Source organism: Butyricicoccus sp. AM27-36 (assembly GCF_003480945.1).
Classification (GTDB): domain Bacteria; phylum Bacillota; class Clostridia; order Oscillospirales; family Butyricicoccaceae; genus Agathobaculum; species Agathobaculum butyriciproducens.
This window is the reverse complement of record NZ_QUJR01000008.1, coordinates 120,660-167,830: the sequence shown is the minus strand read 5'-3', so window position 1 is coordinate 167,830 and position 47,171 is coordinate 120,660. Positions and strand designations below refer to the sequence as shown.

The window sequence follows — 47,171 nt, the reverse complement described above, 5'->3', positions numbered from 1 at the left end:
TCTAAAATCCATTTGGTTTCATTTTGGTGTCACGACCAAATTAAAAGGTTGAAATCGGTAGATATATTGCGGATATTTCGGAAAGTGTTAAGAAAACTGTAGATTTTTGCGACTTGCTCCAGTGTCAGCAATACCATGTTCGAATACATCGCATCAGGTCGTTCTTGCCCCCTGACGGAGTTCCTGATAGGTTCAGGCGTTTATGTTTTACACCTCCTTGCGTGATTTATAATCACGCAGGTGGTACACTAATCACAACCAATCAAATGTTTGATATAAAGTAAGGGTATTTGTTCTGACATTAGGAGAAAGAATCAAAAGAGAAAATGGTCGAAGTTCCCGACACCTATCTCAAGGGCCGCAAGCCGGAGGATTCCTGCGCTATGCATGTCCGCGGTGACAGTATGTATCCTGATTTCTGTGATGTGATATCGTGCCGGTGCTCAAGCAGAACACCATGAACCACAGCGGCGAGATCGGAGTCATCAGCTATAGCGATGACGAAATGACCATCAAACGCATCAACTACGTTCAGAGCGAGGATTGGCTGGAGCTTGTGCCCCTGAAACCCGTCTCACCCGCCCAGACGGATCGAGGGCACCGCCCCGGAAAGATGCCGTATTATCGGTATCCCGCACGTACTGATACGCGAGTTCTAAATATAAAAATTACGCCCACCGGCTGCAACCGATGAGCGTTAGCGAGTGCATTCTACCCTTTTATTTTACAACCAAAGATGTTTTACAAGAAAAACACATCAGACGGATGTTTCCGCAAAACGTTTAGCTATAATGGCAAGCGGTACTCCGTCCGGGTAAAGACCGCGCGCGATCTCTGGCACAAGGTCGAGGAAAAGAGTAGCGGCTATCTTTTTACGCAGCCGACTACCGGCAGACCCCACACCGAAACGTCCACGAAGCAGATGTGGCACTCGATCAAGCAGGCGCTTGATCTCGATATGGGCGCACAGATGGTACACGGCGCGATCGCCTCTGAAACGTCCGTCGTGGCTGACGATCTCACGCCATACTGCCTGCGACACACTTATGCGACCGACCTGCAGTCCGCCGGTGTCCCGCTTAATGTCGCAAAGGATCTTCCGGGTCACCAGTCGATTGCCATGACGTCGCAGATCTACACTCACCTGTCCGTCGATGCCTTTGCCGAGGCATCGCTCAAGGTTATCAACTTCCAGCACGCACAGCAGCGCAAGGCAAAGAAGAAATCCGTAGGAAACAGGTGACACATCAAACAGCCGAAAATAGCCTGATGCAGCGCATTTTACAAAAAAGTACACTCTACCCGTTAACCGAGTAGAGTGCATAAAAAGTTGCAATAAACAAACAAAATCCCTCTAAACCGCATGGCTTAGAGGGCTGCATGTTGGTGGAAGTTACAGGGCTCGAACCTGTGACCCTCTGCCGGTTGGTACATGACGAACCCAGCTGCAAAAAGGCAAAGAAAAAGCACTCATCTTACAATGAGTGCTCCATGGTGGAAGTTACAGGGCTCGAACCTGTGACCCTCTGCTTGTAAGGCAGATGCTCTCCCAGCTGAGCTAAACTTCCATCGGGTCGTTGTCGTCGTTGTCTCATCCCTGACGACTTGTTTAGTATATAACAGAATTACGAATCTGTCAACACATTTTCTGAAAAAATTTCAAAAAATTTTTAGACCCGAAAATTTACGCCGCGCACAGCGTTCTCCGACATGCGCGGCATAATGTATTATCGTTCCATCTTTTCACAGAACCGCATCAGCATTGCCGCGGCCTGTGCGCGGGTGGCATTCCCCTGTGGATTCAGCCTGCCGTGCGAGCCGTTGACGATTCCGTTCGCTGCCGCCCATCGCATAGCATCGACCGCGTAGGCGCTGACGGTATCTGCGTCTGCAAAGGCATCCAGTGTGCCGCCGGCTTCGTGGACATCCGCATAGCGGTACAGCATGGTGACGAGCTGCTCTCGTGTAATGCCAGCCTCCGGCGCGCGGCCATCCGAAATGCCTGCCGACTGCGCCCACGCCATACCCTTCTCGTACCAGTTTGCACCGCCGGTCGTATCCGCACCCGCATACCGTGCGAGAATCGTCATCAGCATACCGCGCGTGGTCGTGCCATCCGGCGAGAACGCATCCGTACCTGTGCCGCTCATCAGACCCTTTTCCACAACACAGCGCACGGCATCGGCGTACCACTCGGTTGGCTTGATGTCATCGAAGCTCACATTTTGAGCAGGCTGTCTCTCGAAAATAGGCGTAAGCGTGACATTGCACGCAGGCATGACGAATGTAAACTGACCGTCCTTCTCCGTCACTGCGACCGGCTTGCCGTTCTGGTCGGTAACCGCGATTGTTTTGAGCGCATAGCCTTCCTTTGGCACAGCTTTAATCATCACTGTGCTGCCTTTGGCTGCGTTTTTCGGCGTGATTGAGACCTCGCCGTGCTCACTCTTAGCCGCAGTCACCGCACCGGTCGGCGTGCGGACCGGACCGCCGCCACCACTGCCGCTCGTTCCGCCACTCTGCTGAGCGGTGAACACCGGTGCTGCAGTCTGCGTGCCGTTCAGTTTAGTAAGCGCTTCCTCCGTCAGCGTCGTGTACGTTTTATCACCGATTTTCCACCCGTCAAACGTGTATCCGCGCTTACTGTCGGTCGGAAACGCCGTTCCGATATCTCCCGCGCCGTAAACGTTGGTCTGCGCACTGCTGTCCGCAAACACGAACGCGATCTCCGCGCGGCGCATATCCACTGCGGAACGGTCGATCGTGTACGTCACGCCATGGATGGTCAGCGTATCGCCCGCGGCCACGGCATCCGGCGCAGAAACCGTGATCGGCTCGGTCGCAAAGCCGGTCAGTCGAATCGTCAGGCCGTCGATTACGGCAGTAACGGTACTCGGCGTGACAGTTGCCGTCTCGAGCGCCTTCTTGATCTGAAACGAGAAGGTTTGTGCCTCGGGCAGCACATAGTTGTCCGCCTTTCCGCCTGCCAGAGCGACCGCGCGTGCGGTGTACGACCCGATTTCGGTCCGGCTGCCGTCCTCGATTATGACAGTAAGCGCATCTCCGTTCACCGCGCCAATCGCTTCAGCCGTAACCAACTTCGGCGTACCATCATAATAGAAAATACTCTCGCTGTTCCATTTTATCTCAACAGGCTTCGGCTGTACGGTCAACACGCCGTTTTCGTATGTAATTTTGTAATTTTCGGCTTGTGCATCCATCGGAATAATCGTATAAGTTCCAATATCGCTAAACTGCGCATAGCCAAACGCATAGTTCAGACCCGAAAGCACAGTTTCGTTCTCATTATTCACGAATCCGTTGATTTCCGCACCATTATCACTTAACGTTTCTCCATAGGTTATGGTTTTATCCTTAGCACGAATACACAGCGGTGCTTTTTCAATATGAAACTGAACCGCTTGCGAGGTTGCGGAAGCCGTACTGCTCGTTTCCGGTGCATACGCTTCCACCCAGTAAGTTCCAGCGTTGATCGGCGCACCGGCCAGCTGATTGCTCTGTGTACCGTTGCTGTCGGCGTAGTAGCGATACGTCGGCGCGGATGTGCCCGAGCAGGTTAGATTGCCCTCGCTGTACGGCAGGCCGGTATAAACTGCATCCTTCGCAATTACAACAAGTTCGACTGTTTTAGGCAGGATTTTACCTTTTACGATGCAGTTTCCGTCTTTCAGCGTGTAATTTTCATTCGTAAGTGTAACTGCAATCGTCACGTCCCTCTCGCCGACTTCAGCAGATGCGTAGCGCGTAGCGAATGTGTAATCCGTGCCCTCGCTCAGTACCGCGCCATCCGGTAGGTTGCTGAACGCCAGACCGCTAATCTTCGCATCATCATCGCGTCCGTTGTATGTCTTGTCTTCAATTTTCAGCGCTGTTGTATCCAAAGAAATCGTGCGCCTATTGATTGAAAAACTGCCGATATCCATCCGTTGGACCGCAGAAAAATTGGCACTCGATGCAATCTCGACCGCCACGTTGTAAGTTCCGGCATGAACCGGCAAAGCCGTGCTGTCGTTGTACCAAACTGTGACCTCGCCAACGCCTGTTTTCGTCCACACAGACGCCTCACGAGGCTTGCCGTCATATATTGAATTCGCAGGCAGCGCAACCTTGTAATCCACGTCCTTTTCCTGTATTTTCTGCGTGATTTGGAACGTTTCCTCAACTTTTCCGGTGTAATTACCCTTACCGCTAATTGTCACCGTTGCCGTACCGCAGTTTACATTATTGGCGTAGGAAAGCTCAAAATCCGTACCTTTTAACAATTCTTTGCCATTTATCATAACGATCGGCTTAGGATTATGCGCACTTTCGTTATACACATACTCGGTCTGCTTCATATCAATCTGCGCGTCCGCAATATCCCGCGGAGTAACTTTCAGCGTACCATTGACATAGCTGATTGCGTAATTTTCCGTCTTGTCCATACCGTTTTTGCATATTTTAGCATTGCTCGGTACATTTTTCGCTTCTCCTACATTCATCTGCGTGCCAGAAACCTTCACCTCGATGGTCTCGTCGTCGGACACCAGCGCGCCTGCTATGTAGCCATCTTTCACCAGAGGTTCGCCATCGTACACTTTCTCTGCACTTTCCGCCGTAATTGTAAGCGCTTTCGGTTGGATTTCTGCAGAAAACTCCTCGCTTTCCACGATGTACTTGCCGTCCTCCGACGCAAATTTGAGCCGATATTTGTCCCCGATATTCGGGACGGTATCACCGTTTACGACCTCGAATGTGCCGGACAGTTCTGTGCCATTCAGCGTTGCACTGCAGCCGGAAGCATCAACCATTTCATTCCAGGTCTGGCCGTATGTGCCCTTAGCCGACGTAATCCAGTCTATAATCGGTGTTTCTTCTTTTGAACCTTCTTCTGAGATTAAAACAATCTCGAGTTCGTCAGATAAACCATTACACTCGGCTTTCATATGATATGTTTGCCCTGCTTTTGCATTACAAGTAACAATCATGTCCCAGTGCACAGCTATTTTGTTTGTCTGCTTATTGGATTCTTCTTCCCTACGAAATGTGACACCATTATTCGTGTTTTCGTCCACTATTGTTTTATCTTCTGCATGCAATGAAATATTGCATGTCGCTTCGTAGTTGACCGTCAGATCCTGGAAAAGTGCATCCGCCGTATACATATCCTTGTATGGCTCATCACCAGTTGGAATCGAAACAGTAATCGACTTTTCAACTACGGGTGTACCATTTCGATTGATTCGGATTGATGTAGTCGGTTGAGCCTTTCTACATATCCGTTCCGGATAAACCGCATTCTGATAAGTACCGTCGGCCGCTCCCGCAGGAATGACTACCATGCCGAACGCCATCGAGAGCGCCAAGGCCGCCGAAAATGCCGTTTTAAGACGTTTCACGTTTTCCTCCTGACCCGCAAGCTGGGATTTGACGATTGCGTGCGCTTCGTTCACTGCACTCTGCACAATTTTTCGCAGAGAACACACATATTTTTATTCAGCTTACCATGAGGTTTCGCATGCGTCAATATTTTAATCGACAAAATTCGACACTTAATATTCAGCATTTTCCATAAGGGCACAGCCAGTCGTTAGTCTGTTTCTTCGTGTCTCATCCGCTTATGCAGTGTGCCTTTTATTCGGCAGAATATTCATATTTGCATATTTATGTTATTATCTTAAAAACGACTACTAATTCTCTATTATGTCATTTCCATATATACTGTCTGATTTTTTTCGTTTAATGACTATGCGTTCATTTATCTATGTTTCGCATAAATATCCTATAAGTGCAAAAAACACTGTGAGGCTTTCCACAGAGCTGCGCCGTTGATGAGCAATAATAAGACGAAAAACACGAGCGCTGTATATTTACTCTGGAAGCAGACCAGTCCTCGGCGTATTCCATGAGATACGTTGTCACCAGACGAACATAGGAACTTTTATTCGGAAAGATTCCAATCACGCTGGTACGTCTCCGGATTTCACGATTCAATCTCTCAATCATGTTGGAAGATGAGATTTTTCACGCATCCAGCATTGGAAATGCATAGAAGGCCAGAGAATCTTCCAATCCGTCTTCAAGGCACTGAACCGCTTTCGGAAAGCGTTTGGCATAGGAGTCGATCACATCATATGCGCGATAATATCTCTGCGGCCATTTTCGTCCACACCGCGCACGATAAGCACCGCCATGCTGACAATTCTGCCATCTACACGAACTTTTTCGCACAGTGCGTCCACCCGGAGAACCGGGTATACTGTATCAGCGAGGGAGCGATTAACGAAGAACGGAATGTAGCCGCCCTGACGAACCTTGGGTACCATGAGGTACATCGTGCCCATTCGGGTATCCAAACGACGAGGACGATAACCGCTGCGGTAGCCGCTTCTTCCGTCCGTGCGTTGACTTTTCTCTGCGCCTAGCTGCTGATCGACCTCTGCCTCCATCAGCTCTGTGCATAGCCATTCCAGCCATACTCAGCATCGGATCCGGTTGCGTCACACATTGCAGTAGCAATTCTGTCAGATTTGTGGTATTCTTTTTGTGAGCCATTAGGGTCTCTCCTTTACATCATGATTTTTTCGACAACTATCATTTTGCAGGAGCCCTAATGGCTTGTCTATTCTCTGTTTGCTTTTGCGAACTTGATTATACACTATCGTTTAGTTTCTCCATAAAGCCATGCTATTCTTCCTGATTCATATGATAAGGTACAATAAGTTGCGCAAATTGAAACCGCATAAAAGAAGACATAGCTTGCAGGCTCTGGTAGAATGAAGTTACCACACACCATTCTGAAAGGAGACAGCAAACTATGTCCGAGAGAATTGTACAGCTGAATGAGGAAATTATCAAGGGGAAAATCAAGGAATTGGTCCGCAGCAGCGTGGAGGAAACCCTGAACGAACTGCTGGAAAAGGAGACGGAGTCCCTGACACAGGCTACCCACTACGAGCGCAGCGAGGCCCGTCAGGGCTACTGCAGCGGCCACTATGACCGGAATCTCACCACCGCCTCTGGTGACGTCACGCTCCATATGCCGCGACTCAAGGGCGTATCCTTCGAGACTGCCATCATCGAACGGTATCGCCGCCGGGAGAGCAGCGTGGAGGAGGCCCTCATCGAGATGTACCTGGCGGGCGTGTTTCCGTGCACCGGGTAGAGGACATCACCGAGGCGCTGTGGGGCAGCAAGGTTTCGCCCGCCATCATTAGCGAGCTGAACAAGAAAGCCTACGTTCACATCGATGACTGGCGGAACCGCCCCTTGCAGGACGGTAGGTATCCGTATGTCTACATGGATGGCATCTATCTGCGCCGCAACTGGGGCAGAGAGTATGAAAATGTAGCCATTCTAGTGGCAATCGCCGTGAATGATGACGGTTTCCATGAGGTTCTAGGCGCCGCCGAGGGAATGAAAGAGGACAAGACCAGATAGGTCAGCTTCTTTCAGTGGCTCCGCGGACGCGGCTTGGACGGCGTAAAACTCATCGTCGGTGACAAGTGCATGGGGCTGCTGTAGACCGTGGGCGAGGTGTTCCCGGACGCCAAATACCAGCGCCGCACAGTGCATTTCTATCGCAATGTTTTCTCTGTTGTGCCTAAATCCAAGGTCAAAATTGTGGCAAAAATGCTCAAGGCGATCCACGCCCAGGAGAGCAAAAAGACATCCCGCGAGAAGGCTAAAGCGGTCGTTGCCGAACTGCGCGCCATGAAGCTGAAGGAGGACGGCATTGAGGAAACGCTGACCTACTGCGATTTTCCCAGCGAGCATTGGACATGCATCCGCACCAACAATGTGATCGAGCGGCTGAACCGTGAGATCCGCCGCAGAACCCGCGTGGTGGGAACATTCCCTGACGGCAACTCTGCTCTGATGCTGGTCTGCGCTCGGCTTCGCCATGTGGCGGGCACGCAGTGGGGCAGCAAAAAATGTATGAACATGAAGCACTCGGAGACGGCGCTGGACGATGCCTTCATTGCCGGCTGACTTCACTCAGACGGAGAACCTGCAAACAATTTTGCGCACAAATCTTGACGGGACCGAGTCTATTAGATGCACGCATGTGATATAATCTTGGCCACGCATTTTGTCAATTCGTATACAGATCTTTGTCGAAATCATAGATGCTACCGCACTGTTTTCGATTATTGAACAAAAAAGTGCTCTCCGCTTGCTGGAGAGCACCTTCGTTTTTTACTTAGCCGACACGCTGTCTGGAGTGGTGCAATTCGATCTGCTTGGACTTGATGAACACGCTCAGCTTCTTGTAGGCAAGCATGGTAATCGCAGTCAGGATTGCGCCTTTGATGAGATTGAACGGCAGAACGCCGAGCAGCAGATAGCCCTGCATGCCGGTCACATACGGGTTGATCGCGTTGCATGCATCAAAGATAGCCTGCAGCGGCATAACCTGCGAATAAAACGGAATGATAAGAAAATAGTTGGTCAACATGCCGACACACGCCATAGCAACCGAGCCGGCTGCACAGCCGAGGACAGCCATCTTGCGGCTCTTGTGTCCGCGGTACAGCAGCACGGCGATAACAACGAGCGTGGAAAGCATCAGAAAATCTGCGACCTCACCGGAGCCGCCGGTCTGGGTCTGGGTCAGATGAATAATGTCCTTGATGCCGATCATCGTGATTGCCGGAGCGATGCCGAAAATAAACGCACCGATGAGCACGACCGCGCCGGACAGATCCACCTTGAGGAACGGCGGCATGAACGGAATCGGGAATTCAAAGTACATCAGCACGGTTGCGATAGCCGCAAAAATTGCGGTGTAGGTGATTTTGCTGGTTTTTGTCATTGCTGTTTTTTCTCCCTTTCAGGAGTCCTGTTCCATAAATAAAACAAGCCCCTGGATTGCTCCAGAGGCATACAGACGTAGCGATAGGTACATCTGTTTCTCTCATCCGGACTATAACCGTCGGTTGGGATTCTAACCCATCATGCCTTGCGGCTCGCAGACTATCAGGCTCGAAGCCTGTATACTGCCGGTGGAGACTTTCACTCCGCCCTGAAACAGAACTGATTTATTTATATTGCTATTATAGTCACCAGTAAAGGACTTGTCAACACTTCAGCAAGAAAAAACATAAAAGCCGCCTTCCCTTGCGAAAGCGGCTTTTTATCAGAAATCAGTCTTCCTTGCTGCTCATCAGAGTAACCATAACGGCCTTCTGTGCGTGCAGGCGGTTTTCTGCTTCCTCGAAAATCTCGTTTGCGTGCTCCTCGAACACCTTGGTGGTGATCTCCTGCTCACGATATGCCGGCAGGCAGTGCTGCACCATGCAGCCCGGCTTTGCAGCAGCCAGCAGCTCATCATTGACCTGATAGCCCTGGAATGCCTTCATGCGGACTTCCTTCTCGGCTTCCTGACCCATGGACGCCCATGTATCAGTGATAACAACGTCTGCGTTCTCAGCAGCCTTCATCGGGTCATCGGTGATGAAGAAGTTCGGATTCGGCTCTGCGAATGCCATAACCTCAGCGTCCGGACGGTAGTTCACCGGCGTTGCGATGGAAACCTTCATGCCGGTCTTGAGACCGCCGACGATCAGCGAGTTTGCCATGTTGTTGCCGTCGCCAATGTAGCACATCTTGAGACCCTCAAGAACGGCAAACTTCTCACGGATGGTCATGAGGTCCGCCAGAACCTGACACGGATGGCAGAAATCAGTCAGACCGTTGATGATCGGAATAGAGCCGTAGTTTGCCAGATCCTCTACTTCCTTCTGCTCGTAGGTGCGGATCATGATGCCGTCCAGATAGCGGCTCAGCACGCGGGCCGTATCCTGTACCGGCTCGCCGCGGCCAATCTGCAGATCACGGTTGGACAGGAACAGCGCCTGACCGCCCAGCTGATACATGCCGGTCTCGAAGGAAACGCGGGTACGGGTGGAGGACTTCTGGAAGATCATGCCAAGGCTCTTGCCTTCCAGGTGACGATGGGAAATGTTGTGCTTTCTCTCATACTTGAGCTGATCCGCCAGATCGAGCAGACCGATGATCTCCTCGGTGGAGCAGTCAAGCAGCTTCAGTAAATGCTTCATTGTAATAACCCCTTTCTGCAAATTAGCAATGAGTAATTAGTAGTTAGTAATTATTTAGGTGCTGCTGCACCAGTGCGATAATCACGTTAATTACTAATTTCTCATTTCTAATTACTAATTGTCAAAACCTTTGATTAAAATACCTTTGCCATGATAGCGAGTGCTTCATCCATTTCTTCCTTCGAAATGGTGAGCGGCGGGAGCAGACGAACGGCATTTTTGCCGGCGGTGATCGCCAGAACGCCGTTTTCGATCAGCTTATTAGCAAACACGGAGTGCTTTCCTTCCTCAACGATGATGCCGAGCATGAGACCCATGCCGCGCACGCCCTTGATATTCGGCGAGCCAAGGGACAGGATGCCGTTGCGAAGGTACTCGCCTTTTTCGCGTACTTTCATCAGAAACTGGCCGTCACCGACGGTATCGAGCACGACGTTTGCTGCGGAGCAGACAATCGGCGTACCGCCGAAGGTGGTCGCGTGCGTGCCCGGCGTCAGGACGTTGCAGCAGGTATCCGCCGCCATGACAGCGCCGATCGGCATGCCGCCGCCAAGACCCTTTGCCATAGTGACAACGTCCGGCTTGATATCGTACTGCTGGAAGGCAAACAGGCTGCCGGTACGACCGATACCGGTCTGCACCTCGTCGATGATGAGCAGCATATCCTTCTCGCGGCAGAGCTTCTCTACCTCCTTGACGAACTCGCGGTCAAGCGGCAGGACACCGCCCTCACCCTGGATCAGCTCCATCATGATGGCGCAGGTCATATCGTCCGCCTTTGCGCGTACCGACTTGATGTCGTTGGCAACCGCGTAATCAAAGCCCTCGGTAAACGGGAAGAAATAGTTGTGGAAACGCTCCTGACCGGTGGCCTTCAGCGTGGTTACGGTACGTCCGTGGAAGGAATTGATGAGCGTCAGCACCTTGAAGCGGCCCTCACCATACTTGTCGAACGAGTACTTGCGCGCCAGTTTGATGGCACCCTCGTTTGCCTCGGCGCCCGAGTTGGCAAAGAATACCTTGCCGCCCAGATGCGTCTTTTCTACCAGTTTCTTGGCAACCTGAACCATCGGCTCGGTGGTGAACAGGTTGGAAACATGCATCAGCTTGTGCGCCTGCTTATCGATCGCGTCAATGATTGCCGGATTGGCATAACCCAGACAGTTTACACCGATGCCGGAAGCAAGATCGATGTACTTCTTGCCCTCAACGTCCCACAGGGTCGCACCCTCGCCGTGGTCCAGCGCAATCGGGAAACGGCCATAGGTGTTCATTACATATTTATTTTCTTCGCTTTTTAATTCATTGTAAGTCATAGGGTATCACCTTTTATTGGAGATACGGAGCGAATCATTCTCCATTCTCCATTTTCAATTCTCAATTACTGAAACATAGTGCCTGCGCCGACCTTGGAAAGCAGCTCGATCAGAATCGAATGCTTGACACGGCCGTCCAGAATGGTGGCACGCTCAACGCCCTTGCGGACTGCCTCAACACAGCAGTCTACCTTGGGGATCATGCCGCCCTTGATGATGCCGTCGCGCACCAGCTTCGGCACCTCGGACACCTTGAGACGGTGAATGACACTGTCCGGATCGTTAATGTCCTGCATCAAACCGCGTACGTCGGTCAGCAGAATCAGCTTTTTTGCACCGAGTGCAACTGCCAGCTTGCTGGCTGCGGTATCAGCGTTGATGTTGTAGTTGGTTTCATCGTCGATGCCCTGTGCAACGGTCGAAACGACCGGAATATAGCCCTGCTGCAGCACATCGATAACCGGAGCCGGATCTACGTCCATAATATCGCCGACGTAGCCGTAATCCGTACCCGAGCGGTCGGTCAGGCGCTTCGCCTGAAACAGGCCGCCGTCCATGCCGCCGAGACCGATGCCGCGGCCGCCTGCCTTCTCGATCAGGGTTACAAGGTCCTTGTTGACCTTGCCGCACAGCACCATCTGGACGATATCCATGGTTTCACGATCGGTGTAGCGCAGGCCGTTGACAAACTTGCTCTCCTTGCCGATCTTTCCCAGCATTTCATTGATCTCCGGGCCGCCGCCGTGTACGATAACGACCTTGACGCCGACCAGATTGAGCAGTACCAGATCGTGGATGACCGCGTCCTTCAGCTCCTCGTTGATCATTGCGTTGCCGCCGTATTTTACAACAACGGTCTGACCGTAATATTCCTGAATATACGGAAGTGCTTCGACCAGAATATTGGCGCGCAGCTCCGCATCAAGTTGAGTATCCATACTAATTCGTTCCTTTATCCTGTTATAAGCAGCGATTACGTTCTATAATCTCCGTTAATTTTCACATAATCGTAAGTAAGGTCGCAGCCCCATGCAGTAGCGCTGTCCTCGCCCTCATTTACGTCAACTGCAATGGTAACCTCGTTCTCGGAGAGCACCTTCTTCGCCAGATCTTCATCAAAATCCAGAGCAGCACCCTTGTCGCAGACTGCTACGCTGCCTGCTGCGGACTCGAACGCCACAGAAACGTACTCCGGACGGAACGGTGCCTTGGAATAACCCATTGCGCACAGCACGCGGCCCCAGTTTGCATCTGCGCCGAACATGGCCGCCTTGACGAGGTTGGAGCCGACAACGGCCTTGGCCAGTCGCTCAGCCGCTTCCTCGGAGCGAGAGTTCTTAACGGTGCAGGTAACCAGCTTGGTTGCACCTTCGCCGTCTGCAGCAATCTGGCGTGCCAGACGGGTGTTCACCTCGTTCAGCGCCTTGCAGAACGCCTGATATTCCTCGTCCTGCCACTCGATGAGTGTATTGCCTGCCATGCCGTTTGCAAGCACGATGCACATATCGTTGGTGGAGGTGTCGCCGTCAACCGTTACGCGGTTGTAGGTTTTCTTGACATTCTCCTGCAGCGCGTCAGTCAGCATTTCATGCGTGATGGCGCAGTCGGTCGTGATGAAGGACAGCATAGTGCCCATGTTTGGATGAATCATGCCGCTGCCCTTGCAGATGCCGCCGATGCGGCAGGTCTTGCCGCCGATGGTGAACTCAACAGCCGCCGTCTTGGGCTTGGTGTCGGTGGTCATGATGGCGCGATTTGCCTTCTCGGAGGCGTTGTCCTCCAGAACCAGTTCCGGCAGGTGCTCCTCGATGCACTCGATGTTGAGGCGCTGACCGATCACACCGGTGGATGCAACGGCAACATCGGTTTCGGCTACGCCGAGCAGCTTGGCCGCTGCCTGCGCCATACGGCGAGCGTTCTCCATACCGTCCGGTGCACAGGCGTTCGCGTTGCCCGCATTGGCAACGATCGCGCGTGCTACACCGTCCTCGAGGTGCTCCATGGTAACGTACAGCGGAGCCGCCTTAACGCGATTCATCGTGTAAGTGGCAGCCGCGGTGCATTCGCATTCGCTGAAAATGATCGCAGTATCGTCATTTAAGCGGCTTTCCTTGACGCCGCAGCGCACGCTGCCCGCCTTGAAGCCCTTTGCGGCACAAACGCCGCCTTCGATAATCTTCATAACTGTTTCCTCCTGCTGAAATCAGAGGTTTAAGCCGGTCGTTTCATCCAGACCGAGCATGATATTCATATTCTGTACGGCAGCGCCCGAAGCGCCCTTGCCGAGATTGTCAAACAGAGCGGTGACGATCGTCTGCTCCTCGTGGCCGCAGACAATGAGCTTTAAGCTGTCGTGACCGGCCAGCGTGTTGGCGTAGATCATCGGCTCTTCCCCGCCGAACGGCGCCACGGTGACAAGCTGTTGACCCTCGTAGTGCCTGGTGAGCATCGCATGCACGAGATGTGCATCTACGCCCGGGAGCATAACTGTGGTGGCCATACCCTTGTAAAAGTCACCTACGATTGGCACGAACACCGGCGCCTGCGTCAGACCGCAGATGTAGCCCATCTCCGGCAGGTGCTTATGGTGCAGGTTCAGACCGTAAATGCGCTCGGAATCGTGTCGCGGATCGCGGTTCTCGTCCTGATACTCCGCGATCATTTTCTTGCCGCCGCCGGAGTAACCGGTCAGCGAAGCACAGGTGAGCGCGGTGTCCTCGGCAATGATACCGTTTGCTACCAGCGGGTAAACCGAGGAAATAAATCCGCTTGCATGGCAGCCCGGATTGGCAACGCGCTTGGAGTTCTTGATGGCTTCGCGGTGCGCCTTGGACAGCTCGGCAAAGCCGTAATCCCAGTCCGGGTCGGTGCGATGCGCGGTCGATGCATCAATGACACGGGTGGTATCATTCTCGATGAGCGAAACCGCCTCTTTCGCCGCCGCATCCGGCAGGCACAGGAACGCAATGTCGGCTGCATTGAGGAACTTGCGGCGCTCCTCGATGTCCTTGCGCTTGTCCTCGTCGATGAGCAGCAGCTCGATGTCGTCGCGGCCACCGAGGCGCTCGTAAATCTGGAGGCCGGTTGTGCCCTCTTTGCCGTCGATGTAAATTTTAGGCTTCATCGTCCTCAACCTCCGCGATGAACTTGTCAATTTTATCAATCTGGCGGGTTACTTCCTGCGGAGCCGGGCCGCCGATGACCTTACGCTCGGCAACACAGGTGCGCAGGTCGAGTGCGTCGTATACGTCGTCACCGAACTTGTTGGAAATTGCTGCAAAGTCGCGCATGGTCATGGTCTCGAGGGTCTCATCGGCCTTGATGCACTGGTTGACCAGACGGCCGACCGTCTTGTACGCATCGCGGAACGGAACACCCTTCTTGGTCAGGTAGTCGGCGCAGTCGGTTGCGTTGATAAAGCCGCGGGAGGCTGCCTTGCGCATGTTGTCGCGGCGCAGCGTCATGGTGGAGAACATCGGCGTGAATACCTCAAGGCACTGCTTTACGGTGTCGATTGCGCCGAATACAGCCTCCTTGTCCTCCTGCATATCCTTGTTATACGCCAGCGGCAGACCCTTGAGTACGGTCAGCATGGTGGTCAGCGCACCGTAAACACGGCCGGTCTTGCCGCGGATCAGCTCGCACACGTCCGGGTTCTTCTTCTGCGGCATGATGGACGAGCCGGTGGAGTATGCGTCGTCCAGCTCAACAAACTTAAACTCCCACGAGCACCACGAAATAATCTCCTCGGACAGACGGGACAGGTGCATCATCAGGATAGACAGCGCGGAGAGCAGCTCCACGCAGTAGTCACGGTCGGATACGCCGTCGAGCGAGTTGTCGGTCAGGCGGGCAAAGCCAAGCTGCTGACGAACGAAGTCACGGTCGATCGGATAAGTGGTCGAAGCCAATGCACCTGAGCCAAGCGGCATTTCGTCCATGCGCTCGTAGCAGTCCTGCAGGCGGGATACGTCGCGCTTGAGCATGTTGGCATACGCCATCATATAATGTGCAAAGGTCGTCGGCTGTGCGCGCTGCAGATGGGTGTAGCCCGGCATAACCGCATCAAGATTCTCGCGGCTCTTTGCGGTCAGTGCCTTCATGAAGCCAAGGATCAGCTTGATGATCTCCTTGATCTCCTTCTTGACGTACAGGCGCATATCGAGTGCAACCTGATCGTTTCTCGAACGACCGGTGTGCAGACGCTTGCCGGTATCACCAATGCGCTCGGTCAGCAGCTGCTCGACGTTCATGTGGATGTCCTCGTAATCGAGCGAGAACTCTACCTTGCCGTCCTCGATATCCTTCAGAATGCCCTTAAGACCCTCAACGATCTTTTCGGCCTCATGCTCCTCGATGATGCCCTGCTTACCCAGCATGGTAGCGTGCGCGATAGAGCCGGTGATATCTTCCTTATATAAGCGGCAGTCAAACAGGATGGAAGAGTTAAAGTCGTTTACCACCAGATCGGTTTCCTTCTGGAAACGTCCTGCCCATAATTTTGCCATATCTATGTTACCTCACAAAACACTCATAGGGCGGCACACGACGGGCGTGCCGCCCTATGATTTCTTTTACTTACTTTTCAACAGACGGGAAATGATCACCGGTCTTCTTGTACAGGATCTGATCGTTCAGTGCACGAACCTTGAGCGGCAGGCCGAACAGGTTGATGAAGCCTGCGGAATCTGCCTGATCGTAGCAGTCATCCTCGTTAAAGGTTGCCATATCCTCGGAGTACAGGCTGTACGGAGAGGTTACGGAAGCCGGGATGATGTTGCCCTTGTACAGCTTCAGCTTAACATCGCCGGTAACGGTCTCCTGGGTGGAGTCAACAAATGCGGAGAGCGCCTTGCGAAGCGGCGTGTACCACTGACCGTTGTAAACCAGCTCACCGAACTTGAGAGCAACCTGATTCTTGTAGTGCGAGGTTTCCTTGTCGAGGGTGATCTCCTCCAGCTTTGCATGTGCTGCATACAGGACCGCACCGCCCGGAGTCTCATAAACGCCGCGGCTCTTCATGCCGACCAGACGGTTCTCAACGATATCGAGGATACCGATGCCGTTCTCGCCGCCCAGCTTGTTCAGCTTCTCGATCAGGGCAACGGACTCGAGCTTCTCGCCGTCAACTGCGGTCGGAACGCCCTTTTCGAAGTGGATGGTAACGTAAGTCGGCTTGTCCGGAGCCATTTCCGGAGAAACACCCAGCTCGAGGAAACCCGGCTTGTTGATCGGTGCTTCGTTAGACGGCAGCTCGAGGTCCAGACCCTCATGGCTGAGGTGCCACAGGTTCTTATCCTTGGAGTAGTTGGTCTCCTTGTTGATCTTCAGCGGAATATTGTGTGCTTCCGCATACTCGATCTCCTTCTCACGGCTATTCAGCTCCCAGAAACGCCACGGAGCAATGATGTCCATCTGCGGTGCAAATGCATGAATGGCCAGCTCGAAACGAACCTGATCGTTGCCCTTGCCGGTGCAGCCGTGGCAGATCGCGTCAGCGCCTTCCTTCAGTGCAATATCAACAATACGCTTTGCGATGATCGGACGAGCGAACGAGGTACCCAGCAGGTACTGCTCGTAGGTTGCGCCCGCCTTCATGGTCGGGATGATGTAGTCATCAACGAAGTCCTTGGTTAGATCCTCGATGTACAGCTTGGACGCGCCGGTCTTGAGCGCCTTCTCCTCCAGACCGTCCAGCTCGGTGCCCTGACCGACGTTGCCGGAAACCGCGATAACCTCACAGCCGTAATGCTCCTTCAGCCACGGAATGAGTACCGAAGTATCCAGACCGCCGGAATATGCCAGAACAACTTTGTTATATTTCTTTTCCATGTTTTTCGACCTCGCATTCTGCGTTTTTTTCGATGGTTTTATTATACTACCGCCATACTCATTTGGCAAGCAAAATTTATAATTATTTTCTCTATTGTATATTTATGCATACTATGAATTTGAATTTGATAAATAATGCTTGCACTTTCTGTAAAAACGTACTATTATATTATAAATGCACTGTGTCAAGACAGATTGCACGGAATGAATAAAAGCGCACAAAAAATGGTGCGCAAAGGGGCGTTTTTCGCAATGACCGAAAGAAATTTAACCATGCTCACTGACTTTTACGAGTTTACGATGGCGAACGGATACTTCGAAAAGGGTATCGGCAACCGCCGCGCATACTTCGATATGTTCTTCCGCCGTGTACCGGACGGCGGCGGATATGCCATCATGGCAGGCGTGGAACAGCTGATTGAATACTTCAATAACCTGCATTTTTCCGAAGAGGATATTGCATATCTTCGCAGCCGCAAGTGCTTCTCGGAGTCCTTCCTCAATTATCTGCGCGATTTTGAGTTTGAATGCGACGTATGGGCCGTACCCGAGGGTACGCCGGTATTTCCCGGCGAGCCGCTCGTAACGGTGGCCGGTCCGATGATTCAGGCACAGTTTGTCGAAACCATGATCCTGCTGACCATCAACCACCAGACCCTGATCGCCACCAAGGCAAACCGCATCACGCGTGCAGCAGAGGGCCGTACCGTACTCGAGTTCGGCTCCCGCCGGGCACAGGGCTACGACGGCGCTATCCTCGGTGCCCGCGCTGCCTACATCGGCGGCTGTCAGGGCACGGCCTGCGTTCTGTCCGACCGTGACTACAAGATTCCGGCCGGCGGCACGATGGCGCACTCCTGGGTGCAGATGTTTGACAGCGAGTACGAAGCCTTCAAGGCTTATGCGGATATTTATCCGGATAACTGCGTATTCCTGGTTGACACTTATAATGTACTCAAGTCCGGTGTGCCGAACGCAATCCGTGTCGCCAAGGAACTGGAAGCGGAAAAGGGCATCCGCGCACGCGGCATCCGTCTGGATTCCGGCGATATCGCTTACCTTTCTATCGAGGCACGCAAAATGCTCGATGCTGCAGGCTTCGAGGATATGCAGATCATGGCGTCCAACTCGCTCGATGAGTATCTGGTGCGCGACCTGCTCGTGCAGGGTGCCCGCGTAGATTCGTTCGGCATCGGCGAGCGACTCATCACCTCCAAGTCCGAGCCGGTATTCGGCGGCGTATACAAGCTGGCTGCCGTTGAGGATGAAAACGGCGAGATCATCCCGAAGATCAAGGTTTCCGAGAACGTCGAGAAGATCACCACACCGCACTTCAAGCAGGTGTACCGCCTGTTCGACAACAAGACCGGCAAGGCGCTCGGCGACGTACTCACCGTGCACGACGAGCAGATCGACGCTTCTCTGCCGTATGTACTGTTCCATCCGGTCTACACCTGGAAGCAGCGTATCGTTACCGATTATACGGTTCGTCCGCTGCGCGTACAGCTGTTCAAGCACGGCAAGTGCATTTACAACAGCCCGGATGTTGAGGACATCCGCAAGTACTGCATCCGTGAGGTCGATACACTGTGGGATCAGATCAAGCGTTTCGAGAATCCGCAAACCTACTTCGTGGATCTTTCCAAAAAGCTGTGGAGCTGCAAGAACGAGCTTCTTGAAGCCTGCCGCATCTAACAAGCAAATTCGCAGACAGCGAACCATAATATAGTGGTTCGCTGTTTCTTTGCGCCCAATCGCAAGATTGTATAAAAGCTGTGAGCATCCCTGCACAGGATTTCGCTCATGCAGCCTGTTTCAGCAGTTTTCCGCAGAAACACGCTATCTTTTCGCAGATGTAAATCGCAAGAATTTAGTAGTACATCGCACCACAGGAGATTATACTAATAATCGCGGTCAAAAAAACCGCATATTCCACACAAATCGAAGGGATACACCAATGAAAGCATTTCTATCCTCGCTGAGCCGCAGCAAGCGCTATGTTGTCGCGGAACTGCTTCTCGTTTATTTCGCACAGGGGCTGAGCTCCATCATGCTCGGCTCTGTGCTGCCGGATTTACGCGCGGCCTACGCGCTGGATTACCAGATCGGCGGCACGTTGCTGTCCGCACAGTCGATCGGCTATCTCAGCATCGGCCTGCTGTCCGGTCTGGCCGCCATCAAATGGGGACTCAAACGCGCGTACCTCATCCTATATTATGTATTCGCGGTCGGCTTTGTCATGCTGCTGACCAACGGCTCGCCGGTCTGGCTGCTGGCGGCCATGTTCCTGACCGGCATTTCCAAGGGCGCTATCACGGATTACAACAACCGCGTGATGAGCGAATACGCGAACGGCAGTGCCACTCCGCTCAACATGATGCACGCGGCGTATGCGTTCGGCGCGTGTGTGGCTCCGCTGGCTGTGCTCGCCTGCCACAAGCTGGGCGGCGACAACGGCTGGCGTCTTGCGCTCGAGATTTCCATTGTGCTGCTGACGGCTTCGTTTATCTTCGGCCTGTTCATGAAGATGGATGACGATAAATCCACGAAAACCGGGCAGAAATCCGCGACCGACTACGGATTTCTGCGCGAAAAGCTGTTCTGGCTGTGCACAGCGCTCTGCTTTTTCTACGAGGCTGTTGAGGCTTCCATGATGGGCTGGCTGACCAGCTTTTACATTGATTCCGGCGTGCTCGCCGCAGACGCTGCGCAGATCATCACTTCCCTGCTGTGGGTTTCGCTGCTGATTGGCCGCTTCTCGTGCAGTGTGATCGCTGCGAAATTCCGTCCGTGGCAGATGATCACGGTCATGTGCTTCGGCATGGCGGCATTTCTCGTGCTGCTCGTCACCGGAACCACGCTTTCCGTGCTCACGATTGCAACGATCGGTCTGGGTCTATGCATGTCCGGCATGTACGGCACAACGGTAGCCAACGCCGGAGACCTGTTCTCGCGCTATCCGGCATCCATGGGCATTTACGTTACGCTCAATGGCTTCGGCGCGGCTATGGCTCCAGCCGCGATCGGCATCGCTGCCAACCGTACGGGAATCCGCTGGGGTTTTGCTATCCTGCTGATCGCAGGCGTGCTGCTCGTTGTCTCGGCAGTGCTCAATGCACGGTATTTCAAGGGCAGACAGCACAGCAAGACGGCTTCCCGCGCCTAAAAAGCACAAAAAACCTCTCTCAAGCGTTTTGAGAGAGGTTTTATTTTTATTCCGCTGCCGTTTCCGGCTCCTGCTCGACAGCCTGCCTTGCAGCTCTTGCGGCAAGGTGTGTCTCCAGCCAACGTGAAATATCTCCGAAGGTTTCAAGTCTGTCAAGCTCGTTGAGCACCTCGTGGCGCGCATCCTTATAAAAGATGACTTCGATATTCTTCACGCCGTTGCCGCGGTACAGATTGACCGTACGGCGCACACCCTCACCGTACCGCCCAACCGGGTCCTTATCACCCGAGATGAACAGCAGCGGCAGCTCCTTCGGCGTTTTCCGGAAGGTCACCGGATTGTTCGCCTTGGTGATGAGCGTAAACAGGTCGCGGAATCCGGTCGCGGTAAACACGAAATTGCATTTTTCATCCGACTGATAGAGCGACACGACCGCCTCATCGCGGCTGAGCCAGTCAAACACGGTTTTCGGCTGCTTGATTTTCCTGTTGAAGCCCTTGAACACCAGATTGGACAGCAGTCCGCTGCGATAGGTGATGCCGCGCGAGCGCGCTACCGAATCCGCAAGATGTACGATGCTGCCGGAGGCAGCGATCGGGCCGACTGTTCCGATAAGAATGCAGCCGGACAGCTTCTCTCCGTAATCGAGCAGGTACAACCGTGCGATCAGCGAACCCATCGAGTGCCCGAGCAGGAAATACGGCAGGTCGGGATAGCGGCGCTGCATCAGGTCGGTCAGGTGCTTGACATCCTCAACAAGATACTTCCAGCCGTCGCGAGCGGCAAAAAATCCGAGATCCGCCGTGCGTGAGACCGATGCTCCATGTCCGATATGATCGTTTCCGCAGACAATAAAGCCCAGTCCGCAGAGATATTTTGCAAATGCGGTATAGCGCGAAAAATACTCGCACATGCCGTGAGACAGCTGCACGATACCGCGCACCTCTACTCCTTCGGGAACAAGAATATAATAGGTGACATTGGAAACACCATTGGCACTTTTGTAAATATTTTGCGTACACTTGATATTCATATACAACACCCGATCATGGACTGTACTTCTTTGCTGTTAATACTATACCACAAATCCACTTATCGTGCACCTGTTTTTTGATAAAGTTCACAGTTCATTTAAAAATGCACTGTCAAAAACTGCTGATTTTTAAATACCTTTCCCGACTGCAAATTATGCAGGATTACGATATCGCAAACAGCGACCGATGTGCTACAATAAAATAAATCACGGGCAGTGCTGTATTGCCCAATTCAAAAGAAAGAAGGATATACCCATGCCGTATATTGCTGTTACCACCTCCAAGGCCCTGTCCGACGAGCAGAAGGACGAGCTGAAGAAGACCATCGGCCAGAAGATTTCCCTGATTCCGGGCAAGACCGAGGCTGCTCTGATGGTTGACATTTCCGACAACCACACCATGTACTTTGCAGGCGAGAAGCGCAAGCTGGCGTACGTTGATGTTCGCTGCTACGGTTCGACCGAGTTTGAGAACAAGAAGGCGCTGACCAAGGCACTGTTTGATGCTGTCGAGCTGCACACCGGTCTGCACGATGACAGCATTTACTTGACGTACTCCGAGTTCTCCAACTGGGGCACCCGCGGTACCATGAAGTAAACCGCAGAAAGACGCTGAGAGTTTCTCGGCGTCTTTTTTGTTTCGGATGAAGAATTGAGAATGTCTGAATTTTCAGAATGTTCACATTTGGACGATTGACGTTCGCTCGCTTTCGGTCTATTATAGTTTACAAGTAAACCGTTTGCCGAAAGGAGGACACCGCATGCCCGGCTCTCCCCATGATTTTGCCGCCGATGCGTTCCACGCGGGTCAGCTGTACCGCAGCTGCTTCCGCGAGCTGACCGAAAACTGCGGCTTTACGCCAAATGAGATGTTCGTGCTGCTGTTTCTGTACCGCAACGCGCCCGAGCAGGACACCGCAACTGTCATTGCACAGGCGTGGAACGTTTCCAAGCCGCTGGTGACGCGCAGTGTGGACGGACTGCAGAGACGCGGTCTGCTCTACTGCGTACGCGACGAGAATGACCGCCGTCTGGTGCACCTGCACCTGTCTGATGAAGGACACGCTGCTGCCAAAACGCTCCATCACCGCTGCGAAACCTTTGCGCTGACACTGCAGCAGGGCATCTCCGAGCAGGAAATGCAGACCCTGTGTGGTGTGATGCGCAAGATGCAGCAAAACCTCAACGATTTACTCGAAAGGACGAAACTCACATGAATAACAACCCAAAAGGGACGAAAAACCCTAAAAAACCGCTGATCTTCTATTATGCGGTCATGCTGCTCGTGCTTATGATGCTCAACTGGTTGCTGTTTCCGAGCCTGCTGCAGCGGCAGGTTATCGAGGTCGGCTACGACGAGTTCATCGCCATGGTGGACGACGGCAAGGTGCAGACCATCGCCTACGACAAGCAGGATCAGGAAATTACCTTTGAGGCCACCAATGACAAGGGCAAGGACGCACTCTACAAGACCGGCATTTTCCCGGATGACGAGCTGGTCGGCCGCTTGCTGAAGGCCAATGTCAAGTTCGCTGCCGAGATTCCGACCCAGACCTCTCCCCTGCTGAGCATGCTCATCAGCTACGTTGTTCCGATTGTGCTCATTATCGCGGTCGGTCAGTGGCTGCAGAAAAAGATGATGAAGAACATGGGCGGCAACATGATGAGCTTCGGCAAATCCAACGCCAAGATTTACGCCGAGACCGAGACCGGCAAGACCTTTGCTGATGTCGCCGGTCAGGATGAAGCCAAGGAGGCCCTCACTGAGATCGTGGACTTCCTGCACAACCCGAACAAGTACGCTTCCATCGGTGCAAAGCTGCCCAAGGGCGCACTGCTGGTCGGCCCTCCGGGCACCGGCAAGACCTTGTTGGCGAAAGCCGTTGCCGGTGAAGCGCATGTGCCGTTCTTCTCGATTTCCGGCTCGGAGTTCGTCGAAATGTTCGTCGGCATGGGCGCGGCCAAGGTACGCGATCTGTTCAAGCAGGCCAGTGAAAAAGCACCGTGCATCGTGTTCATCGACGAGATTGATACCATCGGTAAAAAGCGCGACGGCGCAGGCATGGGCGGCAACGATGAGCGCGAGCAGACACTCAACCAGCTGCTGACCGAGATGGACGGCTTTGACGGCACCAAAGGCGTCGTTATTCTGGCGGCGACCAACCGTCCAGAGTCGCTTGACCCGGCTCTGCTGCGTCCGGGCCGTTTTGACCGCCGCATTCCGGTGCAGCTGCCCGATCTGCAGGGTCGTATCGCAATTTTGAAGGTGCACGCTAAGGATGTTCACATGTCCGGCAATATCGACTTTAACTCGATTGCCCGCGCAACCTCCGGCGCTTCCGGCGCTGACCTTGCCAACATTATCAACGAGGCGGCTCTGCGTGCCGTTCGTCTGGGACGAAACAGCGTCATTCAGGCCGATCTGGATGAGAGCGTCGAGACCGTCATTGCCGGTGCGCAGCGCAAGAACGCCGTACTCAGCGCCAAGGAGAAGGAGATCGTTGCGTATCACGAAATCGGTCACGCACTGGTGGCTGCCAAGCAGACCGACTCCGCGCCTGTCACCAAGATTACCATTGTGCCGCGTACCTCGGGCGCACTCGGCTACACCATGCAGGTGGATGAGGGCGAGCACAATCTGATGAGCAAGGACGAGCTGCTGAACAAGGTGGCAACGCTCACCGGCGGCCGTGCAGCCGAGGAGCTGATTTTCGGCTCGATTACGACCGGTGCATCCAACGACATCGAGCAGGCCACCAAGCTGACGCGCTCGATGATCACGCGCTACGGCATGAGCCGTAAGTTCGATATGGTTGCGCTCGAGACCGTGACGAATCAGTATTTGTCGGGCGATACCGCGCTCGCTTGCTCGGCGGAGACCGCTGCGAAGATTGATGAGGAAGTGATTGCCACCGTCAAGACCGCGCACGAGAAGGCCATCGGCATCCTGCAGAATAATATGGATGCCCTGCACCGTCTGGCACACTTCCTTCTGGAAAAAGAAACCATCACCGGTGAAGAATTTATGGATCTGCTGCATAAATCCGAGTAAATCTGTGCAAAAGGAAACCCTCTCTCGTAATGAGGAAGGGTTTCTTTTTGCCTATACCCACAACAAGGAACAGACCAAAAAGAGAGAGCGGACACATTGGTCCGCCCCTAAGCATATACAATTATATTTATCTGAGCGACAGAATCTCTGCCGGATGTTCAAACCTCATATCCGACATTAACTTCTCCGCCTCGGAGCACCCCCACAGGGCGAGGACGCTCTTGACGCCGGCGCTCCTGGCGCACTGCATATCGTACTCGCTGTCGCCGATATAGACGGCGTCCTCGGGTTTACAGCCGAACCGACGCAGACACTCGAGCAGAGCGTCCGGCGCAGGCTTGGGATGCTCGACATCATCCGCGCAGATGATCTCATCAAACCACGGCGTGAAGCCAATGGGTTCAATCCCCTGCTTGAGCTGCAAACGTGTCCGCGAGGTGACAATGCCACACGAACAGCCGGATTTTCTGAGTTCCTCTATCGTTTCGGGAATGCCGTCGTACATCGGGATTTCGTCCAGACGGTCATACGCCAGCGCTTCCCAGCGAGCCATGATTGGCTCAACCCGCTCGGCCGGAATGCCTAATTTCGCCAATGCGCGTCTGCCGGGCATACCGAAGGAGAAGATCAGCTGCTCGTAGGTGAACTCATAGCCGAACTCGGCAAGTGCAGTGCGCATGGCCCACTGATCTACCTTTGAGGAGTCGATCAGCGTGCCGTCAATGTCAAAAACAAAGTATTTCATGTGGTTTCCTCCATCTTTTTCGCCAAGGTAAATAACCCTCGGGTATAGTCCTGCTCGAAGGACTGAGACAGCTCTATGGTCGGCATAGCCTGCTCCGGCAGCGCCTGCGCACAGCTTTCGCGTATCCGCGATGCCTTATCGGTCAGACGGGAATCGGCATACAGCACCACCCTGTCCGGATTGATGAGCGCCGCACAGCCGCAGATGACCTTGGTGAAATAGTCGCTTATATCCGCGCCTGCAAAGTGATTCTGCGCGTATTCGAGATTGTGTTCGATTGGAAGATAATGCAGTTCTCCGGCAAAGCCTGCGGCACCGCCCCAGACCTTTCCGTTCAGCACGATACCTGCGCCTGCACCCAGCTTGCCGATGTAAATGCACACAGCGGCTTTCGGTGCGGGCGTGTACTGCGCCGCGTAGCCTGCAGCCACGACCTGCATATCACGGGCCGCCATGCACGGCAGACCGGTTTTATCGTGAAGATACGCACTAAGGCTTACGCCCCGCAGCTCAGGGTAACCGAAACTCTCGGTGACGATGCCGTTATGCATTGTTCCGGCAAAGCCGAGCATCACCGCTGCAAGCCGCGGGTAACGCGCCCTAACACGCATCAGAAGCGTGTCGAGAAATTCGCGCACATCGCCGGAGCAGGTCTGCTGTTCCTGTTCGAGCGGTGTACCGTCGAGGTCGCACACAAAACAGTGCAGCGTGTCCTGCTCCAGTCGCAGACACAGGAACAGCCGGTACTGCGGGTTCAGCCGGTACTGCATGGCGCAGCGTCCGCCGGTGGAGGCTGCCGTGCCGATTTCTTGCGCTTCTCCGCGCTCGACCATCTCATCCACAATGCGGCTGACGGTCGGAAAGCTGAGATGTGTCAGCCGCGCAAGATCGTTCTTGCCGGCAGAGCCGTGCTGCATCGCCTGCCGAAGCAGAGCCGTGTTCTCCCGCTTGAGTTTTCCTGTGTCTGCCATGGTGCACCTCTTTTCAAAACACTTTTTAATAGTGTGTTAATTTCAACATACAGTATATCCTCTGTGGGCGGTTCTGTCAATGCTGAATTAGTAATTAAGCGTTAGGAATTAACGTGAGGGTTTATTTGCTGCGTAATATTGTCCTTTCCATTCCACCCATAATATGTTATACTGTTCGCAAAGGAAGGAGGAGACAAAAAATGTCCACTACAATTTCAATCTCGGTGATGTGCTCTGTGGGGAGCCTGACCTGCGGTATACTTTCACTTGTACTGCCGCTCATTGCACTGGCCAGACGAAAAAACGCGCTGCCATTTGCAGCGGTCAGTATGGGTTTGTGCTCACTGGCGTTGCTCGGGCAGATTTTCGAGTACAATGTCCGCGTATATGCACAGGATTTCAGCGCCCTTCTGGATACATCGTTCGCTATTCGGTTCTGCGCAGTCGTACTGTTCCTGCTGGCGGCTGTTGCAAACGCGGGCGTATGCATGTACCAGATGAAACGCAGCGTAAAGCAACACCCGCAACATTAATTTACCATAGATAAATACACAATAAAACCAAAACCGCCTTTTCAGGCGGTTTTATTATTTTAACAAGGTCTTACAGCTGCCGTTTTGAGACGGATTGACCTTGCAGGTCTGACAATATTTGAAATTCATTCCTTTAGGTCTATGCAGATGGGTTAGCGGCGATGTGCCAAGCCAACGTCCCCTATGGTATACCTTTAATAACAAGATAGAATCATGTGAAGAAGGATAAATCGCTATGTCATCTTTACTATCCGATCTCCACTCTTAATTACACCGTTGATTTCCGCTTCGGCAGATTGAAGTCAATCCCGGTGAGCATTTTCACAATCCACAGCAGGAACAGCAGCACGAGCACCGGCAGCACACACGAGGTAACGATCAGCACAGCGAGTGCCTCCATGACATTGCTGAGCAGTTTTTCAAACTTTTCCGTCACGCCAGAGACCGCATTCTGCACCGAGGACGTAATACCCGACCAGAAACCGCTCTTTTCGCTGTCCGAATCCGAGTCCGAACCCGCACTGGTATCGATATCATCCGCTGCACTTTGCGCGTCCTCAATGGTCTGCGACAGAGAGGTTTCATAGGTGGCCTCGATCATGCGCGATACTGTGATGCCGCCCGGAACGGCAAGCCAAACCGCCATGCCGAACAGCGCCAGCTTGAATGCGAGTTTCGCCAGAATCTCGCTGCTGCAGAACTGCCGGACAATGAGCAGCACGCACACTGCCGGTAAAATAAACCGGAAAACCGCGTATCCGGTAATGGTGAGCAGGTATTTCTCCAGCATAATGGCGCACAGTACGATCAGAAAGTCCGACGTGAGATCAGCCAGCTTTTCTGCGATGGCGCTGCCCGTGTCTCCCGGCAGAGCCGAAACAGCTGCAGATGCTGCCGTGGAAGCCGCAGTCAGCTTCATCACAGTCGCCTGCTTTTCGTTTAAATATTCAATGCTCGTCCGGTGCGTCTCCGGTGAAGACTGCCATCCCGAAATGCCGAAAAAGCACCCGAGTCCGATCATCATCAGCAGCACACACGAAACGATTCGCTTTGTCAGTTCGTTCATTTTATCCCTCATCTCTATTAGGAAACCCCCAACGGTCAGACAGACTAACGATTGGGGGTTGTTCACACTTATATGATTACTTGCTCCAGGCTGCCTTGGCTGCGCCTTCCTTGAACACCTCATGGAAGCCCTTGACATTGGCTGCAATGTCACCGCCGAACACGGCAGAACCTGCTACGATAACGTCTGCACCGGCGGCTACGATGTCGGCGGTATTGTTCAGCTTTGCACCGCCGTCGATCTCCAGTTCGCACTTATAGCCGTTCTTCTGGATTTCCGCGCGGACAGCCTTGATTTTGTCCATGCACTCCGGAATAAAGCCCTGACCGCCAAAGCCCGGCTCAACGGTCATGATGAGCACCATATCGCAGTATGGCAGCAGCGGGAACAGCACCTCAGCGGGGGTTTTCGGCTTGATAACGCAGGCTGCCTTGACACCGGCTGCGCGGATTTTCTTCAGCTGCTCAAGCGTATCACCGTTGGACTCGTAGTGTACGGTGATGATATCCGAGCCGGCCTTGATGAAGTCGTCCAGATACTGATCGGGGTCCGAGATCATCAGATGTACATCGAGCACCTTGTCGGTCGCCTTGCGCAGCGCCTTAACCACCGGAGCGCCGATGGTGATATTCGGCACGAAGTGACCGTCCATAACGTCAACGTGAACGTATTCCGCACCGGCATCGGTGGCAATTTTAATATCGCGTGCAAGATTTGCAAAATCTGCGGACAGAATAGACGGTGAGAGCTTGATTTCCATGACAGTTCCTCCTGTAACCGCAGAGTATTCCGCGGCATAATTTGATACCAGACGCGCCTGTATGCTCAACCGGTTTGCACGGCGCCGTCTTTTTGAATACGAGGGCGGCATGCACGGTCGCCCTCCTCTTGATTTACATTATATCACACCTCTTTGGAAATTGAAAGTAAAGAGTGTGGAGTGGAGATAACATAACGTTTTCATCTTCTTTACACCGCTGCATCTTGTCACATCCTGCGGTTTCCATTTTTAATGAGCTATACCCAGAAGAAGGCTGCACCACACCGTCAATTACCGTTTGCTAATTCCTGATTACTAATTTGTTCTAACGGTATAGAAAACTTCTCCATCGAAATCAACAATATTTTGTCGCCCTCACCGATTGATTTATCTGCGTGAAAAAGGTAGAATAGAAGTATCATGCAATAAAGGAGCGAACACGATCATGAGCGTCAATCGTTGTTATTCCGAGAAAAAAAACGGCTTCGATGTCGAAGCACGCAGCCTGTTCTCCAGCCTGCACGACCTGTTGGAAATCAAAAACCTGACTCATGTGCGCTATCTCTGCCGCTACGACGCAGAGGGACTTGCACCTGAGACCTACGAGAAGGCAAAGGGCATCGTATTCTCCGAGCCTATGGCTGATGTGTGCTACGACGAGGACTTTCCCCGTCCGGAAGGCGCTCACACCATCCTTGCGGTAGAGCCGCTGCCCGGTCAATTCGATCAGCGCGCCGATTCCTGCGCACAGTGCATCCAGCTGCTCACCGGCGGCGAACGCCCGACCGTTGCAGCCGCTAAAATTTACGTTCTGGAAGGCGAACTCACTGCTGAGGACATGGACAAGATCCGCGGCTATCTGATTAACCCCGTAGACACCCGCGAGGCTTCGATGGCTAAGCCTGCAACCCTCAAGGTAGAGTACGCTATCCCGACCAGCGTGGCATCGGTTGTCGGCTTTACTCACATGGACGAGACGGCTCTCTCTGACCTGCTGCATAATATGGGTCTGGCGATGGATCTGGACGACCTCAAGTTCCTGCAGACCTACTTCCGCGACACCGAAAAGCGCGACCCGACCATCACCGAGGTTCGCATGGTCGATACTTACTGGTCCGACCACTGCCGCCACACCACCTTCCTCACCCAGATCGATGACGTAAAGTTCGAAGATCAGATGGTGCAGGACGCATTTGACCGCTACATGGCTGCCCGCGTAGAAGTCTACGGCGAGGAAAAGGCTGCGAAGCGTCCGGTAACGCTGATGGACATGGGTACGATCGCGGCTAAGGTGCTCAAGAAGCGCGGCTACCTGAAGAACATTGACGAGTCCGAGGAGATCAACGCCTGCTCCATTAAGGTGAAGGCGCTCGTGAACGGTCACTACGAGGACTGGCTGCTTATGTTCAAGAACGAAACCCACAACCACCCGACCGAGATCGAGCCGTTCGGCGGTGCTGCTACCTGCCTCGGCGGTGCGATCCGCGATCCGCTGTCCGGCCGCTCCTACGTTTATCAGGCAATGCGCGTAACCGGCGCGGGCGACCCGACCGTGCCGCTCTCTGAGACCCTCGAGCACAAGCTGCCGCAGCGCAAGCTGTGCCAGACCGCTGCTGCGGGCTACTCCTCCTATGGCAACCAGATTGGCCTTGCTACCGGCCTCGTACACGAGATTTACCATCCGGGCTATGTCGCAAAGCGCATGGAGATTGGCGCTGTTGTCGGCGCGGCTCCGCTGGAGAACGTCATCCGCGAGGTACCCGAGCCGGGCGATATCGTCATCCTGCTCGGCGGCAAGACCGGCCGCGACGGCTGCGGCGGTGCAACCGGCTCCTCCAAGAAGCACACCGAGGAATCCCTCGAGACCTGCGGTGCAGAGGTCCAGAAGGGCAATCCGCCGGAAGAGCGCAAGATCCAGCGCCTGTTCCGCGACGGCAATGTCACCCGCATGATCCGCCGCTGCAACGACTTCGGTGCGGGCGGTGTATCGGTTGCCATTGGCGAGCTGGCCGACGGCCTTGACATCGATCTGAATGCCGTACCGAAGAAGTACGACGGTCTGGACGGCACCGAGCTGGCCATCTCCGAGTCGCAGGAGCGCATGGCTGTCGTTGTCCGTGCAAAGGACGTAGACGCCTTTATTGCCGCAGCTGCCAAGGAAAATATCGAGGCTGTTGTTGTCGCAACCGTTACCGACAAGAACCGCCTGTGCATGACCTGGAACGGTGTTAAGATCGTGGATGTTTCCCGTGATTTCCTCAACACCAATGGCTGCTCCAAGCACGTTGACGCAGAGGTTGGCGCACTGCCGACTCCGTCTATCTCCTGTGCTCCGGCAGGCAATTCCGAAAAGGAAAAGCTGCTGAACCACGCCTCTACCCTCGGCATCTGCCTCGAGCGCGGTCTGGTTGAGCGTTTCGACGGCTCCATCGGCGCAAGCTCGGTATTCATGCCCTTCGGCGGCAAGTATCAGCTGACCCCGACGCAGGTCATGGCGGCTACCATGCCGGCACTGAACGGTCAGTGCGAAACCGCCTCTGTCATGGCGTTCGGCTTTGACCCCTACTTCACCGAGCAGAACCCGTATCTCGGTGCATCCTCCGCGGTAATCGAGTCTGTAGCCAAGCTGGTCGCAGCGGGCTGTGACTTTGAGACCGCATACCTCACCTTCCAGGAGTATTTCGAGCGTCTCGGCAAGGATCCGAAGCGTTTCGGCAAGCCGCTGTCCGCCCTGCTGGGCGCGTACACCGCACAGGAGAACCTGTGTCTGGCAGCCATCGGCGGCAAGGACTCCATGAGCGGCTCGTTCGACGATATGGACGTACCGCCCACGCTGGTTTCGTTCGCTATCGCGCCGCAGGACGCTTCCCGCCTCATCTCTCCTGAGTTCAAGGCGGCAGGTCATCCGGTTTACTTCTTCGATGCACCGTACAATCAGGACGGCACGCCGGATTACACCACGCTCAAGTTCATGTGGAACGAGGTTGCAAACCTGATTGCGTCCGGCAAGGCGGTTTCCGCGTGGGCGCTGTCCACCGGCGGTATCGCTGAGGGCGTGTGCAAAATGGCGCTCGGCAACAAGATCGGCTTTAAGATGGACGATTCCTTCCCGTCTGACGCGCTGTACCTCAAGAACTTCGGCGGCATCCTGATCGAAGCCGCATCCGAACTCCCGGCTTACTGGCTGGTCGGCCACACCACCGACGACGAGAAGATCACGGTTGCCGGTGAGTCCGTAACGCTTGACGAGCTGACGGCTGCCTTTGAAGGCAAGCTCGAGAGCGTATTCCCGACCAAGGCAGCTGCTTCCGATGAGCATCTAACCAAGGTTTCCTTCACCGAGCGCAATGCTGCCGCTCCGGCGGTCAAGAGTGCAAAGCCGCTGGCCGTTATTCCGGTATTCCCGGGCACCAACTGCGAGTACGACACCGCCCGTGCGGTTGAGAACGCAGGCGGCGCAGCTGAGATTGTCGTTGTCCGCAACTTCTCCGCGGATGCCCTCCGCGAGAGCGCAGAGCAGCTCGAAAACTCCATCCGTAAGGCGCAGATGGTTATCCTGCCGGGCGGCTTCTCCGGCGGTGACGAGCCGGACGGTTCCGGTAAGTTCATTGCATCCTTCCTGCGCGACGCAGGCATCAAGGATAGCATCCACGAGCTGCTGAACAAGCGCGACGGTCTGATGCTCGGCATCTGCAACGGCTTCCAGGCGCTCATCAAGCTTGGTCTGGTTCCCTACGGTGAAATCCGTGACGAGATGACCGGCGACGACCCGACGCTGACCTTCAACCTCATCGGCCGCCACCAGAGCCGCTACGCCACCACCCGCGTTGCGTCGGTTAAGTCCCCGTGGCTGTCCTCCTGCAATGTCGGCGACCTGCACTCCATCGCGTTCTCGCACGGCGAAGGCCGCTTCGTAGCGCCGCAGCACGTCATCGACGACCTGATCAAGAACGGTCAGGTAGCGTTCCAGTACACCGATCTGAACGGTGCCCCGTCCATGGACATCGCGTGGAACCCGAACGGCTCCATGTGCGCGATCGAGGGTATCACCTCCCCGGACGGCCGTGTGCTCGGCAAGATGGGTCACACCGAGCGTTACAGCCCGTTTGTCGGCAAGAATATCTACGGCGAAAAGTATCAGCCGCTGTTCGCAAACGGCGTGAAATACTTTAAGTAAAGCCTGTGCAGAAAGCGCCCTCAACGAGGGCGCTTTCCTATCAATAAATGCAATATGAAAAAGCGGTTAAAAAATACTATAAGCGCATCATGCAAGACATTTTAGGATATATCAGTTTATCCCCATATTGGCGGCAAATTCTTCGAGATACTCCTGCATTTTCCCCAATAATATTGGAGACTGCCGATCTCGCACAGTTCGATTGTCATCTTGCTCATATTTGCCAACGAAATAGACTTTCTTTCGGTGTATATCTAACCGAGTTTGATCCTGTCAATAGTCACGAATGCTTGATCCTTGTATATGCGAACGACTCATTTTATTCGCATCTTTGTGCCGTTTCCTTCAATAATCTTGATTATTTATAACAGGAGCACCTACAACAGAAATTTATACAGAGCGTGGTTTCTATAACAGCTCCTATGAATTGTCTTTTCATGATCTATCCAAATATTCTTTAGCGTCAAAGAACAAACTTGCAATCTAAAAACTTCGCAACTCACTTTCTTCCAATAACGAGGTGTTTTTATGAACCCCTGTGAGCACAAAGTCCAATACTACGAAACCGATGGCATGGGCATCGTCCACCACTCGAACTACATCCGCTGGTTCGAAGAGGCGCGCGTGGATCTGCTCGAGCAGCTCGGCTTCGGCTACGACCGCATTGAAGAGGCCGGTTACAGCGGTCCGGTGCTGGAGGTCTCCTGCCAGTACAAAACCATGTCGAAATTCGGCGAAACCGTGCGAATCGAAGCATCTATCACGCAGTACAACGGCGTACGCATGACGCTGCACTATGATGTCTACGACAAGGCGACCGGCACGCTGCGCTGTACCGGCGACAGCCGCCATTGCTTTATCAACACCGAGGGCAAACCGGCTATCCTCAAGCGGTGCTGGCCGGAGTTTGACGCGGCATTGGCTGCAAATATTGTCAAAGAGTAACAAAAACCGTCATCTCTGCATTTGAGATGACGGTTTTTGTTTTGCCTGTGTTATCCTTTATTCTCCACACCGGTCAGGTCCTGAACAACTTCACCTGCGATGATAAGACCCGCAACAGCAGGCACAAACGCCGTGCTGCCCGGAACCTGTCGGCGCTGTGTGCATTTTCTGGCAGTGCCCGGCGGACAGATGCAGTTCTGGCGGCAGCTAATCGCCATATCATCGATGGGCGTCATAGCCGGCTCCTTGGAGTACACGACCTTGAGCTTGCGGATGCGGCGCTTGCGCAGCTCGTAGCGCATAACACGCGCGAGCGGACAGCCGGAGGTCTTATAAATATCCGTCACTTCCAGCTTGTCAGCGTGAATCTTGTTGCCCGCACCCATGCAGCTGATGATACGCGTACCGGCCTTGGTTGCCTGCTCGATCAGCTCGAGCTTGCCGGTTACGGTGTCGATCGCATCCACAACGTAGTCATACTGGGTGAAATCGAACTGAGAAGCGGTCTCAGGCGTGTAAAAGGTTTTGTAAACGTTGACCTTGCAGTCCGGATTGATATCGTGAATACGCTCGGCGGCGGCCTCTACCTTGTATTGACCGACCGTCTTGCGGGTAGCGATGATCTGGCGATTGATGTTGGTCAGACACACCTTATCATCGTCGATGAGGTCAAGTGTACCGACACCCGAACGCGCCAGCGCTTCTACCGTGTAGCCGCCTACACCGCCGATGCCGAACACCGCAACACGCGCGTTGTACAGGCGTTCCATGCTCTGCTTGCCAAGCAGCAGCTCGGTTCTCGAAAATTGATTGAGCAAGTTTTTTTCTCCCTTTCGTGCAGTTTTTCGCTTAATTATAAGTATAGCGGGGAATGCCTACTGTGTCAATAGGAAAGCTGTTGTTCCCCTGCACCGACTGACCGGGGTACTCGAACTGCGTAAGCGTGTTCGCCCCTGACGGGCGGGAATTTTTTCGCTGAACCTCAGCGGGGGATTCGCCGTCTGCGGACGGCGGGAGAGCGCGGCACCCGCCGCGGGGGCAAAAAGGAAGGGACACCTGCGGTTTCCCTTCCTTTTTGAACTCCTACCTTTCCCTTATTTCTTAGTCTGGCGCGAATCAGAGACCGGCGACCGCTGCGAAATAGAAGAACGACAGAGGATTTTTCTCTGCTACGGACGAACTACCTTCGGAGTCCGTCCTCTTAAGCAACCTGTTCGCAGTGTCAGATAGCGTACTGCTACACAGGCGGTTTTGTCTCCGCAGGCGCGACATAACAGTGTCGCGCAAATCCTTGGCACGTTGTAACGCACAACACCTACGAATTAGGCGTTTGGTGCAATTTATCTTCGCAGGCCCTGTCTATCATAACGCGCTGACGAATTGTGCGGCACTGTTATGCCGCACCCAGCGTAGAATAGCCGAGCTGTATAGCAGAACGCTATCTGACACTGCGAATAGGTAAAGAAATGGGAGCACACTGTGCTCCCCTACGGTAGAAAAAATCCTCTGCCGTTCCCCTTTTCGAAGCGGTCGCCGGTCTCTGGTCTGCGCCAGACTCGGAAACAAAGGGAAACGGGAGTTAAGAGGGTAGAAACCGTAGGTGTCTACCCTCTTGCCCACCGCCGCGGGCGCGGCAGGCGTCAGCGCAGTTACACTCGCTTCCAAGCGACCAATGCCACTCCTGCCGAGATAAACTCCGTCACCCAGAACGCATGCCAGACGCCATTCGCACCCATAATCTTACACAGCACGACCGCGATCGGCAGAATGACCACGGTATACCGGCACAGTGAAATCACGAGCGACGCCGTACCCTTTCCGAGTCCTTCCAGTGCGCCAGACGCCGTAACCGAAACCGCCGAAACAAGAAATCCCACACAGATAATGCGCAGCGCATGTGCACCGATAGCCACCGTCCGGACATTTTCGGTGAAAAGTGCCATCAGCGGAGATGCGAACGCCAGACACAGCACCGTGCCGATCATCATAATGCACGCACACAGCGCAAGCGCTACCTGAAAAATACGGCTGACGCGTTCCCGCTCACCCGCACCGTAGTTGTAACCGATCACCGGACGCATCCCCTGAATAATGCCGCTCGCAGGCAGATACAGGAAGGTCTGCAACTTGTAATAGATGCCGAGCACGACCACATATGCCTGACTGAACCCCGCCAGCAGCGCATTCAGACACGAGATGAGCAATGACGGCAGCGCCAGATTGAGTGCCGCCGGAATGCCGACCGCATACAGCCGTGCCGTGATGCCTCGAGCGCCGTGCAGCCCCTTGCGTGTGATATGCACGGACACCGGCTGCAGCCGATATATCACCAGATAGAATGCCAGCGTTACCAGCTGGCCGATGCCGGTGGCGAGTGCCGCGCCGCGCATGCCAAGCTGCGGGAACGGCCCGATACCGAAGATGAGCAGCGGGTCCAGCACGATATTTGTCACGCAGCCGAACAGCAGCGCCGTCATGGTCACCTGCATGCGGCCCATCGCCTGATAAATCTTCTCGAATGCGAGACCGACCATGATAATCACCGAGAACGCGAACGCGATAGACGCGTACTGCGTACCCATCTCCGCTACCTGCTCAGAATCCGTGAACAGCCGCAGGAAACGCGGCATAACGGTGATGCACACGATCATGCTCACTACGCCGTGGATAACCGAGCACGCAATACCGCGCGTCGCCGCCGCGTCCGCCTTGTCGAGCTCACCGGCACCGAGATGATACGAAATCACTGCGTTAATGCCCACGCCGAAGCCGATAGCGAGCGCGTTTATCAAATTCTGTACCGGATAGACCAGTGACAGCGCTGTTATCGCGTCCTCCCCTATTTTTGCAACAAACAGGCTGTCGATGATGTTGTACAGCGAGTTCACCAGCATGGAAACCACCATCGGCAGCGCCATTGAGAGCAGCAGCGGCAGTATCGGCTTTTCCCGCATAAAGCGTTGGTTCACGTTCGGTTCCTCCCTTTTGTGCAAATAAAAAACCGCACGACCGGAATCCCGGTCGTGCGGCGAAAAAGAACATCTTGAGATGCTGTAAAAATCCACACAAATTTTAGTGAGATAAGTTTATCATAAAAGATGCGGAATTGTCAAGCCGTCAGTTAATCTCGGTCGGCAGATCGACATAGCTGCTCAGATCGGTCGGCAGCGTAATCTTAACCGCATCGCCGGTAGCGGTTACCTTAGCGGCTGCGTTCAGAGTTGCGCTGATGGTCTCGCCCTCTGCTGTAATATCAACCGTACCGGAAATCGCGGTATCGGTAAGCATGCCATTGACTGCCTTCGCGGTAACATTCATATCGCGGGTTCTGATGGAAACACCGTCCAGCATGCCGCCGAGCAGCTCATCAAACAGGTCAGAGCTGAAGACACTGTTCATGTTGTACTTAACGGTCATACCGCTGCTGCCCTTGGTAATGCTCTCGATCGCGCTGACCGGAACAGCGCTGTTCATAGCAGAAATCTCCATGCCGTTCAGCACATCATCAAAGGACATCGCCATTTTGTACTTGCCCTGTGCACCCATATCCATGTAGTAAGTGCCATTGGTGAAGTAATAGTTAATATCCTGCGAAATACTGGTATCGCCGCCGTTCGCCAAAGACGGGTCGATCGTCATGTTCAGCTTGCCGCCGAATGCCATCACGGACTTGTCCAGCTCCTTGAGGTTCATATCGGTCTTAATCGTCATCGGCATGGACATATCGAGCAGCTTGGTGGTGCCGAGTTTAACGCTTGCCTTGATGTTCATATCCATAGCCATCTTGGACTCCGCCGAGGTGTTCTTCGCAGCGGTGTTGAATGCATCCGCGTCTGCGAAAAATGCGCCCAGAGAAGCAGCCTTGGTCTTGTCAACCGCACCGTCTGCAACCAGCTTATCGAGCAGAATGCTGTCACTGCCCTTGACATCGGTATCAAGCGCGGTCAGGCTCATTGCAACTACGTTGTCACGCAGGAAATTCTTGGTGCTGCAGTTGATATCGTCCACCAGACCAACCTGCTCACCGAAATCCAGTGCTTTGGCATAGGTAAAATCGCCCTTGGCATCCGAGTAGCCGAGTGCGCGCAGCAGGAACGTGGTATACATCTGTGCAGAGCACTTGCCGGTCGGGTTATAGGCAGTCGCACTCATGCCGTTGGCAAGGCCGTTATCGTACAGGTACTGCACATACGGCTTTTCCCAGTCCTTCAGATCGGTAAACGGCGCGGTGTAGGTCAGCTTTTCTGCCTCAGTCTCCTTGCCCAGCAGGCGGACCAGCATTGCCGAAGCCTCGGCACGGGTGGGTGCCTTGTCAAGCTGGTAACCCTGATTAGTGCCCTGGAACAGTCCCACGTCCTTCAGGCGGTCCGCACAGTTGGTGAAGTTCGCCGCACCGGCTGTTGCCGTAATACCGGCAGCAACCAGCATGGATGCCAGTGCGATTCTCATCTTTTTCATATTGTCTTCCTCCTTTTAATCGAAACAGCCAATAGCTTATCCTTAATATAGCATAGTTCTTGGAAAAAGTAAACAACAATTCAGAAACGATGCGGCTATCTGACGCATGATTGCAAATCCGCGCAGAACATGGTAAACTAAAGGTGCTTTTTGTCGGTTGTTTTGCCTTTCTGACAGCAATTTTACCATACAGGGATGTTTGCTACATGGTTTTCAGCAGTCTGATTTTTCTATTTTTCTTTTTGCCGGCGGCGCTGTTCTGCTATTATATCGTGCCGCAGAAATTTATCCGGGTGCGGAACGCGGTGCTGCTTTTATTCAGCCTGTTCTTCTATTTTTACGGAGAGCCAAGGCTGATCGGCATGCTAATTTTTTCGATACTGATGAACTACCTGTTCGGTCTGTCCATGCGCAGTACATACAGAAAACCGCTGCTCATTTTGTGCGTTATCGCCAATCTAAGCCTGCTGGGTGTGTTCAAGTATCTGAATTTCTTCATCAACTCAGCGGACAGCCTGTTCGGACTGGGTATTCCGGTGACAGGCATTGTCATGCCGATCGGCATCTCGTTTTACACCTTTCAGGCGCTCAGCTACGTCATTGACGTATACCGCCGGGAGGTTCCGCCGCAGCACGACCCGTTTTCGCTGGCGCTGTACGTTTCCATGTTTCCGCAGCTGATTGCAGGCCCGATCGTACGCTACCACGATGTCAACGTGCAGCTTGCCGTGCGAAAGCACTCGTTTGTGCAGTTTTCCGAGGGCATCAGCCGCTTCCTTTTCGGACTCAGCAAAAAGGTACTGCTGTCCAATGTGTTCGCGCAGATTGCGGACGGCGTATTCAAATATGCACCGAGCGAGCTGTCTGCCGCCGGTGCGTGGATGGGCGCGATTGGCTATACGCTGCAGATTTACTTCGATTTCTCCGGCTACTCGGATATGGCGATCGGTCTCGGCAAGATGTTCGGCTTTGCGTTCCTCGAAAACTTCAACTACCCGTACATCAGCAAGTCGGTCACCGAGTTCTGGCGCCGCTGGCATATCTCGCTGTCCACCTGGTTCCGCGACTATGTGTACATTCCGCTCGGCGGCAACCGGTGCTCACCCACACGGCACATTTTCAATCTGCTTGCCGTATGGACACTGACCGGCTTCTGGCACGGTGCCAACTGGACGTTTATGGCGTGGGGTCTGTACTTTGGCGTGCTGCTCATTCTGGAAAAGAAATTCCTCGCCGGACTGATTGCGCGTCTGCCGTCCGTGCTGCAGCATGTCTATGCGCTGTTTTTTATCGTCATCGGCTGGGTGTTCTTCCGCAGCGATTCGATGGGACTGGCGGTGCAGTACCTCGGCAGCATGTTCACCTCGACGGTGCCGCTCAACCGGTTCGTAATCGAATATCTGCTGCGGTTCTGGCCATACCTGCTGTTCGGTGTTATACTGTCTGCGCCGGTGTTCCCGCGTCTCAAGGCCTCCCGTGTATGGCGCGTGCTGGAGTTTCCGGTGCTGGCTGTCCTGTTCACACTGTGCATGATGCGCCTGCTCGCCAGCAGCTACAACCCATTTATCTACTTCCGTTTCTGAGGAGGGCTGAGACATGAAAAACGCGAAGCATATTGTCAAAACCGTGCTGTTCTGCGGTACGCTGGCCGTTTTTTCGGCTGTCAGCGTATTCAGTCCGAAGGAAAAAGGCTCGTTTTACGAAAATCGCAGGCTGGCGGTCTTTCCGGTGCCGAGCGTCGAGACCGTGCTGGACGGCACGTTTTTCTCCGATGTAGAGACCTATATCAGTGACCACTTTGCCTGCCGTGTTCCGCTGCTGCGGCTGAACGTCCGCAAGGAGCTTGCGCTGCACAATCCGGTCGTCAGCAACACGGTTATCGCGGGTGATACGCTGCTGCCCTATCACGGCAAGCCGCGCACCGATTACAACCATGAGGACATGCAGACCGTATTGGATGCGCTCTCGCAGGTAAACGCGGCGTGTGAGACTGTCGGTGCAAGGTTTGTCTATCTGTCCATTCCCGAGCAGAGCAGTGCTTTGCGGTACAAATATCCGTCGTACCTCACGTCCGGCACCTACACGGATGATTCCATGCGCACGGACTTTCTCGCCGGACTGGATGCGCGCGGCATTGACTGTCTGAACATGGCGGACTATCTCTGCACCGATCCGGAGAAATATTACAGCAAAACCGACCATCACTACAACTTTTACGGCGCGTATGAGACCTATCTGCGCACTATGGAGCACCTGCAGACGCTCGGCATAGACGCACCTGTCACCACCGATGTGACCATCGAGCAGATTGAGCGGCCGTTCCTCGGTTCCCGCTCCCGCAAACTGCTCGGCGAGTACCCCACGGATGACAAGCTGTACCGCTTCACGCTCGGCACACCCGTGCCCTTTACGCGAGAAGATAACGGCAAGCCGGTTGCCAGCACGGTGGTCAATGAGAATTTCAACAACATGTACGATTACTACATGGGCGGCGACATTGGCGAAACCATTATCAAGACAAACCGTCCCGGTCTGCCGCGCGTGCTTGTCGTCGGCGATTCGTTCACGAACCCCTTAGAGGGTATCCTGTATACCTCGTGCGACGAAATGCGCAGTCTGGATTACCGTCACTATGACGGCGAGAATATCCTTGACTATATCACTGATTATCGGCCCGATGTCGTACTGTATGTCCGCGATGATCTGACCTGCATCACCACCCAAGGCAACGGCACGATGGGACTTGCGGAATAAAAAAGACACCCCTTGGGGTGTCTTTTTCAGATAGACATGCGGTGTAATTGAGAATGAAAAATTCGTCTCTGGCTTTTACTTCAATTACTGCCAATCAAGCGGCTTCGGCTGCTCAAATGTAGTTGTTGGCTCACAGAAGACGTGCTCATGTGCACTCTTGAGGATGCACTCCATCACCTCAAGCGAATGCAGCGCCATCTCGCCGGAGGCACGCGGCTTGCGGCCCTCCTCGAGCGCGTAGACGAGATCCACCAGACCGATACCGCGCGGGTTCTCGGCGTGGCTGACCGAATTGTACGGATGGCTGTTCGGCACGACCGGCCACGGCGCGTTTACGTTCTCCGGACGGCGCTCGGCATCCGCCCAGCGGTACTGGTCGGGCGTGCGCATGAGCGTATCGCCGCCGAACAGGTTGGGACCGGAAATCGGGTCCTTCTCGTCAATGAGAACGGTTCCCTCTGTACCGTAAATCTCCATACGCGGCAGCTCGGAATCCCAGACGTCAAAACTGCAGGTCAGCGTCACCTGTGCGCCGCACACAAACTCAAGAATCGCGTTGATATGAGTATCCACGTCCACCGGCAGCACCTGTCCCTTGCTCGGGCCGGACGGCACGGTGCGCGTCTCTCCTGCCTTGGTGGCCATTGCGCAAACGCGCTTTACCGGGCCGAGCAGGCTGAGCAGCGCGGTGACGTAGTACGGCCCCATGTCGTACAGCGGGCCCGCACCCGGCTGATAGAAGAATGCCGGAGCCGGATGGTGGAACTCGTGCCCGTGACCGACAAACCATGCACCGCCGCCCGTGATGCGGCCCAGTCTGCCGCTGTCGATGAGCTCGCGGATGTTCTGCAAGCGACCGCCGAGGAAGGTGTCCGGCGCACAGCCAATCAGCAGTCCCTTCTCCTTGGCAAGTGAAACAAGCTCCCTGCCCTGCTCAAACGTCATCGCCAGCGGCTTCTCCGTGTAGACATGCTTGCCTGCCTTCAAGGCTGCCAGATTATACTCATAATGTGCCTGCGGCGTCGTCAGATTGAGGATAATGTCAATATCCGGGTCAGCGATCAGCTCCATACCGGAGGCGTATGCCTTGGGAATACCGTGCTCTGCCGCCTTTCGCTGTGCCTTCTCCAGTCCGCGTGAGGCACATGCCACCACCTCGACTGCGTCATACTTTTTCAGATTATTCAGGTAAACATTGCTGATGTCGCCAATGCCGATTACACCAACGCGTAATTTCTTCATCTTATGTTCCTCCCTTTGCTCTTTGACCATATTATAAAAGGAATGCGGATGGATGTCTTACAATATCTTGCGATTTCTTACAGGCAGGAGACAGGAGTTTCGATTGCGGTTTACCATCGTCTACTCCTCACTCCTGCCTGTTCACTCCTTGCTTTTTACGACCTGCATGTGCGGATATGCAATATCAATGCCTTCCGCATCATAGGTGAGCTTAATGCCCTCGAGCACGGCGCACTTCAGTGCGAATGCGGTGGCGTTATCCTTCGCCCACAGCGATGCACGCAGAACAACCGCGGAATCCGCCAGCTCAAGCACAACGACCGGCACATCGGGCACGCCGTCCTTTTTCTGCTGCTCGGTGCGAATATCGAGGAAGGCCGGCTGCTTCCGCACCTCGCGGGCGAGCAGCTCTTTGGCTTTTTTGAGGTCGCTTTCGTAGGTAATCCCCACTGTCAGGAACACGCAGACCTTGCTGTCCGCATAGTCGGCGTTCTCGATGATGGCACTGTTCATCTTGCTGTTTGGGATGATGACGCGCTTGTTCTCGAACGTGCGGACCGCAGTATGGTGCAGCGTGATCTCCTCTACGCAGCCGGTGATGTCATTATCGACATAGCGCACGACATCGCCCATCTTAAACGGCTTGAATGCGAGGATCATCATGCCGCTGACCACGCTGCCGAGTGCTTCCTGTGCTGCAAGACCGGCAACCACCGCAATCACACCGCCGGTCGCCAGCAGAGTACGCACCGCACTCGACAGCACCGGAATCGCGCCTACGATGACCATGCCGCCCGCAAAGTACACCGCAGCAACCGCTATGTAGCGCACAAATCCTAAGACGGTCGCAATACTGCTGTTCGTTTTCCGGTGACGGTCAACCAGCTTTTTCATCAGCCGATTGACCAGTCCAGCCGCCGCCAGCGTTAGGAGCAGCACCGCCACGGCCAGTATTCCCGTGGAAATCAGCTTTCCCAGCGGCGATTCCATAAATTCTGTAAACCATTCAAACATCAGGGTTCCCTCTCTTTCCGGAGATAGGTTTATTATAGCGTATCTGCGGGTACGATACAATAGAAAAAGCCTCGGAGCATACATCTCCGAGGCTTTTCACACATTCATAAATGATATCCTATCGTTTGCCTGATGCTATCACCGCATAACCTCCACGAATGCAGGTTGCCCGGCAGGATGCTTACCCTTCCGGATAAAACTCCGCCGACGGTTCGGTCAGATGCTCATACACACGCACGAACGAGCTTTCCATATACGCCGAAAGAAAACCGTTCAGCACAGCGGTCAGGCATAGCGCCGCCACCAGAGCCGCCGCGAATACCGCAATCGCCATGCCGGTGCTCATCGCAGTCAGGCCGACCGTACCGAGCAGGATACATCCCCAGAGGACAACAGCGATCAGTACATACCAGCCGATAAAGCTGAGATCGAACACAAACAGCTTCATCAGATTTCCGCGGAACGCCCATGAAGCCTCACGCGTAGCTGCCCATGCACTGCGGTTCTCATCCTGCGCGAGCAGAAGCCAGCCTGCGTTATAAGTCTGCAGCTTAACGCGAATCGGAATCATCACCAGCAGGTACACAACCTGCAGCGCTCCCGCAATCACCTGATACTGTGCCGTATCCGAGACAGCCATAGCAACCGCAAACACGATTGTCGAATAGATGACGGTCGGCACGATTGACCAGATAATGCCGCGCAGCCACAGCGTAAACACCATACGGATGCCCGCCCAGACACTTTTTAGCGAGGTGAACGGGTACATGAGCATACCCACCGTCACATCCTCGCCGTGTGCGAGGCCGATGTAAAAGTGCATGAGGCCGAACTGCAGGGGGCCCGTGATCGCCAGCATAAGCGCAATGCACAACCATACCGTATTCAGTCCGCGCGAGAGTGCCGCCATCAGCTGGTAATCATTTACGGAAACACCGCCTGCGATGAGCGCGAACGCTCTGCCGAACACGGAAACGTACAGGATCACCATCAGCAGCACATACGGCACAAGGTACATCAGCTGGATGCCGATACACCGGCCAAGGTTTTCCATTACACGCGTCTTCTGCTCCCGCTTAAGCTGTCTGCGGGTCTCAGCTGTAAAATTGTTCATAAAATTCTCCGTTTTCTTTATCATTCACCGACGTACACGACCTCATCCCGCTTGGAATAGGTGGAGCTATTAGCCAGCACCTCGGTCGTCTTGCCATTTTCAGTAATCTGCTTGTAGGTCTTGGTCGAGTAGCCCGTGATGCCCGAGGTCTCCACGCGGCTCTCGCCTGCCTCCATCGAGCTGTCCGTCTTTGTAACGGTCTCCGGCTTATAGGTCTCGAGCACCTCTGTGCGGGTCGTGACCGTCTTGTCGCTCGTTTTGGTGCCGACAATGGTCATGATCATCTGACCGTCGGTCTGCTCGGCAAGAATCTTGACCGGATACGCCGTATTGTTGACGAACCGGAAATCCAGATTGCCGTAATCCACGGTTGCGTCCTCGCCGAGCGGTGTGTAGGACACGGTAAACGAATGATTATGCCGTTCGGTCACCTTCAAATCGGCACGCAGCACGGCCATGTACAGCGTCGAGGACGGCTGGCAGACACCGCCGCCGAACTCGTCAATAATCTTGCCGCCTGAGTAGGCGTGCGCCTCCTGATAACCGCGTGCGGCTGTGCGCTCGCCAACCGTGCCATTATAGGAAAACTCGTCGCCCGGATTGAGGATGGTGCCGTTGATGGCTTTAGCCGCCAGACGGATGTTGTTCGTACGCGGTGCGTTGCCCTCATCGAGATTGGTCGCCGTGCGCGCGAGCGTATCGTGGAACAGCTTCGCCTTGAGCGTCTCTGCCGTGATGGACGGCTGGGTGATCGTCACAGGAATGGTGTAGGTCTCTTGCGAGCCGTCGCCAATGATCTCCTTGGCCTTATCGGTGTCGAACGACACGCCTGCCTTGCCGGCGATGATGGTCTTGCCGTCCTCCTTGCTGACGGTGGCATTGACCGGGTCACCGATAATGTCGGCTGCGATCTTGTCAACGTCAATCGCCGGAGCGGCTGTCACATCAGTCGAGACCTCATACGGCTCAAAGTCCATCAGGCGGATCTGATCGGTCAGCGCCTGCTCTACCGTTTCCGTGTCAAACTTGACGCCCGGCTTGCCGGAATGCACGATCAGATTGCTGTCCTGCAGCTCCCAGGTCGGATTGACCGGTTCGGTCAGCGCCGTGTCCGCGATTTCGTTAAGCGTGCCGCGCAGACTTTCTTCATCTACAGTTGCCGCAATCTGCGCCTCTCTGTGACCGCGCATTGCGCCGATGATATCGCGCACGCGCTCGAGCGGATTGCCGGTGCGGCCTATTTCATAGGCGTTCTCGGCGGACTGGATGCCGTCCACGTTTTTCAGCACCTTATCGACCGGAATATCATAGTTGGAGCCGTAAATCGTCACCGTGACGTTCTTACCCTCGTACAGCGGCGCACTCTGGTCCTCGATGGTGTTTGCCGCATCATCGCGGTTCATGCCCCCGACCGCGATCGGTCCGACAGTCACGCCCGGAAAAACATTCGGGTAACAGTACACATAGCCGAATGCACCGGCTGCCGCCGCAATGACAACGCCGACGGCAATCTTTACACCGATAGGAACACGACGTTTCTTCTTCGGCTGCTTCGCTTCCGTCCGGATGACCTGCGCCGGTTTTTCCGGCTTTTTGGCCTGTTTTTTGATCAAATGCGCTCCCTTCTTCGGTTTGTTTGCGCTTTTATCTGCCATGAGTATACCTCTTAACTAATCTATGCTTGGAATATGCTTTGGATTCTCGATGCACCCGCCATTATTCGACAGGTATACCTTTATATTATAGCGCCCTGTATTCATGATAGCAACCACAAATTCGGATAAATTCGGTATACGCCGTCATAATCTGCCGTTTGTCAAGAGTAAATGCACAAAAAAGCAAAAATAATTTTACGAGGCCAGAATGAGGGCCATTTCCTCGCGGAAAAGCTGCTCGGAGCACAGATAACCGAACATTTTCCGCGGGTAGTTGTTGAGCCACGCCTCGATCCGCTTGGTTTCCTCGTCTGAGATTGTGCTGAGGTCGGTGCCCTTCGGAACGTGCCGCCGGATTAGGCCGTTTTGGTTTTCGTTGGATCCGCGCTCACTCGGCCGGTAGGGGTGGCAGTAGTAGACCTCGGTGCGGGTGCCCTTGCCGCTTGCGCTTCGCTCAATCCCGGCAGCGTCGGCAAACTCGCAGCCGTTGTCGCAGGTGATGGATCTGAATACCTTCGGGAACAGGTCGCCGTACTTGGCCTCGAGCCCGTCGATCGCAGCGACGACGCTGGCGGCCGTCTTGTCCGGCGACGGTATAATGAGCTCCCAGCGCGTTTTCCGCTCGGTCATCACGATGTAGGTGTTGCTGACGCCTTGGCAGCTTTCGACGCTGTCCATCTCCCAGTGTCCGAAGGTGCTGCGGTCGTTGATGTGCTCAGGGCGATCCTCGATACTCCGGCCGGCGGGCTTGCGGGGCATGGATCCGGCCGGGCACTCCGGCTGGTGGCGCTTGCCGTGCTGCGGCAGCATGGAGACGGTCAGCTCGTCGCCGAAGATCTCGCCGCGGATGTAGTTGTAGGCGGTGCTCGCGCAGATGTGGGTCTTGAAGGGCCAGCCCTTGACCTCGGCCTCACCGATCGCGGCCTCCGGGCTGTACTTCTCGTCGCGGATCTTGGCGATCAGGTAGTCGGCCAGCTCGTAGTCGTTGCCGATCTTCAGCTCCGGCCCCTTGGCGCGGAGGTTGGCCTCATAGCGGGCCTGCGCGCCTTCGGGGTTGTATCTGGTCTCGGTGGTGTAGTCGCTGTTGAGGTGCTCATAGGTGCACCGCTTCAGCTCCCGGTAGATGGTCGTATGATGGACGCCGAGCTCTTTGGCGATGTCTGTCGGCTTCATTCCTGCGCGGATGAAGGCGTCGAGCTGGATGCGCTTGGTCGGCGTCAGATGGCTCCAGTGCTGTCCCATTGTGTTCCCCTCCGTGATAAAAGAAAAGGGGCGGC

33 protein-coding genes, 1 tRNA gene, 2 pseudogenes and 1 riboswitch are annotated in these 47,171 nt (G+C 54.3%); of the genes and pseudogenes, 12 read left to right on the top strand and 24 right to left on the bottom strand.

Translation table 11 applies throughout. From position 1 onward, the window contains the following. Positions 1 to 736: 736 nt before the first annotated feature. Entirely contained in the window at positions 737 to 1,243 is a 507-nt protein-coding gene (locus tag DW724_RS11945; protein WP_118761627.1) for a tyrosine-type recombinase/integrase, read from the top strand. Positions 1,244 to 1,492: 249 nt separating this feature from the next. Here DW724_RS11945 and DW724_RS11940 read toward each other — a convergent pair. The 3 genes and pseudogenes from DW724_RS11940 to DW724_RS16070 all read right to left on the bottom strand — a co-directional run. Continuing rightward, a tRNA-Val gene (locus DW724_RS11940) sits at positions 1,493 to 1,568 on the bottom strand. A gap of 159 nt (positions 1,569 to 1,727) precedes the next feature. Further along, positions 1,728 to 4,946, bottom strand: a complete 3,219-nt coding sequence (locus DW724_RS11935; RefSeq protein WP_158580315.1) for an S-layer homology domain-containing protein — start codon at positions 4,944 to 4,946, stop codon at positions 1,728 to 1,730. Positions 4,947 to 5,844: 898 nt separating this feature from the next. Continuing rightward, positions 5,845 to 6,555 (bottom strand): annotated as a pseudogene (locus DW724_RS16070) (transposase); the annotation flags it as partial. A 262-nt stretch (positions 6,556 to 6,817) separates the two neighbouring features. Between DW724_RS16070 and DW724_RS11920 the strand changes: the two are divergent. Beyond that, a pseudogene (locus DW724_RS11920) lies at positions 6,818 to 7,992 on the top strand (IS256 family transposase). Positions 7,993 to 8,203: 211 nt separating this feature from the next. On the opposite strand, the gene DW724_RS11915 reads toward DW724_RS11920, so the two are convergent. The 8 genes from DW724_RS11915 to DW724_RS11880 form a co-directional block, all read right to left on the bottom strand. After that, a complete protein-coding gene (locus DW724_RS11915; RefSeq protein ID WP_110436750.1) occupies positions 8,204 to 8,815 on the bottom strand; it encodes an ECF transporter S component in 612 nt (203 codons plus the stop codon). A 90-nt stretch (positions 8,816 to 8,905) separates the two neighbouring features. Further along, positions 8,906 to 9,037, bottom strand: a riboswitch (FMN riboswitch). Positions 9,038 to 9,146: 109 nt separating this feature from the next. Continuing rightward, positions 9,147 to 10,061 (bottom strand): ornithine carbamoyltransferase, encoded by a 915-nt coding sequence (gene argF / locus DW724_RS11910; protein WP_118761623.1) that lies wholly within the window; start codon positions 10,059 to 10,061, stop codon positions 9,147 to 9,149. 134 nt (positions 10,062 to 10,195) lie between these two features. Continuing rightward, positions 10,196 to 11,377, bottom strand: a complete 1,182-nt coding sequence (locus tag DW724_RS11905; protein WP_118729826.1) for an aspartate aminotransferase family protein — start codon at positions 11,375 to 11,377, stop codon at positions 10,196 to 10,198. A gap of 65 nt (positions 11,378 to 11,442) precedes the next feature. Continuing rightward, positions 11,443 to 12,315, bottom strand: a complete 873-nt coding sequence (gene argB / locus DW724_RS11900; RefSeq protein ID WP_118761622.1) for an acetylglutamate kinase — start codon at positions 12,313 to 12,315, stop codon at positions 11,443 to 11,445. Between the two features lie 35 nt (positions 12,316 to 12,350). Next, positions 12,351 to 13,559: a bifunctional glutamate N-acetyltransferase/amino-acid acetyltransferase ArgJ gene (gene argJ / locus DW724_RS11895; RefSeq protein ID WP_118761621.1), complete on the bottom strand. Its 1,209-nt coding sequence runs from the start codon at positions 13,557 to 13,559 to the stop codon at positions 12,351 to 12,353. Positions 13,560 to 13,580: 21 nt separating this feature from the next. After that, positions 13,581 to 14,501, bottom strand: a complete 921-nt coding sequence (gene argC / locus DW724_RS11890; RefSeq protein WP_118761620.1) for an N-acetyl-gamma-glutamyl-phosphate reductase — start codon at positions 14,499 to 14,501, stop codon at positions 13,581 to 13,583. Then, positions 14,491 to 15,885, bottom strand: coding sequence for an argininosuccinate lyase (gene argH / locus DW724_RS11885; protein ID WP_118359490.1), 1,395 nt, complete (start codon positions 15,883 to 15,885; stop codon positions 14,491 to 14,493). Before argH ends, argC begins: the two co-directional genes overlap by 11 nt. A gap of 70 nt (positions 15,886 to 15,955) precedes the next feature. Continuing rightward, a complete protein-coding gene (locus tag DW724_RS11880) occupies positions 15,956 to 17,209 on the bottom strand; it encodes an argininosuccinate synthase (protein WP_118761619.1) in 1,254 nt (417 codons plus the stop codon). A 252-nt stretch (positions 17,210 to 17,461) separates the two neighbouring features. Between DW724_RS11880 and DW724_RS11875 the strand changes: the two genes are divergently transcribed. Both DW724_RS11875 and DW724_RS11870 read left to right on the top strand, forming a co-directional pair. After that, positions 17,462 to 18,904, top strand: coding sequence for a nicotinate phosphoribosyltransferase (locus DW724_RS11875; RefSeq protein ID WP_118359491.1), 1,443 nt, complete (start codon positions 17,462 to 17,464; stop codon positions 18,902 to 18,904). A 262-nt stretch (positions 18,905 to 19,166) separates the two neighbouring features. Beyond that, positions 19,167 to 20,375, top strand: a complete 1,209-nt coding sequence (locus DW724_RS11870) for an MFS transporter (protein ID WP_118761618.1) — start codon at positions 19,167 to 19,169, stop codon at positions 20,373 to 20,375. Positions 20,376 to 20,421: 46 nt separating this feature from the next. Here DW724_RS11870 and DW724_RS11865 read toward each other — a convergent pair whose 3' ends face one another. Beyond that, positions 20,422 to 21,408: an alpha/beta fold hydrolase gene (locus DW724_RS11865; protein WP_118761617.1), complete on the bottom strand. Its 987-nt coding sequence runs from the start codon at positions 21,406 to 21,408 to the stop codon at positions 20,422 to 20,424. Positions 21,409 to 21,664: 256 nt separating this feature from the next. Between DW724_RS11865 and DW724_RS11860 the strand changes: the two genes are divergently transcribed. The 3 genes from DW724_RS11860 (at position 21,665) to ftsH (ending at position 24,460) form a co-directional block, all read left to right on the top strand. Continuing rightward, complete coding sequence (locus DW724_RS11860; protein ID WP_158580311.1) at positions 21,665 to 22,006, top strand: phenylpyruvate tautomerase MIF-related protein; 342 nt, start codon at positions 21,665 to 21,667, stop codon at positions 22,004 to 22,006. Between the two features lie 163 nt (positions 22,007 to 22,169). Beyond that, positions 22,170 to 22,625 carry a MarR family winged helix-turn-helix transcriptional regulator gene (locus DW724_RS11855; RefSeq protein ID WP_118729819.1) on the top strand — a complete coding sequence of 152 codons (456 nt, stop codon included), beginning with the start codon at positions 22,170 to 22,172 and terminating at the stop codon, positions 22,623 to 22,625. Further along, positions 22,622 to 24,460, top strand: a complete 1,839-nt coding sequence (gene ftsH / locus DW724_RS11850; RefSeq protein ID WP_118761615.1) for an ATP-dependent zinc metalloprotease FtsH — start codon at positions 22,622 to 22,624, stop codon at positions 24,458 to 24,460. The genes DW724_RS11855 and ftsH overlap by 4 nt, the downstream gene beginning before the upstream one ends. Positions 24,461 to 24,587: 127 nt before the next feature. Here ftsH and DW724_RS11845 read toward each other — a convergent pair whose 3' ends face one another. Continuing rightward, on the bottom strand, positions 24,588 to 25,205 hold the full coding sequence (locus tag DW724_RS11845; RefSeq protein ID WP_118761614.1) for an HAD family hydrolase: 618 nt from the start codon (positions 25,203 to 25,205) through the stop codon (positions 24,588 to 24,590). Continuing rightward, a complete protein-coding gene (locus DW724_RS11840) occupies positions 25,202 to 26,176 on the bottom strand; it encodes an ROK family protein (RefSeq protein WP_118761613.1) in 975 nt (324 codons plus the stop codon). Before DW724_RS11840 ends, DW724_RS11845 begins: the two co-directional genes overlap by 4 nt. 200 nt (positions 26,177 to 26,376) lie before the next feature. Between DW724_RS11840 and DW724_RS11835 the strand changes: the two genes are divergently transcribed. Continuing rightward, positions 26,377 to 26,709: a hypothetical protein gene (locus DW724_RS11835; RefSeq protein WP_118761612.1), complete on the top strand. Its 333-nt coding sequence runs from the start codon at positions 26,377 to 26,379 to the stop codon at positions 26,707 to 26,709. Positions 26,710 to 26,977: 268 nt separating this feature from the next. Here DW724_RS11835 and DW724_RS11830 read toward each other — a convergent pair whose 3' ends face one another. Continuing rightward, complete coding sequence (locus DW724_RS11830) at positions 26,978 to 27,775, bottom strand: hypothetical protein (RefSeq protein ID WP_118761611.1); 798 nt, start codon at positions 27,773 to 27,775, stop codon at positions 26,978 to 26,980. A 76-nt stretch (positions 27,776 to 27,851) separates the two neighbouring features. After that, positions 27,852 to 28,535: a ribulose-phosphate 3-epimerase gene (gene rpe / locus DW724_RS11825; protein WP_117750831.1), complete on the bottom strand. Its 684-nt coding sequence runs from the start codon at positions 28,533 to 28,535 to the stop codon at positions 27,852 to 27,854. 445 nt (positions 28,536 to 28,980) lie between these two features. On the opposite strand from rpe, the gene DW724_RS11820 reads away from it, so the two are divergent. Next, positions 28,981 to 32,712 carry a phosphoribosylformylglycinamidine synthase gene (locus tag DW724_RS11820; RefSeq protein ID WP_202183528.1) on the top strand — a complete coding sequence of 1,244 codons (3,732 nt, stop codon included), beginning with the start codon at positions 28,981 to 28,983 and terminating at the stop codon, positions 32,710 to 32,712. A 528-nt stretch (positions 32,713 to 33,240) separates the two neighbouring features. Further along, the gene (locus DW724_RS11815) at positions 33,241 to 33,657 is read left to right on the top strand and encodes an acyl-CoA thioesterase (protein ID WP_118761610.1); all 417 of its coding nucleotides are present in this window, start codon (positions 33,241 to 33,243) and stop codon (positions 33,655 to 33,657) included. Between the two features lie 50 nt (positions 33,658 to 33,707). Here DW724_RS11815 and DW724_RS11810 read toward each other — a convergent pair whose 3' ends face one another. The 3 genes from DW724_RS11810 to DW724_RS11800 form a co-directional block, all read right to left on the bottom strand. Further along, the gene (locus DW724_RS11810) at positions 33,708 to 34,475 is read right to left on the bottom strand and encodes a tRNA threonylcarbamoyladenosine dehydratase (protein WP_118761609.1); all 768 of its coding nucleotides are present in this window, start codon (positions 34,473 to 34,475) and stop codon (positions 33,708 to 33,710) included. A gap of 831 nt (positions 34,476 to 35,306) precedes the next feature. Further along, a complete protein-coding gene (locus tag DW724_RS11805) occupies positions 35,307 to 36,626 on the bottom strand; it encodes an MATE family efflux transporter (RefSeq protein ID WP_118761608.1) in 1,320 nt (439 codons plus the stop codon). Between the two features lie 148 nt (positions 36,627 to 36,774). Next, entirely contained in the window at positions 36,775 to 38,115 is a 1,341-nt protein-coding gene (locus tag DW724_RS11800; RefSeq protein WP_118761607.1) for an S-layer homology domain-containing protein, read from the bottom strand. 206 nt (positions 38,116 to 38,321) lie between these two features. Between DW724_RS11800 and DW724_RS11795 the strand changes: the two genes are divergently transcribed. Together DW724_RS11795 and DW724_RS11790 are read left to right on the top strand one after the other, a co-directional pair. Continuing rightward, complete coding sequence (locus DW724_RS11795; RefSeq protein WP_118761606.1) at positions 38,322 to 39,698, top strand: MBOAT family O-acyltransferase; 1,377 nt, start codon at positions 38,322 to 38,324, stop codon at positions 39,696 to 39,698. 13 nt (positions 39,699 to 39,711) lie between these two features. Next, positions 39,712 to 40,869, top strand: coding sequence for a DHHW family protein (locus DW724_RS11790; protein ID WP_118761605.1), 1,158 nt, complete (start codon positions 39,712 to 39,714; stop codon positions 40,867 to 40,869). A gap of 84 nt (positions 40,870 to 40,953) precedes the next feature. On the opposite strand, the gene DW724_RS11785 is transcribed toward DW724_RS11790, so the two are convergent. The 5 genes from DW724_RS11785 to DW724_RS11765 all read right to left on the bottom strand — a co-directional run bounded on the left by DW724_RS11785 (position 40,954) and on the right by DW724_RS11765 (position 47,136). Then, on the bottom strand, positions 40,954 to 42,111 hold the full coding sequence (locus tag DW724_RS11785) for a Gfo/Idh/MocA family protein (RefSeq protein ID WP_110436725.1): 1,158 nt from the start codon (positions 42,109 to 42,111) through the stop codon (positions 40,954 to 40,956). 141 nt (positions 42,112 to 42,252) lie between these two features. Next, positions 42,253 to 43,125, bottom strand: a complete 873-nt coding sequence (locus DW724_RS11780; protein ID WP_158580309.1) for a mechanosensitive ion channel family protein — start codon at positions 43,123 to 43,125, stop codon at positions 42,253 to 42,255. 181 nt (positions 43,126 to 43,306) lie between these two features. After that, positions 43,307 to 44,239 carry a DUF975 family protein gene (locus tag DW724_RS11775; RefSeq protein WP_158580307.1) on the bottom strand — a complete coding sequence of 311 codons (933 nt, stop codon included), beginning with the start codon at positions 44,237 to 44,239 and terminating at the stop codon, positions 43,307 to 43,309. Positions 44,240 to 44,259: 20 nt separating this feature from the next. Continuing rightward, positions 44,260 to 45,894, bottom strand: a complete 1,635-nt coding sequence (locus DW724_RS11770) for a VanW family protein (RefSeq protein WP_118761602.1) — start codon at positions 45,892 to 45,894, stop codon at positions 44,260 to 44,262. Positions 45,895 to 46,089: 195 nt separating this feature from the next. After that, positions 46,090 to 47,136 carry an IS30 family transposase gene (locus DW724_RS11765; RefSeq protein WP_118761601.1) on the bottom strand — a complete coding sequence of 349 codons (1,047 nt, stop codon included), beginning with the start codon at positions 47,134 to 47,136 and terminating at the stop codon, positions 46,090 to 46,092. Positions 47,137 to 47,171 lie beyond the last annotated feature (35 nt).

Excerpts from the sequence above, each read along its gene's own strand:
- DW724_RS11830 (WP_118761611.1), bottom strand. The coding sequence starts at position 27,775 with ATGAACGAACTGACAAAGCGAATCGTTTCGTGTGTGCTGCTGATGATG.
- DW724_RS11780 (WP_158580309.1), bottom strand. The coding sequence starts at position 43,125 with ATGTTTGAATGGTTTACAGAATTTATGGAATCGCCGCTGGGAAAGCTG.
- argJ (WP_118761621.1), bottom strand. The coding sequence starts at position 13,559 with ATGAAGATTATCGAAGGCGGCGTTTGTGCCGCAAAGGGCTTCAAGGCG.
- DW724_RS11870 (WP_118761618.1), top strand. The coding sequence starts at position 19,167 with ATGAAAGCATTTCTATCCTCGCTGAGCCGCAGCAAGCGCTATGTTGTC.
- DW724_RS11845 (WP_118761614.1), bottom strand. The coding sequence starts at position 25,205 with ATGAAATACTTTGTTTTTGACATTGACGGCACGCTGATCGACTCCTCA.
- DW724_RS11860 (WP_158580311.1), top strand. The coding sequence starts at position 21,665 with ATGCCGTATATTGCTGTTACCACCTCCAAGGCCCTGTCCGACGAGCAG.
- DW724_RS11865 (WP_118761617.1), bottom strand. The coding sequence starts at position 21,408 with ATGAATATCAAGTGTACGCAAAATATTTACAAAAGTGCCAATGGTGTT.
- DW724_RS11935 (WP_158580315.1), bottom strand. The coding sequence starts at position 4,946 with ATGAAAGCCGAGTGTAATGGTTTATCTGACGAACTCGAGATTGTTTTA.
- DW724_RS11790 (WP_118761605.1), top strand. The coding sequence starts at position 39,712 with ATGAAAAACGCGAAGCATATTGTCAAAACCGTGCTGTTCTGCGGTACG.
- DW724_RS11765 (WP_118761601.1), bottom strand. The coding sequence starts at position 47,136 with ATGGGACAGCACTGGAGCCATCTGACGCCGACCAAGCGCATCCAGCTC.
- DW724_RS11800 (WP_118761607.1), bottom strand. The coding sequence starts at position 38,115 with ATGAAAAAGATGAGAATCGCACTGGCATCCATGCTGGTTGCTGCCGGT.
- argC (WP_118761620.1), bottom strand. The coding sequence starts at position 14,501 with ATGAAGCCTAAAATTTACATCGACGGCAAAGAGGGCACAACCGGCCTC.
- DW724_RS11835 (WP_118761612.1), top strand. The coding sequence starts at position 26,377 with ATGTCCACTACAATTTCAATCTCGGTGATGTGCTCTGTGGGGAGCCTG.
- DW724_RS11770 (WP_118761602.1), bottom strand. The coding sequence starts at position 45,894 with ATGGCAGATAAAAGCGCAAACAAACCGAAGAAGGGAGCGCATTTGATC.
- ftsH (WP_118761615.1), top strand. The coding sequence starts at position 22,622 with ATGAATAACAACCCAAAAGGGACGAAAAACCCTAAAAAACCGCTGATC.
- DW724_RS11855 (WP_118729819.1), top strand. The coding sequence starts at position 22,170 with ATGCCCGGCTCTCCCCATGATTTTGCCGCCGATGCGTTCCACGCGGGT.
- rpe (WP_117750831.1), bottom strand. The coding sequence starts at position 28,535 with ATGGAAATCAAGCTCTCACCGTCTATTCTGTCCGCAGATTTTGCAAAT.
- DW724_RS11915 (WP_110436750.1), bottom strand. The coding sequence starts at position 8,815 with ATGACAAAAACCAGCAAAATCACCTACACCGCAATTTTTGCGGCTATC.
- argB (WP_118761622.1), bottom strand. The coding sequence starts at position 12,315 with ATGGATACTCAACTTGATGCGGAGCTGCGCGCCAATATTCTGGTCGAA.
- DW724_RS11880 (WP_118761619.1), bottom strand. The coding sequence starts at position 17,209 with ATGGAAAAGAAATATAACAAAGTTGTTCTGGCATATTCCGGCGGTCTG.
- DW724_RS11820 (WP_202183528.1), top strand. The coding sequence starts at position 28,981 with ATGAGCGTCAATCGTTGTTATTCCGAGAAAAAAAACGGCTTCGATGTC.
- argH (WP_118359490.1), bottom strand. The coding sequence starts at position 15,885 with ATGGCAAAATTATGGGCAGGACGTTTCCAGAAGGAAACCGATCTGGTG.
- DW724_RS11795 (WP_118761606.1), top strand. The coding sequence starts at position 38,322 with ATGGTTTTCAGCAGTCTGATTTTTCTATTTTTCTTTTTGCCGGCGGCG.
- DW724_RS11815 (WP_118761610.1), top strand. The coding sequence starts at position 33,241 with ATGAACCCCTGTGAGCACAAAGTCCAATACTACGAAACCGATGGCATG.
- DW724_RS11905 (WP_118729826.1), bottom strand. The coding sequence starts at position 11,377 with ATGACTTACAATGAATTAAAAAGCGAAGAAAATAAATATGTAATGAAC.
- DW724_RS11945 (WP_118761627.1), top strand. The coding sequence starts at position 737 with ATGTTTTACAAGAAAAACACATCAGACGGATGTTTCCGCAAAACGTTT.
- DW724_RS11875 (WP_118359491.1), top strand. The coding sequence starts at position 17,462 with ATGACCGAAAGAAATTTAACCATGCTCACTGACTTTTACGAGTTTACG.
- argF (WP_118761623.1), bottom strand. The coding sequence starts at position 10,061 with ATGAAGCATTTACTGAAGCTGCTTGACTGCTCCACCGAGGAGATCATC.
- DW724_RS11840 (WP_118761613.1), bottom strand. The coding sequence starts at position 26,176 with ATGGCAGACACAGGAAAACTCAAGCGGGAGAACACGGCTCTGCTTCGG.
- DW724_RS11775 (WP_158580307.1), bottom strand. The coding sequence starts at position 44,239 with ATGAACAATTTTACAGCTGAGACCCGCAGACAGCTTAAGCGGGAGCAG.
- DW724_RS11785 (WP_110436725.1), bottom strand. The coding sequence starts at position 42,111 with ATGAAGAAATTACGCGTTGGTGTAATCGGCATTGGCGACATCAGCAAT.